This is a genomic window from Bradyrhizobium sp. SZCCHNRI2009 (assembly GCF_032485115.1).
Lineage (GTDB): Bacteria > Pseudomonadota > Alphaproteobacteria > Rhizobiales > Xanthobacteraceae > Bradyrhizobium.
In genome coordinates, this window is record NZ_JAUEUH010000010.1 from 112,305 (window position 1) to 169,975 (window position 57,671).

47 protein-coding genes and 1 pseudogene (2 of these 48 cut by a window edge) are annotated in these 57,671 nt (G+C 66.0%); 33 read left to right on the forward strand and 15 right to left on the reverse strand.

Going from position 1 to position 57,671, the window contains the following annotated elements; all coding sequences use genetic code 11:
* On the reverse strand, positions 1-190 hold the beginning of the coding sequence (locus tag QX041_RS29395) for a DUF721 domain-containing protein (RefSeq protein ID WP_315717265.1). The gene continues 290 nt to the left of window position 1, outside the view; only the first 190 of its 480 coding nucleotides appear in the window; it begins with the start codon at positions 188-190; its stop codon lies off the left edge, out of view.
* A gap of 125 nt (positions 191-315) precedes the next feature.
* On the opposite strand from QX041_RS29395, the gene mutY reads away from it, so the two are divergent.
* Positions 316-1,419, forward strand: coding sequence for an A/G-specific adenine glycosylase (gene mutY, locus QX041_RS29400; RefSeq protein ID WP_316167461.1), 1,104 nt, complete (start codon positions 316-318; stop codon positions 1,417-1,419).
* Between the two features lie 67 nt (positions 1,420-1,486).
* Positions 1,487-1,909, forward strand: a complete 423-nt coding sequence (locus tag QX041_RS29405) for a PaaI family thioesterase (protein WP_316167462.1) — start codon at positions 1,487-1,489, stop codon at positions 1,907-1,909.
* A 378-nt stretch (positions 1,910-2,287) separates the two neighbouring features.
* On the opposite strand, the gene QX041_RS29410 is transcribed toward QX041_RS29405, so the two are convergent.
* Positions 2,288-2,557 carry a DUF2798 domain-containing protein gene (locus tag QX041_RS29410; RefSeq protein WP_315750454.1) on the reverse strand — a complete coding sequence of 90 codons (270 nt, stop codon included), beginning with the start codon at positions 2,555-2,557 and terminating at the stop codon, positions 2,288-2,290.
* A gap of 426 nt (positions 2,558-2,983) precedes the next feature.
* A complete protein-coding gene (locus QX041_RS29415) occupies positions 2,984-3,916 on the reverse strand; it encodes a LysR family transcriptional regulator (protein WP_316167463.1) in 933 nt (310 codons plus the stop codon).
* 96 nt (positions 3,917-4,012) lie between these two features.
* On the opposite strand from QX041_RS29415, the gene QX041_RS29420 reads away from it, so the two are divergent.
* From QX041_RS29420 to QX041_RS29445, 6 genes are all read left to right on the forward strand, one after another.
* On the forward strand, positions 4,013-4,438 hold the full coding sequence (locus QX041_RS29420; RefSeq protein ID WP_315750416.1) for a nuclear transport factor 2 family protein: 426 nt from the start codon (positions 4,013-4,015) through the stop codon (positions 4,436-4,438).
* A gap of 34 nt (positions 4,439-4,472) precedes the next feature.
* The gene (locus QX041_RS29425; protein WP_315750417.1) at positions 4,473-4,898 is read left to right on the forward strand and encodes a nuclear transport factor 2 family protein; all 426 of its coding nucleotides are present in this window, start codon (positions 4,473-4,475) and stop codon (positions 4,896-4,898) included.
* 1,015 nt (positions 4,899-5,913) lie between these two features.
* On the forward strand, positions 5,914-6,534 hold the full coding sequence (locus QX041_RS29430; protein WP_315750418.1) for a glutathione S-transferase family protein: 621 nt from the start codon (positions 5,914-5,916) through the stop codon (positions 6,532-6,534).
* Positions 6,535-6,696: 162 nt separating this feature from the next.
* Complete coding sequence (locus tag QX041_RS29435; protein ID WP_316167464.1) at positions 6,697-7,290, forward strand: biliverdin-producing heme oxygenase; 594 nt, start codon at positions 6,697-6,699, stop codon at positions 7,288-7,290.
* A complete protein-coding gene (locus QX041_RS29440; RefSeq protein ID WP_316167465.1) occupies positions 7,287-9,818 on the forward strand; it encodes an HWE histidine kinase domain-containing protein in 2,532 nt (843 codons plus the stop codon). The genes QX041_RS29435 and QX041_RS29440 overlap by 4 nt, the downstream gene beginning before the upstream one ends.
* Before the next feature lie 295 nt (positions 9,819-10,113).
* The gene (locus QX041_RS29445; RefSeq protein ID WP_315750421.1) at positions 10,114-11,139 is read left to right on the forward strand and encodes a hypothetical protein; all 1,026 of its coding nucleotides are present in this window, start codon (positions 10,114-10,116) and stop codon (positions 11,137-11,139) included.
* Positions 11,140-11,142: 3 nt separating this feature from the next.
* Here the strand turns inward: QX041_RS29445 and QX041_RS29450 are convergent, their stop codons facing one another.
* On the reverse strand, positions 11,143-12,276 hold the full coding sequence (locus QX041_RS29450) for a site-specific DNA-methyltransferase (RefSeq protein ID WP_315717257.1): 1,134 nt from the start codon (positions 12,274-12,276) through the stop codon (positions 11,143-11,145).
* Positions 12,277-12,660: 384 nt separating this feature from the next.
* Between QX041_RS29450 and QX041_RS29455 the strand changes: the two genes are divergently transcribed.
* Together QX041_RS29455 and moaB are read left to right on the forward strand one after the other, a co-directional pair.
* Positions 12,661-13,581, forward strand: a complete 921-nt coding sequence (locus tag QX041_RS29455; protein ID WP_315750422.1) for a neutral zinc metallopeptidase — start codon at positions 12,661-12,663, stop codon at positions 13,579-13,581.
* Between the two features lie 9 nt (positions 13,582-13,590).
* The gene (gene moaB, locus QX041_RS29460) at positions 13,591-14,154 is read left to right on the forward strand and encodes a molybdenum cofactor biosynthesis protein B (RefSeq protein WP_315739947.1); all 564 of its coding nucleotides are present in this window, start codon (positions 13,591-13,593) and stop codon (positions 14,152-14,154) included.
* A 40-nt stretch (positions 14,155-14,194) separates the two neighbouring features.
* On the opposite strand, the gene QX041_RS29465 is transcribed toward moaB, so the two are convergent.
* The 4 genes from QX041_RS29465 to QX041_RS29480 all read right to left on the reverse strand — a co-directional run bounded on the left by QX041_RS29465 (position 14,195) and on the right by QX041_RS29480 (position 18,896).
* Positions 14,195-14,617, reverse strand: coding sequence for a hypothetical protein (locus QX041_RS29465; protein ID WP_315826972.1), 423 nt, complete (start codon positions 14,615-14,617; stop codon positions 14,195-14,197).
* Between the two features lie 119 nt (positions 14,618-14,736).
* Complete coding sequence (locus tag QX041_RS29470) at positions 14,737-15,666, reverse strand: helix-turn-helix domain-containing GNAT family N-acetyltransferase (RefSeq protein ID WP_316167466.1); 930 nt, start codon at positions 15,664-15,666, stop codon at positions 14,737-14,739.
* A 64-nt stretch (positions 15,667-15,730) separates the two neighbouring features.
* A complete protein-coding gene (locus QX041_RS29475) occupies positions 15,731-16,303 on the reverse strand; it encodes a glycosyl transferase (RefSeq protein ID WP_316167468.1) in 573 nt (190 codons plus the stop codon).
* 175 nt (positions 16,304-16,478) lie between these two features.
* Complete coding sequence (locus QX041_RS29480; RefSeq protein ID WP_316167469.1) at positions 16,479-18,896, reverse strand: phosphoketolase family protein; 2,418 nt, start codon at positions 18,894-18,896, stop codon at positions 16,479-16,481.
* A 190-nt stretch (positions 18,897-19,086) separates the two neighbouring features.
* On the opposite strand from QX041_RS29480, the gene QX041_RS29485 reads away from it, so the two are divergent.
* The 4 genes from QX041_RS29485 (at position 19,087) to QX041_RS29500 (ending at position 23,382) form a co-directional block, all read left to right on the forward strand.
* Positions 19,087-20,265, forward strand: a complete 1,179-nt coding sequence (locus tag QX041_RS29485) for a PA0069 family radical SAM protein (RefSeq protein ID WP_316167471.1) — start codon at positions 19,087-19,089, stop codon at positions 20,263-20,265.
* Positions 20,266-20,284: 19 nt separating this feature from the next.
* Entirely contained in the window at positions 20,285-20,734 is a 450-nt protein-coding gene (locus QX041_RS29490) for a VOC family protein (protein WP_316167472.1), read from the forward strand.
* A gap of 75 nt (positions 20,735-20,809) precedes the next feature.
* Positions 20,810-21,664 carry a ribonuclease HII gene (locus tag QX041_RS29495; protein WP_316167473.1) on the forward strand — a complete coding sequence of 285 codons (855 nt, stop codon included), beginning with the start codon at positions 20,810-20,812 and terminating at the stop codon, positions 21,662-21,664.
* Between the two features lie 209 nt (positions 21,665-21,873).
* On the forward strand, positions 21,874-23,382 hold the full coding sequence (locus QX041_RS29500; protein ID WP_316167475.1) for a glycosyltransferase family 39 protein: 1,509 nt from the start codon (positions 21,874-21,876) through the stop codon (positions 23,380-23,382).
* Positions 23,383-23,493: 111 nt separating this feature from the next.
* On the opposite strand, the gene QX041_RS29505 is transcribed toward QX041_RS29500, so the two are convergent.
* Positions 23,494-24,312: a uracil-DNA glycosylase gene (locus tag QX041_RS29505; RefSeq protein ID WP_316167476.1), complete on the reverse strand. Its 819-nt coding sequence runs from the start codon at positions 24,310-24,312 to the stop codon at positions 23,494-23,496.
* Positions 24,313-24,617: 305 nt separating this feature from the next.
* Between QX041_RS29505 and QX041_RS29510 the strand changes: the two genes are divergently transcribed.
* From QX041_RS29510 to QX041_RS29520, 3 genes are all read left to right on the forward strand, one after another.
* A complete protein-coding gene (locus QX041_RS29510) occupies positions 24,618-26,276 on the forward strand; it encodes an electron transfer flavoprotein-ubiquinone oxidoreductase (protein WP_315717246.1) in 1,659 nt (552 codons plus the stop codon).
* 241 nt (positions 26,277-26,517) lie between these two features.
* On the forward strand, positions 26,518-28,314 hold the full coding sequence (locus QX041_RS29515; RefSeq protein ID WP_315717245.1) for a tetratricopeptide repeat protein: 1,797 nt from the start codon (positions 26,518-26,520) through the stop codon (positions 28,312-28,314).
* A gap of 162 nt (positions 28,315-28,476) precedes the next feature.
* Positions 28,477-29,379, forward strand: a complete 903-nt coding sequence (locus QX041_RS29520; RefSeq protein WP_315826965.1) for a 4-(cytidine 5'-diphospho)-2-C-methyl-D-erythritol kinase — start codon at positions 28,477-28,479, stop codon at positions 29,377-29,379.
* 263 nt (positions 29,380-29,642) lie between these two features.
* Here the strand turns inward: QX041_RS29520 and QX041_RS29525 are convergent, their stop codons facing one another.
* Positions 29,643-30,653 carry a polyprenyl synthetase family protein gene (locus QX041_RS29525; RefSeq protein WP_315717243.1) on the reverse strand — a complete coding sequence of 337 codons (1,011 nt, stop codon included), beginning with the start codon at positions 30,651-30,653 and terminating at the stop codon, positions 29,643-29,645.
* Positions 30,654-30,806: 153 nt separating this feature from the next.
* Here QX041_RS29525 and QX041_RS29530 point away from each other — a divergent pair, with 153 nt between their 5' ends.
* From QX041_RS29530 to QX041_RS29565, 8 genes and pseudogenes are all read left to right on the forward strand, one after another.
* Positions 30,807-31,034, forward strand: coding sequence for a DUF2007 domain-containing protein (locus QX041_RS29530; RefSeq protein WP_006613556.1), 228 nt, complete (start codon positions 30,807-30,809; stop codon positions 31,032-31,034).
* Complete coding sequence (locus QX041_RS29535) at positions 31,027-31,791, forward strand: tRNA1(Val) (adenine(37)-N6)-methyltransferase (protein ID WP_315750427.1); 765 nt, start codon at positions 31,027-31,029, stop codon at positions 31,789-31,791. Before QX041_RS29530 ends, QX041_RS29535 begins: the two co-directional genes overlap by 8 nt.
* A gap of 242 nt (positions 31,792-32,033) precedes the next feature.
* Positions 32,034-32,936, forward strand: coding sequence for a S49 family peptidase (locus QX041_RS29540; protein WP_315717239.1), 903 nt, complete (start codon positions 32,034-32,036; stop codon positions 32,934-32,936).
* Between the two features lie 105 nt (positions 32,937-33,041).
* A complete protein-coding gene (locus QX041_RS29545) occupies positions 33,042-33,233 on the forward strand; it encodes a hypothetical protein (RefSeq protein ID WP_315717238.1) in 192 nt (63 codons plus the stop codon).
* Positions 33,234-33,360: 127 nt separating this feature from the next.
* Entirely contained in the window at positions 33,361-34,308 is a 948-nt protein-coding gene (locus QX041_RS29550) for a glycine--tRNA ligase subunit alpha (RefSeq protein ID WP_316167478.1), read from the forward strand.
* A gap of 285 nt (positions 34,309-34,593) precedes the next feature.
* Positions 34,594-35,025, forward strand: a pseudogene (locus QX041_RS29555) (endonuclease domain-containing protein).
* Positions 35,026-35,028: 3 nt separating this feature from the next.
* Positions 35,029-37,236 (forward strand): glycine--tRNA ligase subunit beta, encoded by a 2,208-nt coding sequence (gene glyS, locus QX041_RS29560; protein WP_316167480.1) that lies wholly within the window; start codon positions 35,029-35,031, stop codon positions 37,234-37,236.
* Positions 37,237-37,238: 2 nt separating this feature from the next.
* Entirely contained in the window at positions 37,239-37,832 is a 594-nt protein-coding gene (locus tag QX041_RS29565) for a class I SAM-dependent methyltransferase (protein WP_316167482.1), read from the forward strand.
* Between the two features lie 170 nt (positions 37,833-38,002).
* Here the strand turns inward: QX041_RS29565 and QX041_RS29570 are convergent, their stop codons facing one another.
* The gene (locus QX041_RS29570; protein ID WP_316167483.1) at positions 38,003-38,356 is read right to left on the reverse strand and encodes a DUF1236 domain-containing protein; all 354 of its coding nucleotides are present in this window, start codon (positions 38,354-38,356) and stop codon (positions 38,003-38,005) included.
* A gap of 248 nt (positions 38,357-38,604) precedes the next feature.
* On the opposite strand from QX041_RS29570, the gene QX041_RS29575 reads away from it, so the two are divergent.
* From QX041_RS29575 to QX041_RS29585, 3 genes are all read left to right on the forward strand, one after another.
* Positions 38,605-38,760 carry a DUF3096 domain-containing protein gene (locus QX041_RS29575; RefSeq protein ID WP_012042558.1) on the forward strand — a complete coding sequence of 52 codons (156 nt, stop codon included), beginning with the start codon at positions 38,605-38,607 and terminating at the stop codon, positions 38,758-38,760.
* 106 nt (positions 38,761-38,866) lie between these two features.
* Complete coding sequence (gene ppdK / locus QX041_RS29580) at positions 38,867-41,818, forward strand: pyruvate, phosphate dikinase (RefSeq protein ID WP_316167484.1); 2,952 nt, start codon at positions 38,867-38,869, stop codon at positions 41,816-41,818.
* A gap of 438 nt (positions 41,819-42,256) precedes the next feature.
* Positions 42,257-43,738, forward strand: coding sequence for a cell wall hydrolase (locus QX041_RS29585; RefSeq protein ID WP_316167485.1), 1,482 nt, complete (start codon positions 42,257-42,259; stop codon positions 43,736-43,738).
* 4 nt (positions 43,739-43,742) lie between these two features.
* Here QX041_RS29585 and QX041_RS29590 read toward each other — a convergent pair whose 3' ends face one another.
* The 3 genes from QX041_RS29590 to QX041_RS29600 all read right to left on the reverse strand — a co-directional run bounded on the left by QX041_RS29590 (position 43,743) and on the right by QX041_RS29600 (position 49,566).
* Positions 43,743-46,088 (reverse strand): ABC transporter substrate-binding protein, encoded by a 2,346-nt coding sequence (locus QX041_RS29590; protein ID WP_316167542.1) that lies wholly within the window; start codon positions 46,086-46,088, stop codon positions 43,743-43,745.
* 152 nt (positions 46,089-46,240) lie between these two features.
* Positions 46,241-47,134, reverse strand: coding sequence for a hypothetical protein (locus tag QX041_RS29595; protein WP_316167486.1), 894 nt, complete (start codon positions 47,132-47,134; stop codon positions 46,241-46,243).
* A gap of 833 nt (positions 47,135-47,967) precedes the next feature.
* Complete coding sequence (locus QX041_RS29600) at positions 47,968-49,566, reverse strand: L-aspartate oxidase (protein ID WP_315826957.1); 1,599 nt, start codon at positions 49,564-49,566, stop codon at positions 47,968-47,970.
* Positions 49,567-49,924: 358 nt separating this feature from the next.
* On the opposite strand from QX041_RS29600, the gene QX041_RS29605 reads away from it, so the two are divergent.
* From QX041_RS29605 to QX041_RS29625, 5 genes are all read left to right on the forward strand, one after another.
* Positions 49,925-51,172 carry an MFS transporter gene (locus QX041_RS29605; RefSeq protein ID WP_315826956.1) on the forward strand — a complete coding sequence of 416 codons (1,248 nt, stop codon included), beginning with the start codon at positions 49,925-49,927 and terminating at the stop codon, positions 51,170-51,172.
* Between the two features lie 64 nt (positions 51,173-51,236).
* On the forward strand, positions 51,237-52,223 hold the full coding sequence (locus QX041_RS29610; RefSeq protein ID WP_315717226.1) for an MDR family oxidoreductase: 987 nt from the start codon (positions 51,237-51,239) through the stop codon (positions 52,221-52,223).
* 114 nt (positions 52,224-52,337) lie between these two features.
* Entirely contained in the window at positions 52,338-53,006 is a 669-nt protein-coding gene (locus tag QX041_RS29615) for a hypothetical protein (RefSeq protein WP_315826955.1), read from the forward strand.
* A 176-nt stretch (positions 53,007-53,182) separates the two neighbouring features.
* A complete protein-coding gene (locus tag QX041_RS29620) occupies positions 53,183-53,416 on the forward strand; it encodes a DUF6894 family protein (protein WP_315717224.1) in 234 nt (77 codons plus the stop codon).
* A gap of 658 nt (positions 53,417-54,074) precedes the next feature.
* Positions 54,075-55,763, forward strand: coding sequence for a methyl-accepting chemotaxis protein (locus QX041_RS29625; protein WP_316167488.1), 1,689 nt, complete (start codon positions 54,075-54,077; stop codon positions 55,761-55,763).
* A 12-nt stretch (positions 55,764-55,775) separates the two neighbouring features.
* Here QX041_RS29625 and QX041_RS29630 read toward each other — a convergent pair whose 3' ends face one another.
* On the reverse strand, positions 55,776-57,671 hold the 3' portion of the coding sequence (locus tag QX041_RS29630; RefSeq protein WP_316167490.1) for a DUF2339 domain-containing protein. The gene runs 786 nt beyond the window's last position; 1,896 of the gene's 2,682 nt are visible here — the last part of the coding sequence; the start codon falls outside the window, past its right edge; its stop codon occupies positions 55,776-55,778.

The following is a 57,671-nucleotide window of genomic DNA, read 5'->3' on the forward strand; positions in this document are numbered from 1 at the left end:
GGCCCTCGACCGGCCGCGGCCATTGCATCTTCAGCGGCTGGGCGTGCTCGGCGATCTCGCGCCCCGCGATCTCCGGCCAGCGCGTCACCAGCTCGCGGGCGGCAAAGCCCTGCTTGGCATAGGCGGCCGTCAGCACGTCGCCCATCATGAGCGACAGCGGTTTTGCGGTGAGGCGGCCGGGCTTTGCCATCGATGCAGGCTTCTCGTGGTCTGCCGCCCGTCCGAGCCGCCGGGGCTCGAAGAAAGCCGTGGATGCCGCAGACGAGACGGCGGTCCAGCGGGCGACGATGGCTCCTGACGTACTAGATTAAGCCAATGGTGTCATCAGCCCTTCCTTCCAAGCGCAAGAGCCGACCAGAGAATCGCGGCTCCGCCGAGCGCCCCGCACAACTGCTCGCCTGGTACGACCGCCACCGCCGGCGGCTGCCGTGGCGCGCGCCGGCCGGGCAGCGCTCCGATCCGTATCGCGTCTGGCTGTCGGAAATCATGCTGCAGCAGACCACGGTGAAGGCGGTCGGGCCGTATTTCGAGAAGTTTTTGGCGCGCTGGCCGGATGTCTCCGCGCTCGGCAGCGCCGAGCTCGACGACGTGCTCCGGATGTGGGCCGGCCTCGGCTATTATTCGCGGGCGCGCAACCTGCATGCCTGTGCCGTCACCGTGCTGCGCGAGCATGGCGGCGTGTTCCCGGACACCGAGGAGGGGCTGCGCGCGCTGCCCGGCATCGGTCCGTACACCGCGGCGGCCATTGCCGCGATCGCGTTCGATCGGCTGACCATGCCGGTCGACGGCAACATCGAGCGCGTCGTCTCGCGGCTGTTCGTGGTGGAGGAGGCGTTGCCGCAGGCCAAGCCGCAGATCCAGGCGCTGGCGGCGACGCTGCTCGGGCCGTCGCGCGCCGGCGACAGCGCGCAGGCGCTGATGGATCTCGGCGCCACCATCTGCACGCCGAAGAAGCCGGCCTGCGCGCTGTGTCCCTTGAGCGAGGACTGCGCCGCACGCGAGCGCGGCGACCAGGAGACGTTCCCGCGCAAGGCCGCCAAGAAGACCGGCACGCTCCGTCGCGGCGCCGCCTTCGTCGTCATCCGAGGCGACGAGCTGCTGGTGCGCTCCCGCCCCGCAAAGGGCCTGCTCGGCGGCATGACCGAGGTTCCCGGCTCGGAATGGCTCGCTGGCCAGGACGATGCCGACGCGCTCGCCCAAGCGCCGGAGCTGGCCGGCGTGAAACGCTGGCACCGCAGGCTCGGCGTCGTCACCCACGTCTTCACGCATTTCCCGCTGGAGCTCGTGGTCTATACCGCGCGGGTCCCGGCGCGGACACGCGCACCGGACGGCATGCGCTGGGTCCCGGTCGCGACGCTGGACGGCGAGGCGCTGCCCAACGTGATGCGCAAGGTCGTGGCGCATGGGCTGGGGGATTGATCTCGCCGCTGCTGACACGAGGCTGGCAGCAGTGCGGAGCTAGAACGGGCGCATAGAGGAGACGCCCATGGTCGCAACCGCACTCGATACGCTGACCCCGCCACCCTGCGCAAAACTGCTCGGATGGCGGTTGCTGGACGCCAACCCGGCCGACGGGTGGATTAAGATCGGCTTCGACGGCAAGCAGGAGTTCTGCAATCCCGCCGGCTTCATCCAGGGCGGCCTGCTTGCATCGATGTTGGACGACACGATGGGGCCCGCCGTCTTTATCAGGACCGAAGGTCGACTCTACACGACGACGGTGAGCATGACCGTCAACTATCTTGTGCCGGCGCAGCCCGGGCCGATCGTGGGCGAGGCGCGCGTGCTTCAACTCGGCAAGACCATCGCCTTCATCGAGGGACGTCTTACCAACGGCGACGGCGCCCTGATCGCAACCGCGAGCGCAAGTGCGCGGCTGGTGGAGGCGGCTAAGGCGCTCGCCAAATAATGCGACCCTCAAGCTCAGACCACGGGGCGGGCCGGACGTTCCGCTATGTGTTGCTTCTACGAGAACTGTATCCACGCGCTCCGCCGTCGTCCCGGCCTTGAGCCGGGGGCCCATACCCACAGGCAGTGGTTTGATGCACAGGGGTCATTGGCATTTTTCCCATCACGACGGCGGCGGCTTGTCCGGGGCGACAGCGGTGGACGAGGCGGATTCACGGCTCAACCAGCGGCTTGAACGAGCAAGAGAGACCGGGACGCGTCCGCGTTCGCGCGGCACATCATGCCCGAGGCTTGCGATCAGTTCATCCCTTGCGCGGGGGCGGGGCGTAAAACGGGGCCGCAGTTCGGCGGCCCCGCTTGCTCCGATCAATTCGGCTCGTTAATTCGGCTTGGGCGTCTCCACCACCAGCGTCACGATCCGCCGCACCAGCGGCAGGACAGCGAGCAACGTGGGGAACGCGACGAGCCAGGAGATGGCCCACGCTGCGGGCCAGGTCTCGATGAACGCCTGTGTCGGTCCAAGACTCCTCAGCGTGGCGATCGCCGACACGACGAACGTCATCAGCACCGAGAGTGTCAATGGCATGACGACGGCCGAATAGCGCGCCGGCAGTTTTCTGCGCGCGCGCCGTTCACCAGATGGTTTCATGATGGCAGTTCCGGAATTCGATCGGTCGATCACGGGCAACGCGTCCTGCATTCCTCCGGATCGAGCCGATCCGTTGAATGCGTTGCCTGACGTGAGACGCTTACGGTGCGCATCAGCGCAGCAGGCGTCTGATAGCCTGACAACAAGGCGGACGCCAGCCAAAAAACTGAACGAGCCGGAATTCATGCCGCTGCTGCGCTAGCCGGTTTGGAGGGTAGGGTGGGCAAAGGCGCGCATCACCGTACTCACCATGGACTGCGCTCGATCCCGCGCCGCGCCCACCATCTGACTCGGAGTACGCAGCACCGCGGTGGGCACGCTGCCGCCCTGCCGGGCGGCTGCTTGCCCACCCTGAGCGACCTCAACTGTATCAACGCATTTTGCTGTTGGCGGCCTGACAGAGCACGACGCGCGGGCGCCGGATGCTCACGTCGGTTTCGTCGGACGTCCTGGCGCGCCGCCGAGTTCGCGGCCCGTTTCCAGCATCAGCGTGCGCAGCCAGATCGACCCCGGCTCGACCTGCGCCCTGGTCGGATAGAACATGTATTGTTCGTCGATGCCAGGATCGAGCGGCGGCGCGACGGTCGACAGCGACAAGGCCTGCGCCAGCGCCGCGATCAGGCGGCGCGGCACGAAGGCGACGAGATCGGTGCGCGCGGCGACATGCAGCGCCTCGATGTAGCTCGGCACGACCAGCGCGATCCGTCGCTCCCAGCCCTTGCTGCGCAGCCAGCCGTCGATCAGGTCCTCGCTCTGGCCCCGCAGCACCACCGCGACATGCCGGGCGGCCAGGAAGGCGTCTCGCCGGTTCAGTCGCCTGCCGGCCGGGTGACCGCGCCGCACCGCCAGCGCATCGCTGTCGGTGTAGAGCAACTGGCGATGGAAGCCCTTGAAGGCGTTGCCGATCGAGATCACCATGTCGATGGTGCGGGCGAACTCGGCGTGGAAGATCCCAGGGCCTCGCCAAGGCACGACGTCGATGCGGAGGTTGGGCGCGGCGCGCGTCACCTTGGCCATCAACGACGGCATCAGCAGCTCGACCGCGAGATCAGGCATCATCAGGCGAAATTGGCGTTCGCTCCGTGCAGCGTCGAACGCGTCGGGCGTGAACAGGCCGCGCACCTGATCCAGCGCCTGGGCGAGCGGGGCCTGCAGCGCAAGGGCGCGCGGGGTCAGCTCCATCCGCGCGCCGGTGCGGACCAGGAGGGGATCGCCGAGCAAGTCGCGCAGCCGCTGCAGCGCGTGGCTGGTGGCCGGCTGGGACAGTCCGATCCGCAGCGCAGCCCGGCTGACGCTGCTCTCGCGGAGCAGCGCGTCGAGCGCCACCAGCAGATTGAGATCGAGTGCGGCCAAATTCATAGGACGAATTAATATCATATCCGATATCGATTGGAAGAATGCGCCGCCATCCGTCATGCTTCGCCCTGTCGCAGAGGAGATCGGGAGACAGATGTCATGACCGCCAGCGCCAACAAGCGATTGATGCAAGAGCTGCTCACCAAGGCCGCCGCCGGCGACCGCGCGGCCTATGTCGCGGCCATTGCCGACGACGTTACGATGGTGATCACGGGACAATATTCGTGGTCGCAGACGATCAGGGGCAAGGACGCGCTGCTGCGCAATCTCCATGGCCATCTCAACAGCCTGCTGGCGGAGGGACGCCGCACCGTTCCGCTGCGTTTCATGGCGGAGGACGACCTCGTCGTGATCGAGGGCAAGGGCGAGATGCGCACTAGATCCGGGCGCCCTTACAACAACGACTACTGCCTGATCTTTCGGCTGCACGAGGGGCGCATCGTCGAGATCCGCGAATATTGCGACTCGGCGCTGACGGAAGCGGTGCTGGGACCGTTTCCGGCTGCGCTCAAGCAGACCGGTTGATGCGACAATGACCGAATTCAAGGAGAGTTTGCCGATGAGCGCCGTAGAAGCCACGGGTCATGACAACAAGCGGATCGTGCAGCATGTGTTCGACGAGCTGGCGAAGAGCAATGCGCAGCCGCTGCTCGCGCATCTTGCGGATGATTTCCGCTTCGTCATCATGGGCAGCGGATCCTGGTCGCGCAGCTATGACGGCAAGGCGGTCGTTCTCGCCGAGTTGTTCGCGCCGCTGCGGGCGCGGCTCGGCCGCATCACCACCATCCCGATCCGGCTAACGGCCGAGGCTGACCGCGTCGTGGTCGAGGCGCGTGGCCGCAATACGACGAGCGACGGCAAGGTTTACAACAACAGCTATTGCAACGTCCTTCGCCTGGAGAACGGCCGCATCGTAGAATGGATCGAATATTGCGACACGCTGCTGATCGAGACCGCGCTCGGTCCGCCGGCGCCGACGGCATGAGACGATTACGCGACTATCGGCATCGTCGATGATCGCGACAACGCTGTTGTTGGAATGCAGATCAATCCCGCTATACATCATCCTCGCCTCCTCGTGGTCGAAAGTGATTCGATGATTACGAATTCACTTTAGCTCCACGGCCTTCTCGCTTGCGAAGGCTGGCTAGATGATCTTCAGTGCATAAAACTTGCCGTAGCGAGCAGTACCGACGAGACGGATGCGTCGTGCAGGTCGGTGCTGATCGCATTCGGCGTGCAGAATGCGCCGACCGTGGTCGTCATCCCGATCTGTCGTCCGGTTTCGTTCCGAATCGCAGCTTCCGTTTTTCAGAATATTGCTTGACTCCCCCCCAAATCAGGTGTCTTATCCACGCCGTTCCGTCCCGGCAGGAGGGGCGTACGCGTCGTCACGACACGCGGGGCGGGATGCGGTGGCTGCGACGGCGTCGTCAGGACGAGCGACGTCGACCGGCCTCGTGCAGAGCTGCGGCGGCTTGCCGGCGTGGCGCGGGTGCGGGGTCTTTCGCGGACGTCGAAATCGTGTGGTCCTGGCATCCCGATGCTGATGTCAACTCGCGACGAGGCTTCGCTTCGCGTGGGGATGGTGGCCAGAAAGCCCGGCGCACCAGGGAGATCACGTATAAGACGTAAAGCCCATCGCGCAGGGAATGCCGGATGACCGGCTGGACCTGTGGTGACTGCCGCCTGCTTATCTTTCTGCAGGCGGGCCATGGGTTGCGGCCAGCGCCCGGCATTCCCTGCGCCCTCCTCAATTGCGAGGGTCCTTCTCGGCAACACCTCGGGCGCGGCGCGCCGCGAGAGGGTGAGCTCATGTCCTTCATCGGGATGTCTGTCGTCGCATCGCCATCGATCGGCATGGGTCGTGTCCGGATCCGCGCGGGTCGAGCACGCGGCCCGCAGAATGCAGATCGCCCATGACGGCGCACGCGGGCGGCCAGGGGTGGACGGTCCGGACCGGTGCAGATAGGGTCGGATATCATCTGTCAGGGATCACCATGCTCAAGCTCTATGTCGCGCCGGGCACCTGCGCGCTCGCTTCACATATCGCGCTGGCCGAGACCGGCGCCGACTACGTCGCCGAGAAGCTCAGCTTCAAGACCAACCAGCAGAACAGCCCGGACTATCTCGCGATCAATCCCAAGGGGCGCGTGCCGGCGCTGGTGACGGAGCAGGGCGTCCTGACCGAGACGCCGGCGATGCTCGCCTATATCGCGCAGCGCTTTCCGGAAGCGCGGCTTGCGCCGCTCGACGACGTCTTCGCCTTTGCCGAGGTGCAGTCCTTCAACAGCTATCTCTGCTCGACGGTCCACATCGCCCACGCGCACAAGATGCGGGGCTATCGCTGGGCCACCGAAGAGTCCTCCTTCGCCGACATGAAGAAGAAGGTGCCGGAGACGATGGGCGCCTGCTTCGCGCTGATCGAGCAGAAGATGCTGCGCGGCCCGTGGGTGATGGGCGAGCAGTACACGATCTGCGATCCCTATCTGTTCACGATCGCGCAATGGCTCGAAGGCGACGGCGTCGACATCAACGCCTTCCCGAAGGTCGCCGACCATTTTGGCCGCATGTCCGGGCGGCCGGCCGTCAAGAAGGCGCTGGCCGAGCTGGCGGGCTGACGGCCATCCTCGATAGCCATGGCGTCGGAACAGCGCCCGCCAGCATGGCGCATCGGGAGAGCGGAAAAAATAGCCGCGCGAAGCCGGAACCCAGCTCCGGCCATCGACGTTGCAGGAGGCCGTGGCGCGCCTGCGACCGATCTCCTTTTCTGGGACCCCTTGATGTTGCCGGCTGCCGTTTCAGATGACCGTTTGCGCGCGACCGGCACCGAGGGCATCCGCGAGAGACTGAAGGCGGCAACGGCCTCGGCGCACCGCGTGCTGGACGAGGGGCTCGTTCATTTCGATCTCACCACGACGGCTCATTACCGCCGGTTCCTGCAGGCCAGCGCAGCCGCGCTGCTGCCGTTGGAGGCGGCGCTCGATGAGGCCGGGGTGGATGATCTGATCGAGGACTGGCCGCAGCGCCGACGATCGCAGGCGATCGCCTGCGATCTCGCGGATTTCGGTGCCGTGCCGGTTCCGATGGACCTTCCCGCACCCTCGCTCGACCGTGCGGGCGTATTCGGCACGCTCTACGTACTCGAGGGATCTCGGCTCGGCGCAGCCTATCTGCTGCGCATGGTCGCGGCCTCCGCCGATCCGCGGGTGAGACGCGCGACGCGCTATCTCGGCCATGGCGCGCGGCAGGGCTTGTGGAGCAGCTTCCTGTCGCAACTCGCGCAGGCGCGGACGACGGCCGACGAGGAAGTCAGGATGATCGTGAGTGCACGCGAAGCGTTCGCGATGTTTGCGAAGGCGATGGCAGCAGCATGAACGAGCCGGTCAACCTCACCAATTGCGATCGCGAGCCGATCCATGTTCCCGGGACGGTTCAGCCGTTTGGTTTCCTGCTGGCGCTGGTGTCGGACTTCACCATCTGCATGGCCTCGGAGAACGCGCCGGATTTTCTCGGCGGCGATATCGGCTGGCTGCTGCAGCGGCCGCTCGACGCCGTGCTCTCGGAGGCGGCCGCGGCCGCGATCCGCGCCAGGGTCGACTATCTCAGCGGCCCCGATGCGGTCGAGCGCGTGTTCGGCGTCGATCTGCAGGGCCGTGGCAAGCTTTTCGATCTCGCCATCCACTTTTCCGGTGCGTATCTCGTCGTCGAGGCCGAGCCCAGTCTGATCGAGCCCGGCGTCAATTCCGGCGAGCTGGTGCGGTTGATGCTCGGCCGCATCCGCAAGACGGCGGGGATGATGGACCTGGCGCAGGAGGCGGCGCGCCAGCTCAAGCTGCTGACCGGCTTCGATCGGGTGATGGTGTATCGGTTTCATCCCGACGGCTCGGGTGAGGTGATCGCCGAGGTCGCGGGCTCCGGCCTGGAGCCGTTCCTCGGGCTGCATTATCCGGCCTCGGACATTCCCAAGCAGGCGCGGCAGCTCTATCAGCGCAACTGGCTGCGGATCATCGCCGACATCAACGCCGCGCCGGCGCCGCTGCTGTCGACGCCGACGCACAATGCCGGACTGCTCGACCTGTCGATGAGCGTGCTGCGCGCGGTCTCCCCCATTCACATCGAGTATCTCCGCAACATGGGCGTCGCCGCGTCGATGTCGGTCTCGATTCTGCGCGAAGGCAAGCTGTGGGGCCTGTTCGCCTGCCATCATTATGCGCCGCATCACCTGTCGTTCGAGAAGCGCACTGCGGCCGAGCTGTTCGGTCAGATGTACTCCTGGCTGCTCGAGGCGCGCGAGCGCGAGACCGACATCGCCTACGAGACGCGCGCGCATCAGATCCAGGAGCGGCTGATCGAGCGCGCGGCCGCGCAGGCCCACAGCAAGCGCGCGATCCTGGAGTTCGTCGCCGACTATCGCCAGATGATCGAGTGCGACGGCATCGCCGTGTGGTCCGATGACGAGATCACGCTCGACGGCGAGACGCCGACCGAAGAGGAGGTGCAGGACCTCATCGGCTTCATCAACCGGACCTCCCCCGGCCGCATCTGCGCCAGCGCCGAGATTGCCAAGGTGTACGCGGCGGGCGAGGCATTTCGCGATCGCGCCGCCGGCTTCCTCGCCATTCCGATCTCGCGCACGCCGCGCGACTGCCTGATCTTCTTCCGCCGCGAGGTGCTGCGCGCGGTCAACTGGGCGGGCGATCCGAACAAGAGCTATGCCGAGGGCCCGAACGGTTCCCGCCTGACGCCGCGCAAGAGCTTCGAGCTGTGGCAGCAGACGGTGGCCGGCCAGTCGAACCCGTGGACGGCGGCGGATTTGCGCATCGCCGAGAGCCTGCGCGTCACGCTGCTCGAAGTGATCCTGCAACTCTCCGAGCTCGCCGCGCGCGAGCGCCGCGGCGCGCAGGAGCGGCAGGAGCTGATGATCGCCGAGCTCAATCATCGCGTCCGCAACATCCTCAGTCTCGTGCGCGGCCTCGTCGCGCAGAGCAAGGACACGGCGACCTCGGTGGAGGAGTTCGCGTCCGTGCTCGGCGGCCGCATCCAGGCGTTGGCGCGGGCGCACGACCAGATCACCAACCTGAATTGGGCCCCGGTCGCGCTCCGCCATCTGCTCGAATCGGAGGCTGGCGCCTATCTCGGCTCAAGGGCCGGACGGGTGCGCATGGAAGGTCCTGAGGTCGCGCTCGACCCCAAGGCGTTCGCAACGCTCGCGCTCGTCGTGCACGAGATGATGACCAACTCAGCGAAATACGGCGCGCTCGCCGACTCCACAGGACAGGTGCAGGTGATCTGGCGGCTCGATCCCGGGGCGAGCCTGGTCATCGACTGGAAGGAGAGCGGCGGGCCGCCGGTGCAGCCGCCGTCGCGGCGCGGCTTCGGCACGACCATCATCGAGCGTTCGGTGCCGTTCGACCTCAAGGGCGACGCCGAGATCCGCTTCGACCTGCTCGGCGTGCAGGCGCGCTTCGTGATCCCTGCCAATTTCGTCCAGATGGTGCCGGCGATGACGGGGGCACCCTCCAGGCACCAGCGCAAGGAAGAGGACACGCCGCGCCTGTCCGGTACGGTGCTGATCGTCGAGGACAATCTGATCATCGCGATGGGCGCCGAAGTGATTCTGCTCGAGCTGGGAGCGCGGCACATCGACACCGCGGCGTCGGTCAGCCAGGCGCTGAAGTCGATCGAGCGCGCGGTGCCGAGCTTCGCACTGCTCGACATCAACCTCGGCGCGGAAAGCAGCCTGCCTGTCGGGCACCGGCTGAAGGAACTCGGTGTGCCCTTCATGTTCGCGACCGGCTATGGCGAGCGTGCGCCGATTCCGGCGGAGCTGTCCGACATGCCGGTGATTCAGAAGCCGTACACGCGCGAAGTCGTCGAGAAGGCATTGACGAAGATCAAATGAGTCGCACGCGCATCAAGGTCGGCTTTGCGCGTCGCGGTGATTGGCATTCATGATTGCAGTCTTGGGTTTTCTCACATCCGCGTGTTGCACATGAGCGCGACAACGCACGACGGGAGACAGATCATCGACTATTCCCACTGTTGCTGCGACAAAACAGCCCGAAAATATTAGAACGCATCCAAAGGACACCGCTGTTCTAACATTGTTTCGACAAATGGAACCTCCGCAGCCTTATTCCGAACGAAGTCATCGCCGAAACGGCGCAGCGGGGGCGCGTTGAATCGTCGGAGGTCTGATGACGAATCGAACGACGAGTTTGTTGCCGTGCGTTGCTGTCGCCGTGCTGGCGGGAGCGGCTGCGACGACAATCGAGTTTACACCGGCATCGGCTGCAGACGAATGCCTTGCAAAGCCTGCGGGGACGCCGGCGGGGAAGCACTGGTTCTATCGCATCGATCGCGCGACCAAGAAGCAGTGCTGGTATCTGCGCGACGACGATCGCGAAGCGAAGGGCGCGTCGCTGGTCACGCGCAAGCTCGCCTCGCAGAAGGAACGGGCTCAGCTCTCGTCGACCGCGGCAAATGCACGTGCCGAGATCCAATCGTCGTCCAAGGACGCCGCCGATGAGGTGAAGGTCGTGTCCTCGACACCGACCGTGGCGGCGTCTGCCTTTCCGTCGGCTGCTGCATTTCCGGCCGCGCCTGCGCCGGTCGTCGCGCCGGCGCCCGTGGTGTCAGCGCCGGCGGCGGCTGCGCCCGACCCGGTCGGCGCGGCTGTGAACGAATCTGCTGTTGCGACGCGTTGGCCCGACCAGTCCGGCACGCTGCAGGCCGCGGCGCAGCCCGCTGCGCCCCGCGCGTCATCCTACACGCTCGCGGCCGCCAGCGACACCAACGCCGCGGAAGCGGCTGCTCCCGCGACGCCGGCGCTGGCCGCTGCGGATGCGTCGCCGGCCGTGACGATCGGCATGTCCGGGGATGATGCGTCCAAGACGCGGATGTTTGCTTTCCTGGGCGCAGTCGCGATCGCGGGCTTCTCGATCAGCGTGCTGTTTGCGCGCGCCCGGAGCAGGCGGCAGCTTCGCATCGAGCCGGTGGCCGCCCGGCGCGTCACGCGTTGGCCGGCGGAGCCCGAGCTCGATCGCATGCACCTGCCGCCGGTGGACAGCTACTATCCGGCGCTGGCGGGACGCCGGGGTAAATCGTCGCAGTCGACAGCGCAGGTCTCGGTCGTGCCGCGCGACGACGCTCGCTACGATGAGCAGTACGAGGTCGAAGACCTGCTGGCGCGCTATTCCGGACAGGAACGCCGGAATTCCTGAGCGTCAGGCGGCGGACATCTCGGAGCGGATCTCGGCGCGCAATTCGTCGATCAGCCTGAGGCCGCCCTTGGTCTCGACATGCCAGAAGGTCCAGCCGTTACAGGCCGGCAGGCCTTGCGCCACCGCGCCGATGCGGTGGATCGAGCCGACCTTGTCACCCAGCATGATGGCCCCATCGGCGCGCACCAGCGCGCCGTGGCGGCGCTTGGAGTCGACGAGCTTGGTGCCGGGCGCGATCATGCCGCGTTCGATCAGCTCCGAGAAGGCGACGCGCGGCGCTTCGCGCGCCGTCATGAACGGTGCGAGCGTTGCCTCCGGCAGCGGCTCGACCGCGGCGATGCGCCGCTCTGCCGCCTTCGCATAGACCTTGTCGCGCTCGAAGCCGATGTAGCGGCGGCCGAGGCGTTTTGCCACGGCTCCGGTCGTGCCGGTGCCGTTGAACGGATCGATCACCAGATCGCCGGGTTTCGAGGATGACAGCAGCACCCGCGCCAGCAGGCCTTCCGGCTTCTGCGTCGGATGGATCTTCTTGCCGTCGCCGTCCTTCAGCCGTTCCTCGCCCGTGCACAGCGGAATCAGCCAGTCCGAGCGCGCCTGGACGTCCTCGTTGGCGGCCTTCAGCACTTCGTAGTTGAACGTGTAGCCCTTCGCCTTCTCGTCCCGCGCGGCCCAGATCATGGTCTCGTGCGCGTTGGTGAAGCGGCGGCCGCGGAAGTTCGGCATCGGGTTGGACTTGCGCCAGACGATGTCGTTGAGGATCCAGAAGCCGAGATCCTGCATGATCGCGCCGACGCGGAAGATGTTGTGATAGGAGCCGATCACCCAGATCGTCGCGCTCGGCTTCATTAGGCGGCGCGCGGCAAGCAGCCAGGCGCGCGTGAAGTCGTCATAGGCGGAGAACGAGGAGAACTTGTCCCAATCGTCGTCGACCGCATCGACCTGCGATTCGTCGGGACGCTTGAGCTCACCCTTGAGCTGCAGATTGTAGGGAGGATCTGCAAACACCAGGTCGACCGATGCGCCTGGCAGTTTCGACATCTCGGCGACGCAGTCGCCGACGATGATTCGTTGCTCTTCGAGGGTCTGAAATTTAGTGCGGGGCGCCCTTGCAGACGCCCCGCGACGCGACTCTACCATGACTCAAGAACTCTGACTCAGGCGACGCTGTCGGCGACGCGGGACCTAACAACCGACTGCCCACACATTGACCCGGCAAAGTAAAAATGGACTTAACCCGGAAAATTATTCGCATCGATGCGCACGCATTCATCACGCGCACCGGCGACGAATTTCGTTCGTCGATACACGATGGTCTCTGCGCAAGACGCCGATTGCGATGGGTTTTTCGCGCCGGCCGCGCGCGAGCGCAGCCGATCGAGGTTCGGCGCGGGCCAGTTTTTTCGGCGGCGCTAGGCAAAATTTGCCGGCCGGGTTATTGATTAACACAGTGGAAATTTTACCTGTTTGCCGCGTTAGGCATTTCGCGCAGAGCCGCGCAAGAATCGTGAGGAAAGGCCGCCCATGCGTTACGATGATTTCCGTCGCAGCGACGACATCGATGACCGTCGCGACGAAGGCGGCGGGATGGGCGGTGGTATGGGTCTGCCGATCGGCGGCGGCGGGCTGGGCATCGGCACCATCATCGTTCTCGGCCTGATCGGCTACGCCTTCGGCATCGATCCGCGCATCCTGATCGGCGGCGCTGAGATGCTCAGCCACGGCGGCGCACCGACCCAGCAGGCCGATCGGCGCTCGCCCGGCAAGACCGGCGCGCCGAAGGACGAGATGGGCGACATGATCGCCGGCGTGCTCGGCGAGATCGACGACCGCTGGAGCGAGATCTTCCAGGCCAGCGGCCAGAATTACACCGGGCCCAAGATCGTGCTGTTTCGCAACAGCACCAATGGCGGCCGCTGCGGCATGGCGCAGTCGGCGATGGGGCCGTTCTACTGTCCGCCGGACCGGCAGATCTTCCTCGACACCAACTTCTTCCGCGAGGTCGAGACGCGCTTCCGGGGCTGCTCGGGCAGCGCCTGCAAGTTCACCGCGGCCTACATCATTGCGCACGAGGCCGGGCACCACATCCAGAACCTGCTCGGCATCCTGCCGCGCGTGACGCGGATGCAGCAGCAGTCGGACAACAAGGCCGAAGCCAACGCGCTGCAGGTCAAGGTCGAACTGCAGGCCGACTGCCTGTCCGGGGTCTGGGTCAATCGCGAGGCCAAGAAGCGTCCGGGCTTCCTCGAGGAGGGCGACATCGACGCCGCGCTGACGACGGCCTCGGCGATCGGCGACGACACCTTGCAGCGGAAGGCGACCGGACGCGTGGTGCCGGATTCGTTCACCCATGGCTCCGCCGCGCAGCGCAAACGCTGGTTCATGGTCGGCTACCAGCAGGGCACGGTGCAGGCCTGCAATACGTTCAGCGCCAGTTCGCTGTAGGGAGGCGCGATGATGGCGATCGACGAGAGCAAGAGCTTCATTCCCCTCAACATCGCCGTGCTGACGGTGTCCGACACGCGTTCGCTTGCCGACGACAAGTCCGGTACCACCCTGAGTGACCGCCTGACCGCTGCCGGCCATAGGCTCGCGGCGCGCGAGATCGTCACCGACGACGTCGAGAAGATTCGCGCGGTGGTGAAGTCGTGGATCGCCGATCCCGGCGTCGACGTCGTCATCACCACCGGCGGCACCGGCTTCACCGGCCGTGACGTCACGCCGGAAGCGATCGAGCCGCTGTTCGAGAAGCGCATGGACGGCTTCTCGATCGCCTTCCACATGCTGAGCCACGCCAAGATCGGGACGTCGACGATCCAGAGCCGGGCCACCGCCGGCGTCGCCGGTGCGACATACATCTTCTGCCTGCCGGGATCACCGGGGGCCTGCCGTGACGGCTGGGACGGCATCCTCGCCGCCCAGCTCGACTACCGCACGCGACCCTGCAACTTCGTCGAGATCATGCCGCGGCTCGACGAGCATCTGCGCCGGCCCAAGGCGCAGGGCGCGACGGCATAGGGCCACGGCGCGATGCGGCACCGCGCGTCGATCGCGCGTCTCACTTCGTTGGTACGATCTCGAAAGCGCCGCCGCCTTCGATCGCCGCGCCAATGAGGCCGCCCATCATGCTGGCCGCGAAATTCTGGCCGCGCGGTCCCACGACCATCCGGTAGGCCTTGCCAGGCACGGCGGTGAAACGAATGTTCGACGAGCCCGGCGAGGACCATGTCGACACGGTGATCGTGGTGGCGCCGGGCGCAATCGAGCCGCTGTAGCTCTCGCCGCGGCCAAGGCTCGCCACCTTGGCGCCATTGATCTCGATCGCCGCTGGTGCCGCCAGATAGAGGAAGTCCGTCGTGCGTGTAATCGCGACCGTTGCGCGCCCTTTGGGCGCGGCGCGAGCCGCCGTCCCAGCCTCGACCCCAAACAGGCCCGCGAGCGCGACAAGCGCCGCAAGCTTCGATCGCACCATCGATTCCATCACTGCTCCCGCCCTGTTTGGCGGGATAGTACCGGCGCGCGGGAACTTCGCAATCGGCATGCGCAGCCTGTTGTGGCGGTGATCTCGGCCTACCGGCGGTTGCTGCACGAGCCGCCCGGCTACAACTCGAGCCGCCATGTCTCGCCGGTCAGCGGGACGCCGAACATGGCGTGCGGCTCCTCGGCGATCTTGCGAAACCCGGCGCGGGCATAGATGTCGCGCGCGGCGGTGAGAATGCTTTGCGTCCACAGCTCGATCGTCCTGTAGTTCTTCTCGCGCGCGAAGCGGATGCATTGTTCGGTCAGGGCCCGGCCGACGCCGAGACCGCGGGCCTTCTTCTCGACCAGCAGCAGCCGCAGCTTGGCGACCTCGTCGCTGCCCTTGACCAGGAAGATCGAGCCGACCGGCTCGCCCGCAAGCTCGGCGATCCAGCAGTGCTCGCGCGCCGGGTCGTAGCTCCTGATGAACTGTGCGCCGATCTCGGCGACCAACGCCTCGAACGAGACGTCCCAACCATATTCCTCGGCGTAGACGGCGCCGTGCCGTGAAACCACCCAGCCGATGTCGCCCGGGCGATGGCTGCGCAGCAGCACTGGGGAGCGGCCCGGCTGCTGCGGCTCCAGGGCGGTCTCGATCGTCGTCATTGCACCGACCAGCCGGTCGCGCACGGATGGCGCCAGCGGCGCCAGCATGGCCGCGATCTCCTTCTGCGAGCTGCGGTCGAGCTTGGCATAGGCCTGCCGGCCTCTTGCGGTCAGGCCGAGCTGCTGCTGCCTGCGATCGGTTGGCAAAGGCGTGCGGGTGATCAGCCCCTGCTCGTCGAAGCTCTGGACGATGCGGCTGAGATAGCCGGCATCGAGGCCGAGCGAGAGACCGATCTCCTTGGCCGAGATGGCGTCGTACTGTGCGAGTTCATAGAGCACACGCGCCTCGGCCAGAGAAAACGGACTGTCGAGCAGATGCTGGTCCAGCGCGCCGAGCTTCCTCGTGTAGAAACGGTTGAACGCGCGGATGGCGGCGACCTTGCCGTCGGCTGGGGCGGAATTCATGGGGCACCTCCAATATTTGCCATTGTCAACCAATTGATTGACTTTGGCAAGTATTGTCGTGCCGCTACACCATCACGATCCGGCTGCGCAGCATCGTCCGCGAGGAACGGCCGAGCTGACGCAGCAGCCGCGTTTCGGCGCGCTTGTGGTCGGGCTTGTATCCGCCGAGCTGCCGGTAGTGATCCCTGGCGATCAAGAGACCCTGGTCGCCGAGCGGCCCGACCAGGACCCGCGCAACCGCGCGCAGCCGGTCGCGCAGGCTGATTGCGGCATAGGGAGACCGGGCATAGCGGAAGACGCCAGCGCGCGGCCGGCCGGCGGTGGCGACGCTCTGGACGAACTGCATGGTTTCATCGATCCAGCCGGGATCGAGCATCGCGCCGGCGGGCAGAAACATCAGCCAGGGCGCACGCGCGCTGGCGGCCCCTGCAGCCAGGGCCGCGGCCTGGGAGCCCTCGAACTTCATGAAGTGGCAGCCAGCGACGTCCGCGACCCGCTCGATCACGCTGGAATCGGGCGAGCGATCGACCAGCAGCACCTCGGTGACGACACCGGCCGCGGCGCCCGGCACCAGCGCGGACAGGGTGGCCACGGCGGTCTGCTCGACACCTTCGGTCGGAATGATCACGCTCAGCATGAAACTGGCATCGCTATCTGTCGCGCCTCCGGCATGACTGTTATCATCTTGTCATAGCCAAATCAGCCCGCTGCGCTGCGGAATTTTGCAGCACGTACCTGGCCGCGCCGTTCGGCCCGCGCCCGAACGGTGCTATTTCAAGGTGCCGTGTTGCTGAAGCTCGCGCTTGACTGGCTCAGTCGCCTGCCTGTGTCGGCGTGGTGCCGCCGGCGCTGTTCGGCCACACCCAGTCGCGGATCGCCGGCATGTCCTCGCCATGCGCGCGGATGTAGCGGGCATGCTCGATCAGCGCATCGCGGAATTTCTGCTTCACATGAGCCGCCGACACGCTGAGGCCGGGCACGCGTTCGATCGCCTCGATGGCGAGGTGGAAACGGTCGAGCTCGTTCAGCACGACCATGTCGAACGGAGTCGTCGTGGTGCCTTCCTCGATGAAGCCGCGCACATGCATGCCGGCATGGTTGGTGCGGCTGTAGGTGAGGCGATGGATCAGATACGGATAGCCGTGATAGGCGAAGATCACCGGCTTGTTGGTGGTGAACAGGCTGTCGAAGTCGCGGTCGCTGAGGCCGTGCGGATGGTCCTGCTTCGGCTGCAGGGTCATGAGGTCGACGACGTTGACCACACGGATCTTCAGGTCGGGCAATTCCTTGCGCAGCAGGTCGACGGCTGCGAGCGTCTCCAGGGTCGGGACATCTCCGGCGCAGGCCATCACCACGTCGGGCTCCTCGTCGGCGGGCTCGGTGCCGGCCCAAGACCAGATGCCGATGCCGGCGTCGCAATGCGTCGCCGCCTCCTGCATCGACAGCCATTGCGGCGCCGGCTGCTTGCCGGCAACGATGACGTTGATGCGGTCGTAGGTGCGCAGGCAGTGGTCCGCGATCCACAACAGCGTGTTGGCATCCGGCGGGAAGTAGATGCGGACGATGTCCGCCTTCTTGTTGGCGACGAGGTCGACGAAGCCGGGGTCCTGATGGCTGAAGCCGTTATGGTCCTGCCGCCAGACATGCGAGGTCAGGAGATAGTTCAGCGACGCGATCGGGCGCCGCCACGGCAGCTCGCGTGACACCTTCAGCCATTTGGCGTGCTGGTTGAACATCGAATCGACGATGTGGATGAACGCCTCGTAGCAGGAGAACAGGCCGTGGCGGCCGGTGAGCAGATAGCCCTCCAGCCAGCCCTGGCAGAGATGCTCGCTCAGCACCTCCATCACGCGGCCGTCATGGGCGAGGTGGACATCGTAGGGCTCGATGCCTTCCATCCACACCCGCTCGGTGACCTCGAATACGGCATCGAGCCGGTTCGAGGCGGTCTCGTCCGGGCCCATGATGCGGAAGTTGCGTGTCTCTGCATTCAGCGTGATCACGTCGCGCAGGAACTTGCCGAGCTCGCGCGTGGCTTCAGCCATGGTCTGGCCCGGAGAGGACACCTCGACCGCAAAATGCTGGTAGTCTGGGAGCCTGAGCTCGCGCTTGAGCAGACCGCCATTGGCATGCGGGTTGGCGCCCATGCGCCGCGTGCCCTTCGGTGCCAGTGCCTGCAGCTCCGGCACGAGCCGGCCGTGGCCGTCGAACAGCGTTTCCGGCTCGTAGCTTTTCATCCACGCTTCGAGCAGCGCGAGATGCTCGGGCTTGCCGCGCGGATTGGTGATCGGCACCTGATGGGCGCGCCAGAAGCCTTCGACCTTGAGGCCGTCGACCTCCTTCGGCCCGGTCCAGCCCTTCGGGCTGCGCAGCACGATCATCGGCCAGCGCGGCCGTTGGATCGTTGCATCCGGCTGACGCGCATTCTGCTGGATCGAGCGGATGCTCGCGAGCGCGACATCGAGCGCGTCCGCCATCTGGCGATGCATCGCCTTCGGCTCCGCGCCTTCGACGAACAGCGGCTCGTAGCCGTAACCTTCGAACAGGCATTTGATCTCGGCATCGCCCATGCGGCCGAGCACGGTCGGATTGGCGATCTTGTAGCCGTTGAGATGCAAAATCGGCAGCACCGCGCCGTCATGGGCCGGGTTCAGGAACTTGTTCGAATGCCAGGATGCGGCGAGGGGCCCGGTCTCGGCTTCGCCGTCGCCGACCACGCAGGCCACGATCAGATCGGGATTGTCGAACGCCGCACCATAGGCGTGCACCAGCGCGTAGCCGAGCTCGCCGCCTTCGTGGATCGAGCCCGGCGTCTCGGGCGCGGCATGGCTCGGGATGCCGCCAGGGAAGGAGAACTGCCGGAACAGCTTGCGCAGGCCATCGGCATCGCGCGTGATGTCCGGATAGATCTCGCTGTAGCTGCCTTCGAGATAGGTGTTGGCGACCATGCCGGGGCCGCCATGGCCGGGACCGCACACGTAGATGACGTCGAGATCCTGCGCCTGGATGGCGCGATTGAGATGGGCGTAGATGAAATTCAGTCCGGGCGTCGTCCCCCAGTGGCCGAGCAGGCGCGGCTTGACGTGCTCCGCTTTCAACGGCTCGCGCAGCAGCGGGTTGTCCAGCAGATAGATCTGCCCGACCGAGAGATAGTTCGCCGCGCGCCAATAGCGATCGAGCAGGTCGAGATCGTCGGCCGTTTTGGTCTGATGGGAAGACGTGATGTTCATGGAACCTCGCTTGCCGTCCGCTTCGCGCTTGCGGGAAGTGCATTAGAGTAACGCCGCACCATTCCGTTCCAGTGCGCTGCGAAGGATAGAACGGGAATGTGATGGTTGGCCTTGCGTGGCTCCAGAACCGTTCCGAGACGTTGTTCTCTTTTGTTCTTGTATTGTTCTTTTTGTGTGCTATGTCTTGGCCATGAGCCGAGCATCTTCACATGCCCTCAAGCGCCCGCCGGTCCCGGTGCCCTCCGAGCCGGTGGGCGCGCCTTCATCTGGCCCGGAAAACGACTTCCCCGAACTCGCGGTCGCCATCGAACGGGGCCGGCGCCGCGGCCGGGGTGCACAATCCAATGCGAGCGGCCGCTACGAAGCGGAGGCTCGCGTCGTCTTCGACGATGGCTGGCAGAGTCTCGAGGATTTGCCGCCATTCAAGACCATGGTCGCGACCGATACCTCGCGCAAGGTCATCACCCGCAACGACTCGCCGGACATCGGTTTCGATCGCTCGATCAACCCGTATCGCGGCTGCGAGCACGGCTGTGTCTACTGCTTCGCGCGGCCGACCCATGCGTTTCTCGGGCTGTCGCCTGGTCTTGATTTTGAATCCAAGCTGTTCGTGAAGCCGGATGCGCCCGCGCTCCTGGAAAAGGAGCTCGCGGCCAGCGGCTACGAGCCGCGGATGATCGCGATCGGAACCAACACCGATCCCTATCAGCCGATCGAGCGCGAGCGGAAGATCATGCGCGGCATCCTCGAGGTGCTGGAAAAGGTTGGCCATCCCGTCGGGATCGTGACCAAGTCGGCGCTGGTGATGCGTGATGCCGACATCCTGGCGCGGATGGCCAAGAGGAACCTGGCGAAGGTCGCGATCTCCGTGACCACGCTGGATCCGAAGCTGGCGCGCACCATGGAGCCGCGGGCCTCGACACCGTCGAAGCGGCTGGAGGCGCTGCAGGCGCTGTCGAGGGCCGGCATTCCGACCACGGTGATGGTGGCGCCGGTGATCCCGGCGCTGAACGACAGCGAGATCGAGCGCATCCTCGATGCCGCCGCCCATGCCGGCGTCAAGGAGGCTGCCTATGTGCTGCTGCGCCTGCCGCTGGAGGTGCGCGACCTGTTCCGCGAGTGGTTGCTCGAGCATTATCCGGACCGCTACCGCCACGTCTTCACCCTGATCCGCGACATGCGCGGCGGCCGCGATTACGACTCGCAATGGGGCACGCGAATGAAGGGGACGGGCCCGATGGCCTGGATGATCGGCCGCCGCTTCGAGATCGCCTGCGAAAAGCTCGGCCTGAACAAGCGCCGGACCAAGTTGACGACCGATCATTTCGTCCGGCCGAAGGGCGGCGGGCAGCAACTCAGCCTGTTCTGAAGCGTGCGGAGAGCAGTTGATGAGCGCACAAGCGAGCGTTCCGCGGTTCACCGTCATCACACTCGGTGTATCCGAGATGCGGCGGAGCATCGCCTTCTATACGTCGCTCGGCTTCGCCCGAAAATTCCGCGCGACCGGAGAGGCCGTGGCATTCTTCGAGACCGGCGGGACGGTGCTGGCGCTGTACCCGTGGGGCGCGCTCGCCGATGATGCGGGCGTGCCGGACGCACCGCGCCCCCAGGCATTCCGCGGCGTGACGCTGGCATGGAACTGCCGCTCGGAGGCCGAGGTCGATGCGGCGCTCGCGTCGGCGGTGGAGAAAGGCGCGATGCTGCTGAAGCCGGCGCAACGAACCGACTATGGCGGTTACAGCGGCTACTTCTCCGATCCGGACGGTCATGTCTGGGAAGTGGTGATCGCGCCGGGGATTGATGTCGGCAAGGATGATCGAGTGCATCTGCCGGCGTAGTCGGTCGCGGGCAAGGGGCGAATAGCGGGGAATGAGGTCCGTTCGGGGTTGCGCCGCCGCGGGCCGTTTCGCACCATGCCGGCCATGATTCGCGATCAGTCAAAAAAGCCGGGCAGGGCGAAGGCGACGAGCGGCGCCGTGGCGAAGAGCGCACCTGCAAAGGCCGCAACCAAGCCTGTTGCCACGAATGCTGCCGGCAGGTCGGCCGCCAAGCTCGGCAAGGGCGTCATCGCGGTGACGCCGCCGAGCTTCCGGCGGGAGCGCGCGCTGCTCAAGCAGGGCATCTGGCCGGTCGCCGGTTGCGACGAGGCGGGACGGGGGCCGCTGGCCGGTCCGGTGGTCGCCGCGGCCGTGATTCTCGATCCCGCGCGCATCCCGAAAGGCCTCGATGACTCCAAGCGGCTGAGCGCGGAGCAGCGCGAGGCGCTGTTCGACAAGATCTGCAAGACGTCGGCGTTCGCGGTGGCTGTCGCCTCGCCGGCGCGAATCGATCGCGACAACATCCTGCGGGCCTCGCTGTGGGCGCTGTCGCGCGCCGTGAGGGCGTTGCCCGAGGCGCCGAAGCACGTCTTCGTCGACGGCCGCGACCGCATCGACGTCGATTGCGGCTGCGAGGCGGTGATCGGCGGCGATGGCCTGGTGATGTCGATTGCGGCCGCCTCGATCGTCGCCAAGGTCACGCGCGACCGGCTGATGTGCGCGCTGGCGCAGGATTGCCCCGGCTACGGCTTCGAGCAGCACAAGGGGTATGCCGTGCCGGAGCACCTCGCTGCGCTGGACCGGCTCGGACCGTCGGTGCATCATCGCAGCCTGTTCGCACCCGTCGTGGCCGCCCGGCGCAAGCATCAGCCGTGGACCGACGTCCCGGAGCCGGATTTGTTTGCCGAGGTGACCGTGGTGACATCCACTGAAATCTCGGTCGGGGTCTGATGCAGGTTGCCTCGCGGTCGCCGCGGTCTTAATAGTTTTGGTTAGCCAGCCAGCACGAAGTGTCACTCCTCGCAGCAGGGGCGGTGTTGTGCGCCCCGATCGTGCGGTATCGATTGCGGGCGTCGGACAGCGAGGCTGCTGCGGATGAGCGACGGTCCTGCCGGCCTCCTCGACGTCCTCAGCGATTCAGCCAAGCGATCCAGCCGTTCATGCGTTTCACGTCCCTGGTTGTCGAACTGATCCGCGCAAGGCCGCGGCTGGTCGTCGTCATCGTGGTGCTGTGCCAGGCCCTGATGTGGCTCGGCGTGGCCATGCTGTTCTATCGCAGCCCGCCCGGCCAGCTTGCCACCACCATCGCGTTCGGACGCGAGTACCAGGTCGGCACCGATCTCGGGCCGCCGCTGTCGTTCTGGCTGTCGGACGTCGCCTATCGCCTTGCCGGCAATCATCTGCTCGGCGTCTACGTGCTGGCCGTGCTGTGCTCGGCGCTCAGTCTGTGGGTGATGTATCTCCTGGCGGCGGCGATCGTCGGCGGCCAGCAGGCGGTGCTTGCCGTGCTGCTGACCATGACCATCACCGCGTTCGGTGCGCCCACGCTGGAATTCGGTCCGGAGGTGCTGGCGCGTCCGCTCTGGGCGCTGCTGCTGCTGCATAGCTGGCGGATTCTCGGCGAGGGCCGGCGCAACGCCTGGTTTGCCTGGTCGATCGAGGCCGGCCTGCTGCTGCTGACCACGCCGGCCGCCGCCGGCCTGCTGCTGCTGATCGCGGGCTTCGTGGTCTCGACCGCGCAGGGCCGCCGCGTGCTTCGCTCGTTCGATCCGCTGTTCGCGCTGCTCGTGGTGGTGGCGCTGGCGCTGCCTTATCTCATTTTCGTGCTGCGTTCCGAGAGCGTCGGCTTACCGGCGCTGCCCGTTCTCGCCGAGCTCTCGGTGCGCGCCTGGCATTGGCTCGCGCTGGCGGGGGGGCTGCTGCTGGCGATCTCGGCCGTGCTGCTGCTGGTGCTGCTCGACGCCGGCTGGATCAATCGCGGCGAGACCGATGCGCCGATCATCTATCGCCGCTCGGTGCCGCCGCTCGCGCGCGACTTCGTCTATTGCTTCGCGATTGCACCGGCGCTGGCCGGCAGTCTGATCGCCGGCCTGTTCGGCCTCTCGACCGTGTTCGGCGGCACTGCCGTGACCCTGACCATGGTCGGTCTTGCCCTGGTGGTTGCGTCGGGTGATCTGATCTATCTGCGGCGGCAGCGGCTGCTGCGCCTGGTCTGGGCGGTTGCGATCGCCGCGCCCGCCATCCTCGCGGCGGGCAGCGCTGTGGTGCTGCCGTTGCTCGGCGACCGCGAGGTCGCGACGGCGATGCCGGCCCGCGACATCTCTCGTTTCTTCGTCGAGAGTTTTGAGCGCCGTACCAACCAGCCGCTGCAGGCGGTCGCCGGCGATCCGCAACTCGCCAGCCTGGTCGCGCTCGGCCGCCGCCGCGCGCATCTGTTCCTCGATGCCACCCCGCAGCGGACGCCCTGGGTCACGCCGGCCAAATTCGCCGAGAGCGGCGGCGTCGTGGTATGGCGCGCCTCCGACACGGTCGGCACCCCACCGCCGGAGATCGCCCAGCGCTTTCCTGGGCTGGTGCCGGAGGTGCCGCGCAGCTTCGACTGGCTGATCAATGGCCGCCAGCCGGTGCTGCGCGTCGGCTGGGCCATCGTGCGGCCGAAGGGACCGTAGCGCTTTCCATAAGCCGTCATTGCGCGGAGCGAAGCGACGAAGCAATGCAGAGGCTTGGGCGGGATTCTAGATTGCTTCGCTTCGCTCGCAATGACGCGGAGGGAGTTCGGCTCAGACCGCCATCACCTTCGCGATCGCGCGCAAATCCTGCCATGACAGCCGCTTGTAGGACGGCGAGCGCAACAGATAGGCCGGATGGAAGGTGGCGATCGCGCGGATGGTGCGCTTGCCGGTGTCGTAGTCGCGCCATTTGCCGCGCGTGCGCATGATGCCCTCGGTGGTGCCGAGCAGCGCCTGCGTCGACGGGTTGCCGAGCGTCACCAGCACGTCGGGATCGACCAGCTCGATCTGGCGGCGGATGAACGGCAGGCAGATCTGCGTCTCCTGCGGCGTCGGCGTCCGGTTGCCGGGCGGGCGCCAGGGAATGACGTTGGCGATGTAGACCTTGCTGCGGTCGAGCCCGATCGCGCCGATCATGCGGTCCAGCAGCTTGCCGGAGCGGCCGACGAATGGCAGGCCCTCGATGTCCTCGTCGCGGCCGGGCGCCTCGCCGACCAGCATGATGCGCGCCTGCGGATTGCCGTCGGCGAACACCAGTCGCGACGCCGTCTGCTTCAGTGCGCAACCGTCGAAAGTCTCCAGGAGCTCGCGCAGCGCCTCCAGGGTCGGCGCTGTCAGCGCCGCCTCGCGGGCCGAGGCGACGGCCGCTTCCGGCGGAGGCGGCGGTTCGCCGCGCGGCGCAATGATCGCCGGCGCGGATAGCCGGCCGGCTTGCGGCGCCGCCGCCGGACGGGCGGCAGGAGCGGCAGGGGATGCGGCCTCAGGCTCCACCAGCCGGTTGATCGGCTCGTCGGCCAAGGCGCAATCGACCCCGGCCTCCAGATAGAAGGCGAGCAGTTGGCGGACGTCGGGGAGGGGCTCGGGGGTCATCATGATCGATCGTGGCAACAATGTACGCCGCCTCGGCGCATGGCGGAATGCATTTCGGTGGTTGTCCTGCCCCGAAAAATCGGAAACAAGAGCTTGGAATAACCCAAAAAAGGGACGGAACGCCCTAGTGTTCCGGCGCCAGCGTTCGCTCCCCCTCAGGACCAGCCCATCAGCGAACCGCCGGCGCCTCCAGGAACCCTAGTTAAGTCATTGTTGCTGTTGCAGCTCCGGGTTTGACCTTTGCACGCGCCAGGGGGATGCAAAGGTCAAATCCACTGCACCGGCCGGGCCTGAGATTGAGAGACATGAGCACCGAAGAGTTACCTCCGCGCGAATCCATGGAGTTCGACGTCGTCATCGTCGGCGCCGGCCCGTCGGGCCTGACTGCCGCGATCCGGCTGAAGCAGCTCAATGCCGACCTCAACATCGTCGTGGTCGAGAAGGGCTCCGAGGTCGGCGCGCACATTTTGTCTGGTGCGGTGATCGATCCGGCGGCGCTGGACAAGCTCATCCCCGACTGGCGGTCGGACGAGGATTGCCCGCTGAAGACCCAGGTCAAGGTCGACAAGTTCTTCTGGATGACCGAGAGCAGCGCGATCTCGCTGCCGGGCTTCGCGATGCCGCCCTTGATGGACAACCATCATTGCTACATCGGCTCGCTCGGAAATGTCTGCCGCTGGCTGTCGCGCAAGGCCGAGGCGCTCGGCGTCGAGATCTATCCGGGCTTCGCGGCCACCGAGGTGCTCTATGACGAGCAGGGCGCGGTGCGCGGCATCGCCACCGGCGACATGGGCATCGGCAAGGACGGCAAGCCGAAAGCCTCGTTCACGCGCGGCATGGAGCTGCTCGGCAAGTACACGCTGTTCGCCGAGGGCGCGCGCGGCAGCCTGTCCAAGCAGCTGATTTCGAAGTTCGCATTGGACGCCAAGAGCGAGCCGGCGAAGTTCGGCATCGGCCTCAAGGAAGTCTGGCAGATCGATCCGGCCAAGCACCAGAAGGGCCTGATCCAGCACTCGTTCGGCTGGCCGCTCGACATGAAGACCGGCGGCGGCTCGTTCCTGTATCACTACGACGACAATCTCGTCGCGGTCGGCTTCGTCGTCCACCTGAACTACGACGATCCTTATCTGTCGCCGTTCGAGGAATTCCAGCGCTTCAAGACCCATCCCTCGATCCGCGGCGTGTTCGAGGGTGGCAAGCGGCTAGCCTACGGCGCGCGCGCGATCACCGAGGGCGGCTACCAGTCGGTGCCGCGGCTGTCGTTCGCCGGCGGCGCGCTGATCGGCTGCGCCGCGGGCTTCGTCAACGTGCCGCGCATCAAGGGCGTGCACAACGCGATGGGCAGCGCGATGCTCGCGGCCGAGCACGTCAATGCCGCGCTCGCATCCGGCCGCGCCAATGACGAACTGGTCAGTTACGAGAACGCCTGGCGCGGCTCGCCAGTCGGCGAGGATCTGTTCAAGGTTCGCAACGTCAAGCCGCTATGGTCGAAGTTCGGCACGGTGCTCGGCGTCGCGCTCGGCGGCTTCGACATGTGGTGCAACACGCTCGGTTTCTCGTTGTTTGGCACCCAGTCGCACGTCAAGCCCGATCGCGCCACGCTCGATCCCGCCAAGGCGCACAAGCCGAAGCCGGCGATGAAGCCGGACGGTAAGTTGACCTTCGACCGGCTGTCCTCGGTATTCCTGTCGAACACCAATCACGAGGAAGACCAGCCGGTGCATCTGAAGGTCGCCGACATGGCGCTGCAGAAGAGCTCCGAGCACGACGTCTATGCCGGGCCGTCCAACCGCTATTGCCCGGCGGGCGTCTACGAATGGGTCGAGGAGGGCACCAGCCCGCGCTTCGTGATCAACGCGCAGAACTGCGTCCACTGCAAGACCTGCGACGTCAAGGATCCCAACGGCAACATCACCTGGGTTCCTCCGGAAGGCGGCGGTGGGCCGAACTACGAGGCGATGTAGCCTCGTATAACGCACGATTGCGTGAGTCGGCTGCTCCGGGGAGGGCAGCCGGCCACGATACGGCCATACTGGCGCGGTTTGACGCAGGTCACCTTCGCCAAAGGGGCTCCCGGCTGACCCGAATATCCTGCAGATCCTTGCGGTTGGCCGCCAAACGCGGCATTGTCGGCGCCTTGAAGAGCTGCCGATCGGGTTCGTGTCCGTACCGATCCGTCATTTCCAACAACCAGAGCGCACCGTGATGTTGTCAATTCGCAATCGCTGGACCGCAATTGCCGTTTCTGCCTTGCTGATCCCCGGTGCCGTCCTAGCCCAGACGCCGGATCATCCTGCGGACAACGCCGCAAAATTTCCGACCGGCGTCGATCTGAAGTCGCTCACCACGTCGGGCAGCTATCTGGCGGCCCGCCACGCCAGCGTCGAGCGCGACGCGGCCTCGGCGGCGGCGTTCTACCGCTCGGCGCTACGCAGCGACCCGAAGAACAACGAGCTGCTCGACCGCGCCTTCATCTCCTCGGTCGCCGATGGCGATATCGACGAGGCCGTGAAGCTGGCCGAGCGCGTGCTCACGATCGACAAGTCCAACCGCATCGCGCGTCTCGTGGTCGGCGTGCAGGACATCAAGCAGAAGAAATACGCTGCCGCCCAGACCAACATCAACCAGTCGGTGCGCGGGCCGATCACCGATCTCGTCGCCACCCTGCTGTCGGCGTGGGCCGCGGCGGGCGCGGGCGATTCGAAGGCCGCCGTCGCCAATATCGACAAGCTGACCGGTCCCGAATGGTATCCGCTGTTCAAGGATCTTCATGCCGGCATGATCCTGGAGCTGGCCGGCAAGGAGAAGGACGCCGGCACGCGGTTCGAGCGCGCCTACAAGCTCGACGATTCGATGCTGCGCATCACCGAGGCCTATGCGCATTGGCTGTCGCGCAACAAGGATGCGGCGGCGGCGACCGCGATCTATGAAGCCTTCGACAAGAAGCTCGCGCGCCATCCGCTGGTGCAGGAGGGCCTGCGCGAGACCAAGGCCGGCAGGAAGCTGCCGCCGCTGGTCGATTCGGCCCAGGCCGGCGCCGCCGAGGCGCTGTACGGCATCGGCGCCACGTTGAGCCGCCGCGGCGGCGAGGATCTGGCGCTGGTCTATCTGCAGCTCGCGCTGCACCTGCAGCCGAATCATCCGCTGGCGCTGCTGTCACTCGCCGATCTCTACGAGACGGTGAAGAAGCCGCAGATGGCGATCAAGGTCTATGAGCGGGTGCCGGCGAGCTCGCCGCTGAAGCGCAATGCGCAGATCCAGTTGGCGACCGATCTCGACAGCGCCGACCGCAGCGACGAGGCGATCAAGATCCTCAAGGACGTGATTGCCCAGGATCCGAAGGACCTGGAGGCGATCATGGCGCTCGGCAACATCGAGCGCGGCCGCAAGAAGTTCGCCGATTGCGCCAAGACCTATTCGCTCGGCGTCGATTCGCTGCCCGCCAACAACGACAAGGCCAACAGCGTCTATTACTATTATCGCGGCATCTGTCTGGAGCGCTCCAAGCAGTGGCCGAAGGCCGAGGCCGACATGCGCAAGGCGCTCGAGCTGCAGCCCGACCAGCCGCACGTGCTCAACTATCTCGGCTATTCGTGGATCGACCAGGGCGTCAATCTCGACGAAGGCATGAAGATGATCAAGCGCGCGGTCGAGCAGCGCCCGGACGACGGCTACATCGTCGATTCGCTCGGTTGGGCCTATTTCCGCATCGGCAACTACGAAGAGGCGGTGAAGAACCTCGAGCGCGCGATCGACCTCAAGCCCGAGGATCCGACCATCAACGACCATCTCGGCGACGCCTATTGGAAGATCGGCCGCAAGCTGGAAGCCAAGTTCCAGTGGGCTCATGCCCGCGACCTGAAGCCCGAGGCCGAGGAGCTGCCGAAGATCGAGGCCAAGATCCAGAACGGCCTGACCGACGATCCGGCGCCGGCCGCGGCGAGCAACGACAGCAAGGACACGCCGTCCGACGCCAAGAAGGACGACGGCAAGGGCGGCTAGGTCGCCCTGATCACGAGGTGAGAGCCATCACGGGCTCCTCGGCTTGCCGGGGAGCCCGGATGATTTTGATGAAGCGTGTGGCGGCGCCGGCCACGTTCGTTTCGGCCGCTGGCCGAGCGCGATACCGGATCCGCCACCGAACATGCTGGGGGCATTGCGCCGATGTTGGCGTCCACGGTCACCGGCGCGCTGCAGGAGCAGGGGCGCGCCAAGGTCAATCTGACCCTGCGGGTCGTCGGCCGCAGGGTCGACGGCTACCATGATCTCGAAAGCGTCGTTGCTTTCGCCGACTGCGCGGACCAGCTTACGCTGGTGCCGGGCCCGGAGCTGAGGCTGACGACAACCGGGCCGCTCGCGGAGGCCTGCGGCGAGACCACGGACAATCTGGTGCTGAAGGCGGCGCGGCTGCTTGCGGAGGCCGTTCCGGGCCTGAAGCTTGGCGCCTTCACGCTGGAGAAGGTGCTGCCGGTCGCCGCCGGCATCGGCGGCGGCTCGGCCGATGCCGCAGCGGCGCTGCGGCTGCTGGCGAAGCTGAATGGCCTGTCGCTGGACGACCCGCGCCTCACTGCGGTCGCCTTGAAGACCGGCGCCGACGTGCCGGTTTGCGTGCCCTCGCGCGCCTGCACCATGACCGGCGTCGGCGAGAACCTGCAGCCGCTCGCGCTTCCCGTCCTGCCCTGCGTGATGATCAATCCGCGCGTGCCGGTGGCGACCAAGGACGTGTTCCAGGCGCTCGGCCTCAAGCCGGGCGATCTGCTGGTCGGCGTGACGGATGTTCTCACGGCGCCGTCCTGGCCGAAGGCCGGTGCCACCATCGCCCATTGGGGCGCCGCGCTCGACCAGGTGAAGAACGATCTCGAGCCGCCAGCCTTGAAGGTGCAGCCGATCATCGGCACCGTGCTCGACGCTCTCCGTGCGAGCTCAGGCGTGCTGCTGGCACGCATGTCCGGCTCTGGCGCCACATGCTTTGCGATCTACGGCAGCGAGGTCGAGGCGAAGGCCGCCGGCGCAGAGATCGCCGTCGCGCACCCCGAATGGTGGGTGCATGCGGGGACGTTGAGTTAGTCGTAATTACTTACTAGCGGCGAGCGGCTTCCCGATACAGCGCCCTCTTCCCTTGTGGGAGAGGGCATCGCCGGCTCATCCACGTACTGGGTTGGGTGAGGGGCATCTGTCCGCGGACGCCGCGCTTGCTGAGGCATACCCCTCACCCAAGCGAGCTTGTTGCTCTGTCCTGCATGCCCTCTCCCACAAGGGGCGAGGGCGCATTAACGCACACCGCCTGCGCCGGGGCATGACATCACGAAGGGCAGGCCCAGGTTCGCCAACTAATGCGACCTGGCCAAACAGAACGCCACCACCTGCTCGAGCGCGGTCTTCATCGGTGACGCCGGAAACAGCGCCAGCGCGTCGACGGCCATGGCGCCGTAGTGATGCGCGCGGCTGATCGTGTCCTCCAAGGCGCGATGCTTGTTCATCAGCCCGATCGCATGGTCGAGATCGTGATCGCTGATCTCGCCGCGCTCCAGCGCCTTGATCCAGAAGGCACGCTCGCTGTCGCTGCCGCGGCGGAACGCCAGCACCACCGGCAGCGTGATCTTGCCCTCGCGGAAATCGTCGCCGACATTCTTTCCGAGCTTGGCGGCCTTGCCGCCATAGTCGAGCACGTCGTCGACGAGCTGGAAGGCGATGCCGAGATTCATGCCGAAGGACCGCGAGGCGGTCTGCTCGGCCTTGGGCCGATCGGCGAGCACCGGCCCGACCTCGCAGGCCGCGGCGAACAGCTCGGCGGTCTTGCCGCGGATCACGGCGAGATATTCGTCCTCGGTGGTTGCAGTGTTCTTGGCGGCGGCAAGCTGCATCACCTCGCCCTCGGCAATCGTGGCGGCGGCGGCCGAGAGAATGTCGAGCGCACGCAGCGAGCCGACCTCGACCATCATGCGGAACGCCTGGCCGAGCAGGAAGTCACCGACCAGCACGCTGGCCTCGTTGCCCCACAGCATGCGCGCCGACAATTTGCCGCGGCGCATTTCGCTCTCGTCAACCACGTCGTCATGGAGCAGCGTCGCCGTGTGCATGAACTCGACGGCCGCGGCCAGCTTGACGTGACCGTCGCCGGTGTAGTCGGTGAGATGCGCCATCGCCAGCGTCAGCATCGGCCGCAACCGCTTGCCGCCGGAGGAGATCAGGTGGTTTGCGACCTCCGGGATCATCGTGACGTCCGAGCCGGTGCGCGACAAAATCGTAGCGTTGACCCGTTCCATGTCGGCTGCGACCAGCGCGACCAGCCCATCGATGGAGGCTCCCGATGGACTCTCGAAAGGTACGATAACCGCCACTCTGGTCTCCGATTTTGCTATGCTCGAAACGACAATAGAAACTGCGGCCGCAGGCGGCAAGGGCAGACACGGAACCTTGACCCAAGCCTGGTTGACCGAAGCCCTTCTTGACCCAAGCCCTTCTTGACCCAAGCCCGCATGGAGACATAACGATTGAAGGAATTGGTTCGGACCAATGATATCGTGCTGGTTTCGGCGATCGGGGCGCTGCTCGATGGCGCCGACATCCATCACCTCGTCCTCGATCAGAACATGAGCATCATCGAGGGCTCGCTCGGCATCCTGCCGCGCCGGATCCTCGTGCATGAGGACGACAATCTCCAGGCCCGGCGGCTTCTCACCGACGCCGGGCTGGCGCATGAGCTGCGCCCTGATGAGTGACGCTGTCGACATCTCCGAGGACGCCGTGCTCGGCGGCCAATTGCGGCTGCGGCAGCCCACGACGGGCCATCGCGCCGGCCACGACGCAATCCTGCTGGCGGCGGCGACGGCCGCGCGTTCGGGCGAGCGGGTGGTCGATCTCGGTGCCGGCGTGGGGACGGCCGGGCTGGCCTTGGCCCGGCGCGTGGGCGGTCTCGGCTTGACGCTGGTCGAGCGCGAGCCGGATCTGGCGCGCCTCGCGCGCGACAACGCACGCGCCAATGCCTTGCCCGCGGAGGTCGTGGTGCTGGACGTCGCCGCGGACGCGGCCGCTTTCGCGGCCGCAGGGCTCGGGCCCGACAGTGTCGACGTCGTGCTGATGAATCCGCCGTTCCACGATGCCGCGCGTCACCGTGCCTCGCCCGACGCCGCGCGCGCGACCGCGCACATGGCAACGGCGACGACGTTGGAGATCTGGACGCATGCCGCGCGGCGGATGCTGAAATCCGGTGGCGTGCTGACCTTGATCTGGCGGGCCGATGGTTTGAGCGGGGTTGTCGCGGCGCTGGCGCGCGGCTTCGGCAGTCTTGCCGTTCAACCGGTTCACGGCCAAGCGGGCAAGCCGGCGATCCGTATCCTGGTCAGGGCCGTTAAGGGAGGGCGGGCGCCGACCCAGCTTCTCGCCGGAGTGGTGCTGAATGAGGCGGCAGGCGTGCCGAATGACGAGGCCGTGCGGGTGCTGTCGGGGCAGGGGGCGCTGGCCTTGAGCACCCCCTGAACGGTTGGTCGTGGTCGGGCGTTATTGCGTCTGAGCTTCGGACTGGCGTTCGGTTACCGTCGTGAACCGGATCGCAGTCAATAGAGTACCGATCAGCAGCATCAACAGGTAGACCTTCATGTATTCCTCCGCCGCACTCTGCACCTTGGCTCGCCGTGCGATTGCCCAGGAGATTGCAAGGCTCGTTCCAGCCCTTTGAATGGCAGCGGCGCGATAAAAAGTGGTTAATCCGAGGTAACAGGATGGTGGACAATTTGACACAACCCAGCGATGCAGCCGGGCTCTTCGATCGGCTGAAGGCGCTGCTTCCGGCGCGGCTGCGCGGCGTACCGGTGGTACCGGTCGTCCGCCTGTCCGGCGTGATCGGCGCGGTGACGCCGCTGCGGCCGGGCCTGACGCTTGCGGGCGTCGCCAAGGTGCTGGAGCGCGCCTTCTCCATGCGCAACGCCAAGGCGGTGGCGCTGGTGATCAATTCGCCCGGCGGCTCGCCGGTGCAGTCGCGCCAGATATACTTGCGCATCCGTCAGCTCGCGGCGGAGAAGAAGCTGCCGGTGCTCGTGTTCGTCGAGGATGTCGCGGCCTCCGGCGGCTACATGATCGCCTGCGCCGGCGACGAGATCTTCTGCGATCCGTCCTCGATCCTCGGTTCGATCGGCGTGGTCGGCGGCTCGTTCGGGCTGCAGGACCTGATCAAGAAGATCGGCATCGAGCGCCGGCTGTATACGGCCGGCGAGCACAAGGCGATGCTCGATCCGTTCCTGCCGGAGAATCCCGACGACGTGGCGCGGCTGAAGAAGATCCAGCGCGAGATCCACGCGCTGTTCATCTCGCTGGTCAAGGAGAGCCGCGCGACCCGGCTGAAGGGCGCCGACGATGTGCTGTTCACCGGCGAGTACTGGGCCGGCGACAGCGCCGTCACGCTGGGGCTGGCGGACGCCATCGGCGACCTCCGCGCCGTCCTGCGCACCCGCTTCGGCGACAAGGTTGCAACGCCTGTCGTGGCGCCGGCGTCCGGCCTGTTGTCGGGTCTGCTCGGCCGCCGCGCCGCGGGCGCCGGCAGCCTGGGATTCGGCTGGACGGGGCTGGCCGAGGAGGTGATCTCCGCGGCCGAAACCCGGGCGATCTGGGCCCGCTTTGGGTTCTAGACTGGGGGCGCGCCATTTCGCCCCTCGCAATCCGGATTGCGGGGGGAACCGGGATCGGCGACAATGGGATTCGGGGTGGCTCTGTTCATGAACGAGGATCGACCAATGCCGCCGTTCGTTGCTTTCGCGGGTATGCTGGGCGGGCTTGCCGTGGTTCGCTGGGCCTACAAGGCCGCGCAGAAGATCAACCGCGAGCTCGAAGAGGCGCGGCTGTCGCGCGTCGCCGAGGCCGCACAGGCCGCCGAGATCAAGACTCTGCGCCGCGATCCCGTCACGGGCGCCTACCGGCCGGGCTGACGCGAGCGCTGATCTTCGAACGACGGCACGTCGCCGCCGTTCGGAGACCCTATTGCCTTGATTCCTGATGGTCCCGCCGATACGGTCCGCGCGCTTTTCCGACGCCTGCGAAAGACCGATATCGACGATGGACTCGCTGCCTCCGCACATGCGCCCCGAACGTTCGTTCCAGGGCTTCATCCTGGCCCTGCAACGGTTCTGGGCCGAGCAGGGCTGCGTGATCCTGCAGCCCTACGACATGGAGATGGGGGCAGGCACCTTCCACCCGGCGACGACCTTGCGCGCGCTCGGGCCGAAACCGTGGAATGCCGCCTACGTGCAGCCGTCGCGGCGGCCGAAGGACGGCCGCTACGGCGAGAACCCCAACCGGATGCAGCACTACTACCAGTTCCAGGTGATCATGAAGCCATCGCCGCCGAACCTTCAGGAGCTGTACCTGAAGTCGCTCGGCGCGATCGGCATCGACGCCGCCGTGCACGACATCCGTTTCGTCGAGGACGATTGGGAGAGCCCGACGCTGGGCGCGTGGGGGCTCGGCTGGGAGTGCTGGTGCGACGGCATGGAGGTGTCGCAGTTCACGTATTTCCAGCAGGTCGCGGGCTTCGAATGCGCGCCGGTCGCGGGCGAGCTCACCTACGGCCTCGAGCGCCTGGCGATGTACGTCCAGGGCGTCGACCGCGTCTATGACCTCAACTTCAACGGCCGCGACGGCGACGCCAAGGTCACCTATGGCGACGTCTTCCTGCAGGCCGAGCAGGAATATTCGCGGCACAATTTCGAGCATGCCGACACCGACATGCTGTTCGAGCAGTTCAAGATGGCCGAGGGCGCGTGCCGCAAATATCTCGCCGCCGGCTGGCAAGAAAATTCAAAGCTGGGCAACCGCCGGGAGCATCAGATGGCGCTGCCGGCCTACGACCAGTGCATCAAGGCCAGCCACGTCTTCAACCTGCTCGACGCGCGCGGCGTCATCTCGGTCACCGAGCGCCAGAGCTACATCCTGCGCGTCCGCGAGCTCGCCAAGGCCTGCGGCGAGGCCTGGCTGCATACGGAAGCGGGCGGGGCGGGAGTTTGAGTCAATATCGACGCGGGAAGTGACTCTTCACCCTCCCCTGGAGGAGGAGGGTCGGCACGCGATCGAGCGAAGCGAGATGCGTGCCGGGGTGGGGTGATCTCTCGGCTCGGGCACTGTTGATGATGGATAGACTGTCACCCCACCCCGATTGCTCATGCTTGCGCATGAGCAATCGACCCTCCCCCTCCAGGGGAGGGTGGCACTGCGCTGGTGGGTGGAAGATGTGATCACCCTCACTTGGTGGAGGATTGATCGCAGGCGAGCGGAGTGGGGTGAAGGTGCCAGATGGGCAAACGGCCGATCAGCGACTTCAAACGCCGAACCGCGAAACGGCTGCGCGAAAACACGACGGCGGCCGAAGACATTCTGTGGCGTCACCTGCGGCGCCTCGAGATCGAAGGGACCCATTTCAGATGACAGGTCGTCATTGGTCCCTACGTTGCAGATTTTGCCTGCCTGGCCCGTCGCCTCATCATCGAGGTGGACGGCTCGCAGCACGGAGAGGATGCGAACATCCAGCGCGACCAGGCCCGGACGCGCTGGCTCAACTCGGAAGGCTATCGCGTTTTGCGATTTTGGAACAACGACGTTATGACCAGGACTGAGGCGGTGCTCGAAGCCATTCACACGGAGATCGCGGTCACCCCACCCCGCCTGCCCTTGGCAGGCGACCCTCCCCCTCCAGGGGAGGGTGGTTCTTCGTGCAGAGAGACTTGAGATATGCCTGATCTTCTCCTCGAACTGTTCTCCGAAGAAATCCCCGCGCGCATGCAGGCCAAGGCGGCCGACGATCTGCGCCGCATGGTGACCGACAAGCTCGTCGCCGAGGGCCTCGTCTATGAGGGGGCCAAGGCGTTCGCGACGCCGCGGCGGCTGGCGCTGACCGTGCACGGCATCCCGGCGCGGCAGGCTGATCTCAAGGAGGAGCGCAAGGGCCCGCGCGTCGGCGGCGCCGATGCCGCGATCCAAGGCTTCCTCAAGGCCACCGGCCTGTCCTCGATCGAGGAGGCCACGATCCAGCGCGATCCGAAGAAGGGCGACTTCTACGTCGCGCTGATCGAGAAGCCCGGCCGCGCCACGCTCGACGTGCTCGCCGAGATGCTGCCGGTGATCGTCAGGACCTTCCCCTGGCCGAAATCGATGCGCTGGGGCAAGCGCTCGGAAAAGCCGGGCGCGCTGAACTGGGTGCGCCCGCTGCACGCGATCACGGCGACCTTCGGCCTGGAAACCGAGGAGCCCGATGTCGTCAGCTTCGCCGTCGACGGTATCGAGGCGGGCCAGACGACATTCGGCCACCGCTTCATGTCGCCGTCGCCGATTTCGGTGCGCCGCTTCGAGGACTATGAGGCCAAGCTGCTCGACGCCAAGGTCGTGCTCGATCCTGACCGGCGCAAGGACACCATCGTCACCGACGCCAAGCAGCTCGCTTTTGCGCAAGGCTATGAGCTGGTCGAGGACCCCGTGCTGCTCGACGAAGTCGCGGGCCTGGTCGAATGGCCGGTGGTGCTGATGGGCTCGTTCGATCCGGAGTATCTGAAGGTCCCCGGCGAGGTGATCCGCGCCACCATCCGCAACAACCAGAAATGCTTCGTGGTGCGCGATCCCAAGACGGGCGGGCTGGCGCCGAAATTCATCCTGACCGCCAACATCGAGGCCACCGACGGCGGCAAGACGATCATTGCCGGCAACGAGCGCGTCATCCGCGCCCGGCTGTCAGACGCGAAGTTCTTCTACGAGACGGACCTCAAGACCAAGCTCGAGGACCGCCTGCCGAAGTTCGAGCAGATCGTGTTCCACGAGAAGCTCGGCACCCAGGCCGCGCGCATCGCGCGTATCGAGAAGCTCGCCGCCGAGATCGCGCCGCTGGTCGGCGCTGATGTCGCGAAGACCGCGCGTGCCGCGAAGCTCGCCAAGGCCGACCTGCTGACCGAGGTCGTCGGCGAGTTTCCGGAAGTGCAGGGGCTGATGGGCAAGTACTACGCGCTGGCCCAGGGCGAGGACGCCTCTGTCGCCGCTGCCTGCGAGGAGCACTACAAGCCGCAGGGGCCGGGTGATCGCGTGCCGACGGATAAGGTCGCGGTCGCGGTGGCGCTGGCCGACAAGCTCGACACGCTGGTGGGCTTCTGGGCGATCGATGAGAAGCCGACGGGCTCGAAGGATCCGTATGCGCTGCGCCGTGCGGCGCTGGGCGTGATCAGGCTAGTCTTGGAAAGCGATCTTCGCATATCCATTGGTACTCTTGTTAGTCCGCTTTTTGAGAAGATAGATCTCGCCAATATCATGCGGGATATACAGGCTCGAGACGAGGCCTCAAAAAAACTTGGTATCACCGTTGGAGCGATTGCTAGCGGCGGACACCGCAGTGAGGTTTCTTTCGGTGGGCGCTTCTTGGATGAAAGGGCCGTTAACCTCCTCTCCTTCTTCGCCGACCGCCTCAAGGTGCAGCTGCGCGAGCAGGGCGCCCGCCACGATCTCGTCGATGCCGTGTTCGCGCTCGGCGGCCAGGACGATCTCTTGATGGTCGTGCGCCGCGTCGAGGCGCTCGGAAAATTCCTCGACAGCGACGACGGCAAGAACCTGCTTGCCGGCACCAAGCGCGCGTCCAATATCCTCGCGATCGAGGAGAAGAAGGACAAGCGCAAGTTCGACGGCGCGCCGGATGCTGCGCTGTACAGGCTCGACGAGGAGAAGGCGCTGGCGAAGGCGATCGGCGAGGTCGCGGCGGAAGCGGGCGCTGCCGTCGCCAAGGAGGACTTCGCCGCCGCGATGCGCGCGATGGCGAAGCTGCGCCCGGCGGTGGATGCCTTCTTCGACAAGGTGAAGGTCAACGACGACGATCCAAAGATCCGCGAAAACCGGCTCAGGCTGCTGAACGAAATCCGCAGCGCCACGCGCGCGGTCGCGGACTTCTCCAAGATCGAGGGCTGAGAGTGGACCGGCCGACGCTCGCCGCCTATGACCGTGAGGCGGCGGCGTTCGCGGCCGACTGGCATGCGCAGCCGGCGTCGGCCGATCTCCACGACATCGTCAGGCGCTTCTTCGTGTCCGGTGGCCGCACCGCGGACATCGGCTGCGGCAGCGGCCGCGAGGTCGGCTGGCTCAATGCCAACGGGTATCCTGCGGAAGGTTTCGACGCGTCGGAGGGACTGCTGGCTGAAGCGCGCACGCGCTATTCGAACGCGTCGTTCACGCGTGCCGAACTGCCCGCTCTCGCCAACATCGCGGATGCAAGCTTCGACAATGTGCTGTGCGAGACCGTGCTGATGCATCTCGATCGCAGCGACGTGGTGCCGTCGGTGCGGCGGATGCGCGCGATCACGAAGCCCGGTGGCGTCCTGTATCTGAGCTGGCGGGTGACGGAGCAGGCCGATCAGCGCGATGCCCACGGCCGGCTCTATGCGGTGGTCGACCTCGCAACCATCCGCGCACTCTTCGCAGCTGACACGAGTCTGCTCGATGAGGAGGTGGTCAGTGCCTCCTCGGGCAAGGTCATCCATCGCCTGGTGGTGAAGACGGCTGCCTGAGCGCAAACTGCGCCCTGGCTCACAGCACGCGGCGTCGGTCGCCCTGGATCGCGTCGCGACGCTTGCGATGACGGCGAAAAAAGTAAGCCCCACCCGGCGGGGGGAACCGGGCAGGGCCTTTCACATCTGGCCGCTTGCGGGGGCGTTGGCGACCAAATGCAGCTCTATAACTACTCAACAACCTGAATGATCCGCCGGGATCGCGGTTCGACCAGAACAGTTTCGCCGTTGACCACGGTGTAACGGTAAGGTGTCGCACCGAAGCGCTGCGGGACGTCGTAATATGTAACACCGGACTCTGGCAGCACGGTGCCAACAACGACGCGATCGGGGATCACATAGTTGGGAACACGCTCGCGGACGACATATTCGCGAAACTCCGGCCGTCGCTCGACCGTGATCACTGGAGCGTCCTCGTCGACCACGACGCTGCGGCCGACGCCCGTGGTGTAGGATTGCGCCTGTGCGGCCGCCGGAATCACGAGTGCGGCCACGAGGGCGGCAAGGGTGAGATGGGTTCGCATGGACGGGACTCCTGAGCTGTTGATCGCTGAGAGAGACCGGCGCGCGCCGGCATCTGCTCCCAATGCCGGCAACAGGTCATCGTTCCGCGCAACGCCACGTGGAACCGGCGGCATTTTTGCGGCAGATCCAGCGGTGGGGGAACCGGAACTCGTGCCGTGCGTCTCCTATTCCGCCACGATGGGCCAGGATAAAGTCCGGCCAAATCGAATCGCCCCAGCCTCGTCCTTCAATCATTCAGAGCTCGTCGATGACCCTGACCGTTGCCCATATCTCGCCGATCATGTCCGTGATCGCCGGCGTCCTGATCCTGATCATGCCGCGCCTCTTGAACCTGATCGTCGCGATCTTCCTCATCCTGAACGGCCTGATCGGCATGGGCCTGCTGAAGTGGCTCCACTTCTAGTCCCAGGTTCTAGTCCCAAGGTCGGGAACCCCCGAGCTTGCGCCGCAGCGCCCAAAGTGGTGTAAGGCGCGCGATTTCTCCTCCCATTTGCGGATCGAAGCACCTCATGGCCAAAGCGGTAGCGAAGTCTAAGAAAGTTACAGCGAAATCAAAGCCTTCCAAGCCCGGCAAGGCCAAGACCGCAGCACTCGCTCCACCGCGCAAGGCGCTCAAGACGGCGTCGAAGCCCGTGGCCAAGGCCCCGGCCAAGGTCGCGCCCAGGTCTGCACCGAAAGCGCCAGTGAAAACCGCTCCGAAGAAGCCGGCCAAAACGGCTGCCAAGCCGGTCGCCAAGGCCGCGAAGGCGTCGGCCGCCAAGAGCGCGGTCACCGCGATCAAGCCGAACAAGTGGGTCTACACCTTCGGTGACGGCAAGGCCGAAGGTAAGGCCGGCCTGCGCGACCTGCTCGGCGGCAAGGGCGCCAATCTGGCCGAGATGGCCAATCTCGGCCTGCCGGTGCCTCCGGGCTTCACCATCCCGACCTCGGTCTGCACCTACTTCTACGCCAACGACAAGACCTACCCGAAGGAGCTGCAGTCGCAGGTCGACAAGGCGCTCGACTACATCGGCAAATTGACCGGCAAGAAATTCGGCGATCCGGAGAACCCGCTGCTGGTCTCGGTGCGCTCCGGCGCCCGCGCCTCGATGCCGGGCATGATGGACACCGTGCTCAATCTCGGCCTCAACGACCAGACGGTGGAAGCGCTGGCACAGCTGTCCGGCGACCGCCGCTTCGCCTTCGACAGCTATCGCCGTTTCATCACGATGTATTCGGATGTCGTGCTCGGCTTCGAGCACCATCATTTCGAGGACATCCTCGACAGCTTCAAGGACACCCAGGGCTATCAGCTCGACACCGACCTGAGCTCCGAGGACTGGGAGATGCTGGTCGGCAAGTACAAGGACGCTGTCGCGCACGAGACCGGCAAGGACTTCCCGCAGGACCCGCACGACCAGCTGTGGGGTGCCATTGGCGCGGTGTTCTCATCCTGGATGAACGCGCGCGCGGTGACCTATCGCAAGCTGCACGACATCCCGGAATCCTGGGGCACCGCCGTCAACGTCCAGGCCATGGTGTTCGGCAACATGGGCGACACCTCGGCCACCGGCGTCGCCTTCACCCGCAATCCCTCGACCGGCGAGAGCAAGCTCTACGGCGAGTTCCTGATCAACGCGCAGGGCGAGGACGTCGTCGCCGGCATCCGCACCCCGCAGGACATCACCGAGGACGCCCGCGTCGAGTCCGGCTCCGACAAGCCGTCGATGGAAGTCGCGATGCCCGACGCGTTCAAGGAGCTGACGCGGATCTACACGCTGCTCGAGAAGCACTACCGTGACATGCAGGACATGGAGTTCACGGTCGAGCGCGGCAAGCTGTGGATGCTGCAGACCCGCAGCGGCAAGCGCACCGCCAAGGCGGCGCTGCGCATCGCGGTCGAACTCGCCAATGAGGGCCTGATTTCGGAGAACGACGCCGTGCTCCGCGTCGACCCGGCCTCGCTCGATCAGCTCCTGCACCCGACCATCGATCCCGCCGCCAAGCGCGACGTGGTCGCGACCGGCCTGCCGGCCTCGCCCGGTGCGGCATCGGGCGAGATCGTGTTCTCCTCGGACGAGGCCACCAAGCTGCAGGCCGACGGTCGCAAGGTCATCCTGGTCCGTATCGAGACTTCGCCGGAGGACATCCACGGCATGCATGCTGCCGAGGGCATCCTGACCACGCGCGGCGGCATGACCTCGCACGCCGCCGTCGTCGCGCGCGGCATGGGCAAGCCCTGCGTCTCCGGCTGCGGCACCATCCGCGTCGACTACGGCCGCGGCACGATGAGCATCGGCGGGCGCACCTTCAAGACCGGCGACGTGATCACCATCGACGGCTCGGTCGGCCAGGTGCTCGCGGGCCGCATGCCGATGATCGAGCCGGAGCTGTCCGGCGAGTTCGGCACCCTGATGGGCTGGGCGGACGCCGTGCGCGAGACCGGCGTGCGCGTCAACGCCGACACGCCGGAGGATGCGCGCACCGCCATCAAGTTCGGCGCCGAGGGCATCGGCCTGTGCCGCACCGAGCACATGTTCTTCGAGGAGACCCGCATCCGCACGGTGCGCGAGATGATTCTCTCCGAGGATGAGCAGGAGCGTCGCGCCGCGCTCGCCAAGCTCTTGCCGATGCAGCGCGCCGACTTCGTCGAGCTGTTCGAGATCATGAAGGGGCTTCCCGTCACGATCCGTCTGCTCGATCCGCCGCTGCACGAGTTCCTGCCGCACACCCAGGCCGAGGTCGAGGAAGTCGCCCGCGCGATGAACACCGATCCGCGCCGCCTGGCCGATCGCGCCCGCGAGCTGTCGGAGTTCAACCCGATGCTCGGCTTCCGCGGCTGCCGTCTGGCGATCGCCTATCCGGAGATCGCCGAGATGCAGGCGCGCGCGATCTTCGAGGCCGCGGTCGAGGCCGAGAAGCGCACCGGCGAGGCCGTCGGCCTCGAGGTGATGGTGCCGCTGATCGCGACCAAGGCCGAGTTCGACCTGGTCAAGGCGCGCATCGACGCGATGGCGCAGGCCGTGATCCGCGAGACCGGCGCCAAGCTGGAGTATCAGGTCGGCACCATGATCGAGCTGCCGCGCGCAGCTCTGATGGCCGGCCAGATCGCCGAGGCCGCCGAGTTCTTCTCGTTCGGCACCAACGACCTGACGCAGACGACCTACGGCATCAGCCGCGACGACGCCGGCAGCTTCCTCGGCGCCTACGTCGCCAAGGGCATCCTCGAGATCGATCCGTTCATCTCGATCGACCGCGAGGGCGTCGGCGAGCTGGTCAAGATCGGCGTCGAGCGCGGCCGCGCCACGCGACCCAACCTCAAGGTCGGCATCTGCGGCGAGCATGGCGGCGATCCCGCCTCGGTGGCGTTCTGCCACAAGGTCGGCATGAACTACGTGTCGTGCTCGCCCTACCGCGTGCCGATCGCCCGCCTGGCCGCTGCGCAGTCCGCGCTCGGCAAGGAGATCGCGAGCCAGGCCTGATCCTGCTGCGATCGATCTGATCTGACGAAGGCCGGCACATGTTGCCGGCCTTTTTCATTGGTGAGGGTTCGTCGCGATGCTGCGCGCACGTGACGCAAGGTGCACTTCTTCTCCACCACTGCCGCCATGCCGGGGGCGCTCCGGAATGACGAGTGGAGAGAGCGAACGTCGCAGGCCGATGGAACACTCCGCCTCATGATGTGCAGATGATTTTCATTCACCGCATCTGTTGACTGAATGTTCACCCGTTCTCGTCGGTGCGCTGTTTACCAAGCATCTCGATCGCTCGGTGCTCTGCAACTTCCCCGCTTGCCTGTTTCACAATTGCAACGCGGATTAACTCCTCGGCAACCTAAACCCGATACGAAGAGAGAAGATCGAATTGCACGGAAGCACTGTTGTTCGGTCGATCCAGTAAGCGTTGCGTTGAGCGTATCGATGTTAGTTCTGCGTCCCGATCCGAAGGGCGCGCGATTTGCGTCCTTCGGACTCGGTCTCTGCGTCTTCGCTCTGATGCCGACAGAGACCGGGTATCAAGACATCGCCTCTCTGCTCGCCCGCCAGCCGGGCGTCGCCGAACGCTGGCAGAAGCGTGTGTTCTCGGCTGCGGCCTCCATTCAGCTCGCCACCTATAGTTTCGGTCGTCCGATCGGAACCTCGGCGCCGCAGGCGGTGAGCATCCGCCTCGCAAGCCTCGATGGGCGCGATCTCGACATCACCGGATCGACGCCGCGCAATCCGGCGCTGCAGGTTCCGCCGCGCTATCAGGCCTCCGATTTTCCCAAGGTCGATCGCACGCTGAAGGGCGATCGTCTCGTCGTGCGTCCCCCGACGCCGTCGGCGCAGCCGACCGAATCGGCCGCGCCCGTCGAGCCCGCGCCCTCCGAGCCCGCACCCACGCCATCGACACAACCGGATTCGAATTCCTCGGTGTTCGGCGCCAAGACGACGGAAGCGCCGGCGCAGGCGCCACTCCCGCAGCGTTCTGCACTCGATCCCGAATTGCAGGAGGCGCTGAGCGCGCCGCCGCTCGTGCAGTACGACGCGGCGAAGTCCGAGATCCAGCCATCGGGCGAACTGAAGCCTGCAGCCGACCAAATTCTGGCAGATGGCGCCGTCAGCTATGACGGCCTCACCATCAAGACCTCCAACCTCTATTTCGGCACGTCGTCGCTGGGCGTTGCCGCCGGAACCATGGAGACATGGCTGCCGGGCGAGGCGCCGCTGATCGTGATGCCGGATCCGGACCTCAAGCCGATGGCGGTGCTGTCACATCCGGCCGACGATGCTGCCAAGGCCGGTGATGGTGGCGAGAGCATCGCGCCGAAGGGCGAGGTCAATGCCGACAATCAGCGCGACAGGACTCCGGCCGAACGGTTGGGGCTCACGGACGAGAAGGCGCGCTTCAAGTCCGAGAAGTGTCTTGCCGAAGCAGTCTATTTCGAATCCCGCGGCGAGGCGGTGCGCGGCCAGATGGCCGTGGCGCAGGTCGTGCTGAACCGAGCGTTCTCCGGCTATTATCCGACGACGGTGTGCGGCGTCGTCTACCAGAACAAATACCGCCACTTCGCCTGCCAGTTCACCTTCGCCTGTGACAACAATCCGGATGTGATCCGCGAGCCCGAGATGTGGGATCGCGCCAGGAAGATCGCGAAGGCCATGCTGGACGGGCTGATCTGGCTGCCGGAGGTGGGCAAGTCGACCCACTATCATGCCTATTGGGTGCGGCCGTCCTGGGTCGCCGAGATGAAGCGCATGTACAAGTTCGGCGTTCACACCTTCTACCGGCCGAAGAAATGGGGCGACGGCAGCGACGCGCCGAGCTGGGGCACGCCGCAGCAGACCGCGGCCATTTCGGCCGAGCTCACCGAGGCCGCCAAGAGCGAGGCCGAGAGCAATCCGAACTGGACGCGGCGCTAATCATCTAGCGACGCGTCGCATTCCACTCGAGAAAGCGGCGATACAACTCGGTCTGGCGCGCTTGGTCCGGCGGCGTTGCGGCCGCCGGCTTTGCCGTGACAGGAATGCGCGGGGACGGTGCGGCGGCCGCGACCGGCTTCGACGGTCTAACGGTGGCCGTAGTGGCCGCCGGAATCCGTGTCGTCCCATCGAGCCATTCCTGCGCGGCCCGGAACCTGGTCCAGCCGGCGACCGGCGCGCGCGGCGCCATCTCCTGCCATTTCGGATGGAAGGGAGGCCGCTGCAGCTGCGACATGCGCGAGAACAGCGACTCGACCAGCAGCGACAGCCGGCGATCGCGGTCGCTTCCCGGCTGCCAATTATACGACGCCAGGATTGCCTCTGCTGCGATCGTTTCCACCGACTCGGAATTGGAGATCAGGTTGGGGTAGTCGTCCGCGGTGAGCTTGGATGGAAGGTAATCCTCGCGCAAGGTCTTGTCGTAGCCGACCGGGACGAGATGCAGATTGGCATCCGTGATCTGGCTGAGCCAGGGCACCGGCTTGCCGTCGACCGCAATCATCGCGTCGATCTCCCCCTTGCGCAACATTTCGAGCGCGATGCGCGGCTCGATATAGAGCAGATGCGGCTTGATCGCGAGCCGCTCGAACACGTTGATCGCGGTCACGAAGGTGCTGCCGTCCGGCAGGTCGACCGCAACGGTCTTGCCGTCGAGCTCCCGCATGGTGCGGATCGATCGCGGCGCCAGAACATGCATTTCCTCGTTGAACATCTTGGTGACGTAGACGAGCTGATTGCGGATGTTGCTCGCGAAGTCCTTGCGTTCGAGATAGGACAGCGTGTCCTTGCGCACGATTCCCACGTCGACGCCCTTGAGCATGAGGATGTCGGCCACCGCCTGAACCGAGCCGCTGCCGAGGACCGGCATGACCCGCAGGTTGATGCCGTCATTGAGGACCGAGGCGACGTCGGCGCCCATCTGGGAATAGGTGCTGCCATACGAGCCCGTCATCAGGCTCACCGTATTGGCGTTGAGCTGGCTCGCGAGGTCCCGCTTGGCCGACGCATAGCGGAAGATCGCCTTGAAGGAATCGCTGACCGCACCCGGGTCGATTCCGCTGCGCACCGGCCCGAACCGTTCCCAATGGCCATCGACGAAACGCTTCATCTGCATCTGCTCGATCGGCGCGTGGTCGCTGGCGCTGGTATTGGCGACGATCCCGGGAATCAACATGGGAATTGGCGTCCCCTTCAAGGAACGCGCCTGCCTCATGATGTTGTCGCGGGAGAAGTCGTCGCCGCAATTGCGCAGGACCGCAACCATCAGGTTGGCAAGAGCGTAGCCCACGATTCCCAAGCTGTTGTTCTTGCTGATTGCAGGCGCGTAGCGATCCATGAACGCGGACCACTCGGCGAAGCCGGGATCGCCGCCCTGCACACCGCCCTCGTACAGGATGGTGGCGGAAAGCAGTCCTTCCGCGTTCTGCAGGCCTGCAGGCTGCAGCACGGTGGCAACCGAATCCGAAACCGTGGGGATGATGTGCTCGGGTCTCCAGCCGAGCTCGGCGAGGCGGCGGATCGCGAGCACCGTGAATTTCGGGGTGCTGACGTCGACCAGGATGTTGGCTCCGGCGGTCTTCAGCTTCGCGATCTGCTGATTGATGTCGGCATCGGTGACCGCGTAAGCCGCTTCCGCGACGATCGGCAGCTTGCCGCCGAGCCCGTCCTTCAAACCCTTCAGATAGTCCTTGCCGAACTCGTCGTCTTGATAAAGCACACCGATGCGCGCGCCACCGGCATGTTGCTCGAGCAGATATTGCGCGTGAATATGAGCTTCAATCTGGTAGCTGGGTTGCGCTCCCATGGTCCAAGGATAGTCGCGAGGCTGATCCCAGATCGAGGCGCCGGAGCCGACGAACAATTGCGGTATCCTGTTCGCGTTGAGATAAGGCCGCACCGCCGCGCTGGTCGCTGTTCCAACGCTCGCAAAGATGACGTCGACCTTGTCTTCCTCCACCAGCCGTCGTGTCAGCTCCATCGTCTTCTGCGGATTATAGCCGTCGTCATAGGAGATGTAGGTGATCTTGCGGCCCCTGATCCCGCCCTCGTCATTCACCTTCTGGAAATAGGCGGAGATGACCTTGCTCACGCTGCCGTAGGCGGCCGCCGGCCCGCTGTAGGGCGTCGTATTGCCGATCCGGATCTCGCCCTCGGCAGCACGCGCCAGGCCTGGCACGGCGGCAAGCACGAGGAGCAACGCCACGGTCGGAGAACCCGGCGCGCCAAGCAGCCAAGGACCACGGGGCGCCGACGACAAGGCCGATTGCAACAGACGATCAAACATTCCCATCATGGACCTCATCACGCAACACAACACTTTGCGGGGACGCGCGTCGCCCGCACGACACCATCGACCAGGATCCGGCGGTCCGCGCCCCGCCGCAATTCCTGCGCAGCGACCGGCGTGAGACCGCGCTGGATCACCCGGTTTCGAAGCCCGGGTCACTCGAGCCGCCGTCGAGCCTCGAGTGACCCGAGTTCGGCGGCTCTCGCGTACCAGGCGCGGGCCTTGGCCGGATCGGGCGCGACGCCAACGGCTTTCAGGTTGGACAAGATCGCGGGGTCATAGGTGCCGGCCAGCGTCAGTGATGCTTCGGCGTCCGCTTCCGCGACATGCGCCAGGATCAGGCGGGCACTCGCAACGTCGCCCGCGCCGATGAGATCGCGTCCGCGCTTCAGCATTTCGCTGATCTCGTTCTTGGTCAGCGCAGACGCGGCCGCCGGTGCAGGGCTCCTGGTCGCGATGGTCCGAGATGCTTTCGGCGGAATTGACTGCGGGGTCTCGCCTCCGCCCGGAGCCGGCTTGACGATCGGGACCGACGCCAAGATCGAATCGGCCCGTCCGATCGTGTGCGCCGCGGCGTCCAGCGATGCTTGGCCGTCATCGGATTTCGATTTCCCCGCTGTCCCGAGGTTTCGGGGAGACGATGAAGCGGTCGCTTCAGACTTCGTAACTGTTTCAATGTCCGGAGCCTGCATGATGCGCACCGCAAAGAACGCGAGGCACGCAAGCGCGGCCGCTGCGGCACCGAACCGGAAAACAGAATCGAATTCGAGCCGTTCGGGCGGAGGTGGAGGCATCACGACGGGATCGAGTGAAGGGATCTGCCAGGATCGGTCCGCTTCTGCTGGCGCCATTGGCATCGGCGCATCGTCAACCGCTGAAGCGGTTTGCCACCACGGCCGGGAGAGATCGGTGGCCGCATCCTCATCAGGCTCAGACGTCGCATGCGCGAGGCTGTTGGACAAAGCGGCAGGCTTTGCCGGGCGCCAACGTTCGCTCTGCGCATCACCCACGGTGATCCGCGATCCGCTACGCCGCAATAAGGAACTCATCCTCAACTACTCCTGCGGACACGCGCCATCGCGTCGCCCCGCAACACTCCCTGGACCGTTTGGCGCCTTTCTGCTCGGCGTCTCGGCTTCCAAACCGGCGGCGAGACCGATGACCGAATCTATGGCCATGCCAAGCGGTGAATCGGCGATCTGGCAGCCGTGAATTCCCATTTCCTCGTCAGCAGGACGGACAAAACGCGCGCTACTACTTGAGCACCGCTAAATTTCGACCATCTCTTTTTCTTATTTGTACAGGTTCCGCGGTTCTTTTGCCGAAATCATGGCGAACCTGTCCAGCCATTTAGTTGGTGCTGGTAAATGCCGTCGGCGCCGGGGCGCACGAGATAGTGCGGCGGCGTCTGGCCGAGAACGATCTGAAGCCATGGCGCAGGAGCATGTGGCGTATCCCCACAGATCGATGCGAATTAGTCGCGCGCGTAGAGGATGTGCTCGATCCGTGCGGCGAGTCGCAGCTGCATCGACGAAAGGCCTCGTCCAACTCATTGGCGAGGGCCGCTCAGATCGTGCGCGTGATGACTACGAGCACCAGCGCAACGGTACGGCCGATTTGTTCGTCCAGCGCCCGCGGATCAATGGATGCACGCGGCCGACACGGCACGCACTAATTACATCGTGCCTGCCCCCAAATACCGGCGAGGCAGCAAATAACAACGAGTCGTAATATCTGTATTGGACGACGATGGCTGCTTCGTCATGAGCACCGTCATTCCGGGACAAGGCCGCAGGCCCTGAACCCGGAATGACGGTGATCACGAATGACGGTGAAAACGCGACTGCCGAGCTCCGTCGTGACGCAGTCGGATCAGCTCTTGCTACGCGCTCAATGGCCGCGACTGCCGCGCCGTCGGCCGTGCCGCGAGCTCGTCGGCGATCTCGCGGGCAGCGGCCAATGTGGTCATCGTCCGCTGCGCGAAACTCGGATTCTCCGCGGGGCAGTCGGCGCGGCAATGCGCGCCGCGGCTCTCGCGCCGGCTCCAGGCCGCGGTGGCGATCAGCAGCGCGGCGCTCGCCATGTTGCGCAGCCTCGGGCTGCCGGCGTCGCGCTCCATCCTGGCAATCGCGGCGATGGCCTCGGCGAGCCTCTCCTCGTCGCGGATGACACCGAGCTGGCTCGTCATCATCTCGCGCAGCGACACCTGCGCTGCGCCCGCGCAGGATCCGGCCGGATCGGCGAATGCAACGTGCTGCAGGGTGGAGGACGCGGTCAACGTCCGGCCGGAGATGTCGTCGGCAATCCGCCGGGCGAACACCAGCGCCGCGAGCAGCGCGTTGCCGGCGATGTGGTTGGCGCCATCCGTTGCCGTCGCGGCGACTTCACCTGCCGCCCAGAGCCCCTCGATCGAGCTGCGGCCCTGCGCGTCGACCGCGATCCCGCCCATGTGGAAATGCGCCGCCGGCGCCACTGGAATCGGCTGGCGGGTCGGATCGAGCCCCGCGGCGACGCAGGCCCGGTGCAGCATCGGATAGCGCTCGGCGACGTCGTCATCGAGCACGTCGCGCGCATCGAGAAAGGCGCCGCGTCCAGCGATGATCTCGGCCATGACGCCGCGGGCCACCGTGTCGCGCGGGGCAAGATCGACCAGCGGATGGCGCGGCAGCATGAAACGCTGGCCGCGCCGGTTGATCAGGATCGCGCCGGCGCCGCGCAGACTCTCGCTCACAACCGGCGCCGGATCGTGACCGGCCATCATCGCGGTCGGATGAAACTGCACGAACTCCGGATCGGCAATCACCGCGCCAGCGCGCGCAGCGATGGCGAGGCCGATGCCGGTGGCGTGCGGCGGATTCGTGGTCGCCGCGAACAGCCGGCCGATGCCGCCGGTGGCCAGCACGATTGCCGGCGCGGCGATCAGCATCGGCGCGGCCGCGTCGTCATCGGTCGGCCGCAGTTGCAGGCCACGCACCGCGCCGTCTTCCGTCAGCAGCGCGTCGGCGACATGGCCCTCGATGATGCGGATCGAGGGCGTCGCGCGCACGGCTTGCGACAGCGCGGTGATGATCGCCTGTCCGGTGAAGTCCCCGCGAACGCTGAGAATCCGTCGCGCGGCGTGCGCAGCCGCACGAGACGTCGCGAGCCTGCCGCCGTGATCACGATCGAATGCCACGCCGAGACGGACCAGGTCCTCGATTGCAGCCGAGGCATCGCGCGCGAGCGCCAGCGCCGCCGTCGCGTCGACGAGGCCGCCACCCGCAGCGATCATGTCGGCGGCATGGGTATCGGGGCTGTCGCCGGATGACACCGCTGCCGCGATGTCGGCCTGCATCGTCGTGCCGAACGAGGCCTCACCCAATGAGGTCGCGGAGATCAACGTGACCGGCTGCGGGGCGAGCTTCAGCGCGCAGAACAGTCCGGCAACTCCGGCACCGACGATCACGACGTGGCCGGATGTCTCGATCTGATCGTGGTCCATGTGCTGTCCAAATTCCACATTCCGTGCGCATGTGTACCGCGGTACCTGTTAGTTCTTCTTCAGAGACTTCCTTCGCTGTTTATCGGTGTTTGGCGACAAATAGCGGCCGTTCTGAAGGTCGCTCCCGCACAGGATGAATCGTCGTTTGCGACTCGCGCATCAGGACGTTTTCGCGCGGGGACAAAGACGCATGAGCGAGTTCCGGTGCCGGAACTCGCTTCGGATGACACCTGCTCATGGCTGGCCCCCGCATCGAAATTTTTCATGACTGGGTTCCGCTTTTGAGCTTGGGAGTTCAATGCAAATGCATTAACCGGAGAGGCGCGGCGGACAGCGACCGCGGCATGGGAGGACACTGATGTCGGTACAGGCAGGCGATCTCGGTATGGTGTCCCGCAATCAGGGCTGGCGCACGCCGGTGGTCATCATCGTGTGCGGCTGCGCCATTGCGCTGCTGAGCTTCGGTCCGCGCTCCAGCCTCGGCTTCTTCGTGCAGCCGATGAGCCGTGAATTCGCCTGGGGACGCGACGTGTTCGCCCTCGCGGTGGCGGTGCAGAACCTGTTGTGGGGACTCGGTCAGCCGCTCGCCGGCGCGATCGCCGATCGTTTCGGCGTGATGCGCGTCATCTGTGTCGGCGCGCTGCTCTATGCCGGCGGCCTGCTGATGATGCGCTATTCCAGCTCGCCGCTGTCGCTGAACATCGGCGCCGGCGTGCTGGTCGGCTTCGGCCTGTCGGGCTGCTCGTTCAATCTCATCCTGTCGGCCTTCAGCAAGCTGCTGCCGCCGGAGCGCCGCGGCGTCGCGCTCGGCGCGGGCACCGCGGCCGGCTCGCTCGGCCAGTTCCTGTTCGCTCCGTTCGGCGTCGCGCTGATCGACCAGTTCGGCTGGCAGAGCGCGCTGATGGTGTTCGCAACGCTGATGCTGTTCATCGTGCCGCTGTCGCTCGCCGTGGCGACGCCGCCGGCAGCCGAGGCCAAGCCGTCGGAGGCCGAGCAGCAGTCGTTCACGACCGCGCTGATGGAGGCGTTCGGCCACCGCTCCTACGTGCTGCTGGTGCTCGGATTCTTCACCTGCGGCTTCCAGCTCGCTTTCATCACCGTGCACCTGCCGGCGTTCCTGGTCGATCGCGGCCTTTCGGCGCAGGTTGGCGGCTGGGTGATCGCGGCGATCGGCCTGTTCAACATCATCGGCTCGCTCAGTGTCGGCTGGCTGCAGAGCCGGCTGCCGAAGCGCTACATCCTGTCCTTCATCTATTTCACCCGTGCGCTGGCGACGCTCGCCTTCATCTCGTTCCCGGTCACGGCGGCTTCCGCGATCGCCTTCGGCGCGGTTTCCGGGCTCGCCTGGCTCTCCACGGTGCCGCCGACCTCGTCGCTGGTCGCGATCATGTTCGGCACCCGCTGGCTCGCCACGCTCTATGGCTTCGCCTTCGTCAGCCACCAGGTGGGTGGCTTCCTCGGCGTCTGGCTCGGCGGCCTCGTGTTCGAGCGCTATGGCTCATATACCCCGATCTGGTGGCTCTCCATCCTGTTCGGCGTGCTGTCGGCGCTGATCAACCTGCCGATCGTCGAGAAGCCGGTGGCGCGGGCCGTGCCCGCGACCTGAGTTGCGCCGCCGATCCGATCGGCTAAACATGGCGCGAGACGAAGAAAGCGCAGGGAGTGCGGCTGTGGGAACGTTCAAGGCGATCCGGATCGACAAGGCGGACAAGGGAACGACCGCGACGCTGACGCAGTTCGATGAAGCCGAACTGATGGACGGCGACGTCACCGTGAAGGTCGAGTGGTCGGCGCTGAATTACAAGGATGGGCTGGCGCTGACCGGCAAGGCGCCGGTGGTGCGCCGCTTCCCGATGATCGCGGGGATCGATTTCGCCGGCACGGTCGAGCAGTCCAGCCATCCCGACTGGAAGCCGGGAGATGCCGTGATCTGCACCGGCTGGGGCATGGGCGAGACCCATCTCGGCGCCTATGCCGAGAGGGCGCGGGTCAAGGGCGACTGGCTGGTCGGCCTGCCGCAGGGGCTGTCAGCCCGGGACGCGATGGCGATCGGCACCGCCGGCTTCACCGCGATGCTTGCGGTGCTCGCCCTGGAGAAGCACGGGCTGACGCCGGCGAGCGGGCCGGTGGTGGTGACGGGCGCGGCCGGCGGCGTCGGCTCGGTGGCGACGGCTGTGCTCGCCAAGCTCGGCTACCATGTGATCGCCTCGACCGGCCGCTTGGCCGAGGCTGACTATCTCAAGTCGCTCGGTGCCGCCGAGATCATCGACCGCAACGAGCTGTCCGGACCGGCCAAGCCGCTGGCGAAGGAGCGCTGGGCGGGCGGCATCGACAGCGTCGGCTCCAATACGCTCGCCAACCTGCTGGCGATGACCAAATATGGCGGCGCCATCGCCGCCTGCGGCCTCGCTGCGGGCATGGATTTGCCAACGTCGGTGGCGCCGTTCATTTTGCGCGGCGTGTGCCTCCTCGGAGTCGATTCGGTGATGTGCCCGCTGCCGGCGCGCAAGGCGGCTTGGCAGCGCCTCGCGACCGATCTGGATCGCGCAAAACTAGCTGAAATCACTCACGAAATCGCCTTGGACCAGGTGGCGTCGCTGGGGCCGCAGATCCTCGCCGGCCAGGTCCGCGGCCGTACGGTGGTAAGAATATCCTGAGGACGTTCAGACTTTTCAAACCATGCTGCTCCATTGTTGCCATGGTTGGTATGGTAAGCATGGGGTAAAGATACCGCCTTACCCGCTGCGTGGGGTTAAGTGGGAGTTTGATGCATGCTCGCGCGTATATTGCTGGGGACCGTGACTGCCGGTGCCGTGATTGCTCCTGCGATGGCGGGTTCGATGACAGCCGACGAGGCCCGCAAATTCGTCGCCGGAAAGGTGTTCGCCTTCACCTGCGTCGACGGCACCCGTGGCGCGGGCCGCATTCTCGACGACATGGGCGCCGCCGGTGCGGTGCAGTTCTCCGGCTCGGGGCCGGTGCGTCACATCCGCCTGCCGGGCAATACCCTGCAGATTCGCGGCCAGAATGTCTGCGCTGCCATCAAGGGCATGCCGTTCGAACCGTGCTTCAACCTCGACAAGAAGGACGATCGCAGCTTCCGCGGTTCGGTCTCCGGGCTCGGCGCCTTCGCCTATTGCGACTTCCAGCACCAGGGCGGAGCCACCATGCTGATGGCGCGCGCCGTGGCGCGGCCGCGCGCCGCACGCGCTGCTGGACCCGCGGCTGACGGCTCCCACACCGAAGTTGCGGCACGGGTCGAGACCCCGCGGGTGGAACGCAGCAAGGTGGAACCCTTGAAGGCAGATGCTGCGAAGGCCGCCAAGGCGGAAAGTTCCAAGACTGAGAACATGAAGGCCGAAAACGCGAAGACTGAAATTACCAAATCCGATAACGCGAAGTCGGATGCGGCGCCGGAGCTGCGTCGCTCGACCGATTAGTTGTTAGTTCACCGATCATTGAAAAACCGGTTCCCTATTATCATAGAGTAATATTTTAAGCTGACCGCACGTTAGTGGTCATTGCGCCGTAGTCGTACGGAATCTCAAATTCATGCCTCGGTAGCGACTCGTGTGCAGTTTGCAACCAGGGGGGTGGCCCACGAGAAAGGGTCGTTATGTCGCTTTATTTCTTCCGGATCAGCCAGGGCCGCTATTCTGGCGCGGCTGATCAGCCTTATGAGTTCGCCAACCGGGAAACCGCCTGGAACGAGCTGACGGCTGTCTGCTCCGACCTGATCGGCGGGATCTCGAGGTCGTTGCAGCAGGGGGCCGAGTGGCAGATGGAGCTGCTCGACGAAGCCAAGCAGCCGGTGTTCCGGATTCGCCTGGTGTCCGAAGCGGTCGGCTGAGGTCTAGCTGTCCGGGGGGATTGCGCCGCTGGCCGTCGGATTCGAGTCCGGTTTGCCGTGGCGGCAATCTTCTGCGCGCAGGCGCCTTTTGATGAAGTCTGCGTCCGCCTCGGGCACGTCAGTCGGGATTGATGGAGTTCGGCCTAGGCTCCGCGTCGTGCCCCGGCGCCGCCGATCTCCGTCACGCTCTCGTGCTCAGTCGCTTGTGATGCTGCCGGACGTCGGTCCTGGCCCGGCCACCTCATCTCCGGATTCATCCGCGCGGTGATCAGCGTCTTCCGGTTGCTGCCGCCTGCCGGCGCAGGTCGTGGCGGCAATCGTCCTTTGCCCCGTGCGCGCTCCAAAGGTCTTGCTTCGACGCGATCCTTTAGCGGTATCGGGAGACCAGGCTTATCGGCCGCCGGTTTCAGGGTACCGTGTCATCCCTGGGCGCCATCATTTTATGGGCATTGTCAGTAATCTTACGGTTCCAGCATTAACCTCTGATAAGCCTGTTTCGCGCCCAATGAGGTCGGCAGAGACGACATGCGGGTTCGGAATTTTCGGAGCCCTCTGATCCTCTGACCTCGACCGCGCAGCGCAGCGTAGACTTGGATCTTCGGGCCGTCTTTGGCGCTGGCAGAACGCGGCCGAACCACGCAGTCAGCTGGGGTCCTCCGTGTCAAAGATGTCCATCCGTACGAAGATCATATCGGTCATCGCCTTCATGCTCGTCACCATGTGCGGGCTCGGCGTGCTCGCCGTCACCAGCATGCAGTCGATCAATGCCAACACGGTCGACATCGCCACCAATTGGCTGCCGAGCGTGCGCGCGATCGGCGAGCTGCGCGCCGACATCAATCTGCTGCGCATCGCCTTGCGCGCGCATGTGATGTCGGAGACGGCCGAGGCCAAGCAGGGCGCGGAGAAGCGCGTCAACGGAATCCTCGAGACGATCAACAAGGACCGCAAGACCTACGAGCCGATGATCACCTCGGCCGAGGAACGGGCGATCTACAACAACTGGGTGCAGTCCTGGGAGAAGTACGTCGTCGCGGTCAAGCAGGTGATGGACGAATCCAACAAGAGCGTCGGAAAGATCCCGCGCGAAGCCACCGAAATGCTGGAAAAATCGGCCGCGGCGATCGCGCGCGACGCCGACAAGTATTTCATCCAGGACATCGAGTTCAACAACAAGGGTGCCGACAACGCGACGCGGCAGGCCGCGGAGAGCTTCACGCGTGCGATCTGGCTGGTGATGTCGATCATTGCCGCGGCCGTCATTGCCGGCGTCGCCGTCGGTTTCTATCTCGTGCAGAACGTCTCGTCCGGCATTGCGTCGATCATCAAGCCGATGCAGGAGCTCGCCAAGGGCGATCTCGGCGCGGAGGTGACGCATCGCGGCGAGCCGACCGAGATCGGCGCCATGGCCGATACGCTGCAGGTGTTCAAGGAGGCGCTGATCGCCAAGAAGGAGGCCGACGAGCTCGCGGCCCACGATGCCGAGGCCAAGATCGAACGCGGCCGGCGCGTCGACAACATCACCCGCCAGTTCGAGGCGACGATCGGCGAGATCGTGCAGACGGTGTCGTCGGCCTCGACCGAGCTCGAGCATTCCGCCGGCGCGCTGTCATCCACCGCGACGCGCTCGCAGGAGATCTCGACCGCGGTTGCGGCTGCTTCGGAGGAGGCTTCGACCAACGTACAGTCGGTCGCGTCCGCGACGGAGGAGCTATCGTCGTCGATCACCGAGATCAGCCGCCAGGTGCAGGAATCCGCCCGCATGGCCACCGAGGCCGTCGACCAGGCGCGCATGACCAATGATCGCGTGAGCGAGCTGAGCAAGGCGGCGGCGCGCATCGGCGACGTGGTCGAGCTGATCAACACGATCGCCGGCCAGACCAACCTGCTGGCGCTGAATGCGACCATCGAGGCGGCGCGCGCCGGCGAAGCCGGTCGCGGCTTCGCGGTCGTCGCCTCCGAGGTGAAGGCGCTGGCCGAGCAGACCGCCAAGGCGACCGACGAGATCGGCCAGCAGGTGTCCGGCATCCAGGCCGCGACGCAGGAATCGGTCGGCGCCATCCGGGCGATCTCCACGACCATCGAGCGGCTGTCGGAAATCTCGTCGGCGATCGCGGCGGCCGTGGAGGAGCAGGGCGCCGCCACGCAGGAGATCTCGCGCAACGTCCAGCAGGCATCGGAGGGCACGCAGCAGGTTTCCGTGAACGTCGTCGACGTGCAGCGCGGCGCGACCGAGACTGGTACGGCTTCCACGCACGTGCTGGCCGCGGCGCAGTCGCTGGCCTCGGACAGCGACCGGCTGAAGCGTGAGGTGGCGTCGTTCCTGGAGTCGGTGCGCGCGGCCTAATCCGACATGGCGCTACGCTGCCGGCTGAGCCGGCGGCGCCTGCTGCTGCCGTCGGAACAGCACCTTCTGGTACAGCCAGCCGATCGCGACCAGCACCAGCCCGAGCCCGATGAACGACAGCGCGCGCCACACGCCGGTCAGCGCCGACATGTCGATCAGGAAGGCCTTCAGGATCGTCAGCGCGATCACGATGGCGGACGCCAGACGGGCGCGTTGCGACTGCACGATGATTCCGATCCCGAGCAGCACCACGCCGAAGGCGAGCCAGGCGATCGAATAGGTGTACTGCTCGGCGGCGCTGGTCGGTCCTGCCGTCAGATCGGGGCCGTGATAGATCCGGCGGATCTCGAGGCTGACATAGGACAGCGCCAGGATCAGTGCGCCCGCGGCCAGCGTATTGCCATAGGCTGGCGGACGGTGGCCTGCGACCGCGTAGGACAACAGCAGCATCAGTACCGCCGGGAACGCATAGGCCAGGATCAGGATGTTGAGCAGGCCGCCCTTGATCGCGACGTCCGAGATCATCGGGTTTTCGAACAGCAGCAGGCCGAGCACGGTGGCGCCGCCGGCGAATCCGGTGAGGATCACGGCGCTGATGTTGTGCACGATGCTGCCGCTGCGCTCCCGCAGCCGCTCCAGCCCGATCGCCAGCGCCAGGGCCACGCAGACGTCGAGTCCCACTTCGGCGAGCGACGGCACCGCCAGCATGTCGCCGTCGTTGACGGCGTGGCGGATCTCCAGGAAGGCGAGCAGGGTCGTGAACAGGATCGCGGCGGCCTCCACCGCGCGCAGCGGCGCGTCGTCGCCATGGCGGCGCATCAGATAGCTCGCGCCCCAGAACGACGCCGCCGGCACGCCATAGCCCCACAGCAGCCAGTTGAAGATCGGCGTGGTGCCGACATCGGCGCCGACGATGCGCGGATCATGGCCGATGCGCAGCACCACGAGCCCGGCAAAGACGGCCGCGAGCGTGCGCAGGAACGGGATCGGCCGGCTCTCGAAGATCCAGGCGGTGCCGAGCGACATCAGCGCCAGCGCGATCGTCAGCCAGCCCTTCTCAAGCGCGAAGGTCAGGGCCAGCGCCAGCGCGGCCAGCGTGCCGGTCGCGAACAGCGCGATCGAGGCACTGAGGCCGGGACGTTCCTCGCGCCGCGTCAGCGCCTCGGTGGCGACGGCAAGGCCGGCGGCGAGCACGACGGCGAGGATCGCGAACGGGATCGAGCGGTCGAGATGGGCGATGCGCGCATAGAGCGCGACCAGCAGTGCCAGCGGCGTGAACACGCCGGCCGCCGACCACACCACCGGCACGACGGCGTTGTGCGCGCGCCCCTGCGCCAGGAAGCCGGCGCCGCCGAAGCCCAGCGCGAAGATCGCGGCCGTCACCAGATGCGACGTGACCGACGCGCCGAGCGGGTTCGGCCCCATCCCGGGCAGCGCGCCGCCGGGCAGCACCAGCAGGTCCGGATTGTCGCGCAGCGCCCATTCGGCGAACACGAGGAACACGGTCGCAGCGGCGGCGGCCACCGCGCCGACGGCGCTCGGCGCGCGCCAGGCGACCGCCAGCGTCGCCGCGACCAGCACCGTGAAGCCGATCAGCGCCAGGCCGTCATGGAAGCTCGCCAGCACGACCAGCATGGCGCCGAGCAGATAAACCGCCAGGCCGACGGATGAGATCGGCTCGACCTCGTCGTTCTCGGCGGCGGGTCCGAACATGAAGCCGCAGACCACGATCAGTGCGGCCAGCGCGAAACCAACCGCGACGTGGAAAACATGCGGCGCCACCGTCTCGACGCCCGCGTCGAGTCCGGGCAAGGTCCACAGGAACGACAGCCCGATCGTGGTCATCGCGAGCCAGCGCCACAGCCGCACGCGTGCCAGCGCGAACGCGGCGGCGGTGACGATGGCGAG

Bases quoted from the DNA above. Each gene is read 5' to 3' on its own strand.
- QX041_RS29615 (WP_315826955.1), top strand. From the start codon at position 52,338: ATGCTCGCGCGTATATTGCTGGGGACCGTGACTGCCGGTGCCGTGATT.
- QX041_RS29550 (WP_316167478.1), top strand. From the start codon at position 33,361: ATGGACTCGCTGCCTCCGCACATGCGCCCCGAACGTTCGTTCCAGGGC.
- QX041_RS29490 (WP_316167472.1), top strand. From the start codon at position 20,285: ATGAGCGCACAAGCGAGCGTTCCGCGGTTCACCGTCATCACACTCGGT.
- QX041_RS29435 (WP_316167464.1), top strand. From the start codon at position 6,697: ATGTTGCCGGCTGCCGTTTCAGATGACCGTTTGCGCGCGACCGGCACC.
- QX041_RS29450 (WP_315717257.1), bottom strand. From the start codon at position 12,276: ATGGTAGAGTCGCGTCGCGGGGCGTCTGCAAGGGCGCCCCGCACTAAA.
- QX041_RS29440 (WP_316167465.1), top strand. From the start codon at position 7,287: ATGAACGAGCCGGTCAACCTCACCAATTGCGATCGCGAGCCGATCCAT.
- QX041_RS29500 (WP_316167475.1), top strand. From the start codon at position 21,874: ATGCGTTTCACGTCCCTGGTTGTCGAACTGATCCGCGCAAGGCCGCGG.
- QX041_RS29425 (WP_315750417.1), top strand. From the start codon at position 4,473: ATGAGCGCCGTAGAAGCCACGGGTCATGACAACAAGCGGATCGTGCAG.
- QX041_RS29515 (WP_315717245.1), top strand. From the start codon at position 26,518: ATGTTGTCAATTCGCAATCGCTGGACCGCAATTGCCGTTTCTGCCTTG.
- QX041_RS29510 (WP_315717246.1), top strand. From the start codon at position 24,618: ATGAGCACCGAAGAGTTACCTCCGCGCGAATCCATGGAGTTCGACGTC.
- QX041_RS29535 (WP_315750427.1), top strand. From the start codon at position 31,027: ATGAGTGACGCTGTCGACATCTCCGAGGACGCCGTGCTCGGCGGCCAA.
- QX041_RS29605 (WP_315826956.1), top strand. From the start codon at position 49,925: ATGTCGGTACAGGCAGGCGATCTCGGTATGGTGTCCCGCAATCAGGGC.
- QX041_RS29585 (WP_316167485.1), top strand. From the start codon at position 42,257: ATGTTAGTTCTGCGTCCCGATCCGAAGGGCGCGCGATTTGCGTCCTTC.
- QX041_RS29570 (WP_316167483.1), bottom strand. From the start codon at position 38,356: ATGCGAACCCATCTCACCCTTGCCGCCCTCGTGGCCGCACTCGTGATT.
- QX041_RS29540 (WP_315717239.1), top strand. From the start codon at position 32,034: ATGGTGGACAATTTGACACAACCCAGCGATGCAGCCGGGCTCTTCGAT.
- QX041_RS29445 (WP_315750421.1), top strand. From the start codon at position 10,114: ATGACGAATCGAACGACGAGTTTGTTGCCGTGCGTTGCTGTCGCCGTG.
- QX041_RS29595 (WP_316167486.1), bottom strand. From the start codon at position 47,134: ATGAGTTCCTTATTGCGGCGTAGCGGATCGCGGATCACCGTGGGTGAT.
- QX041_RS29475 (WP_316167468.1), bottom strand. From the start codon at position 16,303: ATGCTGAGCGTGATCATTCCGACCGAAGGTGTCGAGCAGACCGCCGTG.
- QX041_RS29420 (WP_315750416.1), top strand. From the start codon at position 4,013: ATGACCGCCAGCGCCAACAAGCGATTGATGCAAGAGCTGCTCACCAAG.
- QX041_RS29415 (WP_316167463.1), bottom strand. From the start codon at position 3,916: ATGAATTTGGCCGCACTCGATCTCAATCTGCTGGTGGCGCTCGACGCG.
- QX041_RS29410 (WP_315750454.1), bottom strand. From the start codon at position 2,557: ATGAAACCATCTGGTGAACGGCGCGCGCGCAGAAAACTGCCGGCGCGC.
- QX041_RS29480 (WP_316167469.1), bottom strand. From the start codon at position 18,896: ATGAACATCACGTCTTCCCATCAGACCAAAACGGCCGACGATCTCGAC.
- QX041_RS29465 (WP_315826972.1), bottom strand. From the start codon at position 14,617: ATGGAATCGATGGTGCGATCGAAGCTTGCGGCGCTTGTCGCGCTCGCG.
- ppdK (WP_316167484.1), top strand. From the start codon at position 38,867: ATGGCCAAAGCGGTAGCGAAGTCTAAGAAAGTTACAGCGAAATCAAAG.
- QX041_RS29470 (WP_316167466.1), bottom strand. From the start codon at position 15,666: ATGAATTCCGCCCCAGCCGACGGCAAGGTCGCCGCCATCCGCGCGTTC.
- QX041_RS29590 (WP_316167542.1), bottom strand. From the start codon at position 46,088: ATGGGAATGTTTGATCGTCTGTTGCAATCGGCCTTGTCGTCGGCGCCC.
- QX041_RS29495 (WP_316167473.1), top strand. From the start codon at position 20,810: ATGCCGGCCATGATTCGCGATCAGTCAAAAAAGCCGGGCAGGGCGAAG.
- QX041_RS29620 (WP_315717224.1), top strand. From the start codon at position 53,183: ATGTCGCTTTATTTCTTCCGGATCAGCCAGGGCCGCTATTCTGGCGCG.
- moaB (WP_315739947.1), top strand. From the start codon at position 13,591: ATGATGGCGATCGACGAGAGCAAGAGCTTCATTCCCCTCAACATCGCC.
- QX041_RS29505 (WP_316167476.1), bottom strand. From the start codon at position 24,312: ATGACCCCCGAGCCCCTCCCCGACGTCCGCCAACTGCTCGCCTTCTAT.
- QX041_RS29575 (WP_012042558.1), top strand. From the start codon at position 38,605: ATGACCCTGACCGTTGCCCATATCTCGCCGATCATGTCCGTGATCGCC.
- QX041_RS29455 (WP_315750422.1), top strand. From the start codon at position 12,661: ATGCGTTACGATGATTTCCGTCGCAGCGACGACATCGATGACCGTCGC.
- QX041_RS29405 (WP_316167462.1), top strand. From the start codon at position 1,487: ATGGTCGCAACCGCACTCGATACGCTGACCCCGCCACCCTGCGCAAAA.
- QX041_RS29600 (WP_315826957.1), bottom strand. From the start codon at position 49,566: ATGGACCACGATCAGATCGAGACATCCGGCCACGTCGTGATCGTCGGT.
- mutY (WP_316167461.1), top strand. From the start codon at position 316: ATGGTGTCATCAGCCCTTCCTTCCAAGCGCAAGAGCCGACCAGAGAAT.
- QX041_RS29545 (WP_315717238.1), top strand. From the start codon at position 33,042: ATGCCGCCGTTCGTTGCTTTCGCGGGTATGCTGGGCGGGCTTGCCGTG.
- QX041_RS29485 (WP_316167471.1), top strand. From the start codon at position 19,087: ATGAGCCGAGCATCTTCACATGCCCTCAAGCGCCCGCCGGTCCCGGTG.
- glyS (WP_316167480.1), top strand. From the start codon at position 35,029: ATGCCTGATCTTCTCCTCGAACTGTTCTCCGAAGAAATCCCCGCGCGC.
- QX041_RS29520 (WP_315826965.1), top strand. From the start codon at position 28,477: ATGTTGGCGTCCACGGTCACCGGCGCGCTGCAGGAGCAGGGGCGCGCC.
- QX041_RS29430 (WP_315750418.1), top strand. From the start codon at position 5,914: ATGCTCAAGCTCTATGTCGCGCCGGGCACCTGCGCGCTCGCTTCACAT.